The sequence below is a fragment of the Streptomyces glaucus genome (assembly GCF_039533365.1).
GTDB lineage: Bacteria > Actinomycetota > Actinomycetes > Streptomycetales > Streptomycetaceae > Streptomyces > Streptomyces glaucus.
In genome coordinates this window covers 1600-58129 of the sequence record NZ_BAAATK010000006.1, presented here as the reverse complement: position 1 = coordinate 58129, position 56530 = coordinate 1600, and the positions used below count along the sequence as shown (strand labels likewise).

Annotated in this window: 50 protein-coding genes (1 of these 50 cut by a window edge); 25 read left to right on the top strand and 25 right to left on the bottom strand. The window is 73.0% G+C overall.

Translation table 11 applies throughout. The annotated features are described in order from the left end of the window. Nucleotides 1–917, bottom strand: the 5' portion of a protein-coding gene (gene paaN / locus ABD363_RS06525; protein WP_344600540.1) for a phenylacetic acid degradation protein PaaN. The gene continues 775 nt to the left of window position 1, outside the view; 917 of the gene's 1692 nt are visible here — the first part of the coding sequence; the start codon lies at nucleotides 915–917; its stop codon lies beyond the left edge, outside the window. Between the two features lie 212 nt (nucleotides 918–1129). Here paaN and ABD363_RS06520 point away from each other — a divergent pair, with 212 nt between their 5' ends. Beyond that, complete coding sequence (locus tag ABD363_RS06520) at nucleotides 1130–2647, top strand: 3-hydroxyacyl-CoA dehydrogenase (protein WP_344600538.1); 1518 nt, start codon at nucleotides 1130–1132, stop codon at nucleotides 2645–2647. Beyond that, nucleotides 2644–3231 carry a TetR/AcrR family transcriptional regulator gene (locus ABD363_RS06515; RefSeq protein ID WP_344600536.1) on the top strand — a complete coding sequence of 196 codons (588 nt, stop codon included), beginning with the start codon at nucleotides 2644–2646 and terminating at the stop codon, nucleotides 3229–3231. Before ABD363_RS06520 ends, ABD363_RS06515 begins: the two co-directional genes overlap by 4 nt. Before the next feature lie 12 nt (nucleotides 3232–3243). Here the strand turns inward: ABD363_RS06515 and ABD363_RS06510 are convergent, their stop codons facing one another. Then, nucleotides 3244–3753 (bottom strand): Lrp/AsnC family transcriptional regulator, encoded by a 510-nt coding sequence (locus ABD363_RS06510; protein WP_344600534.1) that lies wholly within the window; start codon nucleotides 3751–3753, stop codon nucleotides 3244–3246. Between the two features lie 175 nt (nucleotides 3754–3928). Here ABD363_RS06510 and pdhA (ABD363_RS06505) point away from each other — a divergent pair, with 175 nt between their 5' ends. From pdhA (ABD363_RS06505) to ABD363_RS06480, 6 genes are read left to right on the top strand one after another with little or no spacing between them, the layout of a single operon-like run. Continuing rightward, on the top strand, nucleotides 3929–5071 hold the full coding sequence (pdhA, locus tag ABD363_RS06505) for a pyruvate dehydrogenase (acetyl-transferring) E1 component subunit alpha (RefSeq protein ID WP_344600532.1): 1143 nt from the start codon (nucleotides 3929–3931) through the stop codon (nucleotides 5069–5071). Further along, nucleotides 5068–6072 carry an alpha-ketoacid dehydrogenase subunit beta gene (locus ABD363_RS06500; protein ID WP_344600530.1) on the top strand — a complete coding sequence of 335 codons (1005 nt, stop codon included), beginning with the start codon at nucleotides 5068–5070 and terminating at the stop codon, nucleotides 6070–6072. The genes pdhA (ABD363_RS06505) and ABD363_RS06500 overlap by 4 nt, the downstream gene beginning before the upstream one ends. After that, the gene (locus ABD363_RS06495; RefSeq protein WP_344600528.1) at nucleotides 6072–7592 is read left to right on the top strand and encodes a dihydrolipoamide acetyltransferase family protein; all 1521 of its coding nucleotides are present in this window, start codon (nucleotides 6072–6074) and stop codon (nucleotides 7590–7592) included. Before ABD363_RS06500 ends, ABD363_RS06495 begins: the two co-directional genes overlap by 1 nt. 54 nt (nucleotides 7593–7646) lie before the next feature. After that, nucleotides 7647–8702 (top strand): DUF6457 domain-containing protein, encoded by a 1056-nt coding sequence (locus tag ABD363_RS06490; protein ID WP_344600526.1) that lies wholly within the window; start codon nucleotides 7647–7649, stop codon nucleotides 8700–8702. Continuing rightward, nucleotides 8699–10135 carry a molybdopterin molybdotransferase MoeA gene (locus ABD363_RS06485; RefSeq protein WP_344600524.1) on the top strand — a complete coding sequence of 479 codons (1437 nt, stop codon included), beginning with the start codon at nucleotides 8699–8701 and terminating at the stop codon, nucleotides 10133–10135. Before ABD363_RS06490 ends, ABD363_RS06485 begins: the two co-directional genes overlap by 4 nt. Next, nucleotides 10132–11229, top strand: coding sequence for a potassium channel family protein (locus ABD363_RS06480; protein ID WP_344600522.1), 1098 nt, complete (start codon nucleotides 10132–10134; stop codon nucleotides 11227–11229). Before ABD363_RS06485 ends, ABD363_RS06480 begins: the two co-directional genes overlap by 4 nt. Nucleotides 11230–11440: 211 nt before the next feature. On the opposite strand, the gene ABD363_RS06475 is transcribed toward ABD363_RS06480, so the two are convergent. Both ABD363_RS06475 and ABD363_RS06470 read right to left on the bottom strand, forming a co-directional pair. Beyond that, entirely contained in the window at nucleotides 11441–12289 is an 849-nt protein-coding gene (locus ABD363_RS06475) for an ABC transporter permease (protein ID WP_344600520.1), read from the bottom strand. After that, the gene (locus ABD363_RS06470) at nucleotides 12286–13293 is read right to left on the bottom strand and encodes an ATP-binding cassette domain-containing protein (RefSeq protein WP_344600518.1); all 1008 of its coding nucleotides are present in this window, start codon (nucleotides 13291–13293) and stop codon (nucleotides 12286–12288) included. The genes ABD363_RS06475 and ABD363_RS06470 overlap by 4 nt, the downstream gene beginning before the upstream one ends. A gap of 311 nt (nucleotides 13294–13604) precedes the next feature. Between ABD363_RS06470 and ABD363_RS06465 the strand changes: the two genes are divergently transcribed. Continuing rightward, the gene (locus tag ABD363_RS06465) at nucleotides 13605–14585 is read left to right on the top strand and encodes an NAD(P)H-quinone oxidoreductase (RefSeq protein ID WP_344600516.1); all 981 of its coding nucleotides are present in this window, start codon (nucleotides 13605–13607) and stop codon (nucleotides 14583–14585) included. A gap of 52 nt (nucleotides 14586–14637) precedes the next feature. Here the strand turns inward: ABD363_RS06465 and ABD363_RS06460 are convergent, their stop codons facing one another. Continuing rightward, nucleotides 14638–14898, bottom strand: a complete 261-nt coding sequence (locus ABD363_RS06460) for a hypothetical protein (protein WP_344600514.1) — start codon at nucleotides 14896–14898, stop codon at nucleotides 14638–14640. Between the two features lie 900 nt (nucleotides 14899–15798). Here ABD363_RS06460 and ABD363_RS06455 point away from each other — a divergent pair. Then, complete coding sequence (locus tag ABD363_RS06455; protein ID WP_344600800.1) at nucleotides 15799–16338, top strand: bacterial proteasome activator family protein; 540 nt, start codon at nucleotides 15799–15801, stop codon at nucleotides 16336–16338. A gap of 142 nt (nucleotides 16339–16480) precedes the next feature. Here the strand turns inward: ABD363_RS06455 and ABD363_RS06450 are convergent, their stop codons facing one another. Next, complete coding sequence (locus ABD363_RS06450) at nucleotides 16481–18136, bottom strand: protein kinase domain-containing protein (protein WP_344600512.1); 1656 nt, start codon at nucleotides 18134–18136, stop codon at nucleotides 16481–16483. Nucleotides 18137–18529: 393 nt separating this feature from the next. On the opposite strand from ABD363_RS06450, the gene ABD363_RS06445 reads away from it, so the two are divergent. From ABD363_RS06445 to ABD363_RS06430, 4 genes are all read left to right on the top strand, one after another. Further along, nucleotides 18530–20185 carry a protein kinase domain-containing protein gene (locus tag ABD363_RS06445; protein ID WP_344600510.1) on the top strand — a complete coding sequence of 552 codons (1656 nt, stop codon included), beginning with the start codon at nucleotides 18530–18532 and terminating at the stop codon, nucleotides 20183–20185. Between the two features lie 541 nt (nucleotides 20186–20726). Next, a complete protein-coding gene (gene pdhA, locus ABD363_RS06440; RefSeq protein WP_344600508.1) occupies nucleotides 20727–21920 on the top strand; it encodes a pyruvate dehydrogenase (acetyl-transferring) E1 component subunit alpha in 1194 nt (397 codons plus the stop codon). A gap of 1 nt (nucleotide 21921) precedes the next feature. Next, complete coding sequence (locus ABD363_RS06435; RefSeq protein WP_344600506.1) at nucleotides 21922–22902, top strand: alpha-ketoacid dehydrogenase subunit beta; 981 nt, start codon at nucleotides 21922–21924, stop codon at nucleotides 22900–22902. A 10-nt stretch (nucleotides 22903–22912) separates the two neighbouring features. Beyond that, nucleotides 22913–24325 (top strand): dihydrolipoamide acetyltransferase family protein, encoded by a 1413-nt coding sequence (locus ABD363_RS06430; protein WP_344600504.1) that lies wholly within the window; start codon nucleotides 22913–22915, stop codon nucleotides 24323–24325. Between the two features lie 58 nt (nucleotides 24326–24383). Here the strand turns inward: ABD363_RS06430 and ABD363_RS06425 are convergent, their stop codons facing one another. Then, entirely contained in the window at nucleotides 24384–24821 is a 438-nt protein-coding gene (locus tag ABD363_RS06425) for an ATP-binding protein (RefSeq protein ID WP_344600502.1), read from the bottom strand. Between the two features lie 246 nt (nucleotides 24822–25067). Here ABD363_RS06425 and ABD363_RS06420 point away from each other — a divergent pair, with 246 nt between their 5' ends. Both ABD363_RS06420 and ABD363_RS06415 read left to right on the top strand, forming a co-directional pair. Continuing rightward, nucleotides 25068–25949, top strand: a complete 882-nt coding sequence (locus ABD363_RS06420) for a helix-turn-helix domain-containing protein (protein ID WP_344600500.1) — start codon at nucleotides 25068–25070, stop codon at nucleotides 25947–25949. Between the two features lie 3 nt (nucleotides 25950–25952). Then, nucleotides 25953–26165 (top strand): DUF397 domain-containing protein, encoded by a 213-nt coding sequence (locus ABD363_RS06415; protein WP_344600498.1) that lies wholly within the window; start codon nucleotides 25953–25955, stop codon nucleotides 26163–26165. Nucleotides 26166–26252: 87 nt separating this feature from the next. Here the strand turns inward: ABD363_RS06415 and ABD363_RS06410 are convergent, their stop codons facing one another. Beyond that, nucleotides 26253–27155, bottom strand: coding sequence for a D-alanyl-D-alanine carboxypeptidase family protein (locus ABD363_RS06410; RefSeq protein WP_344600496.1), 903 nt, complete (start codon nucleotides 27153–27155; stop codon nucleotides 26253–26255). 225 nt (nucleotides 27156–27380) lie between these two features. Between ABD363_RS06410 and ABD363_RS06405 the strand changes: the two genes are divergently transcribed. Then, nucleotides 27381–28031: a GntR family transcriptional regulator gene (locus ABD363_RS06405; protein ID WP_344600495.1), complete on the top strand. Its 651-nt coding sequence runs from the start codon at nucleotides 27381–27383 to the stop codon at nucleotides 28029–28031. After that, on the top strand, nucleotides 28028–29326 hold the full coding sequence (locus tag ABD363_RS06400) for an MFS transporter (protein WP_344600494.1): 1299 nt from the start codon (nucleotides 28028–28030) through the stop codon (nucleotides 29324–29326). The genes ABD363_RS06405 and ABD363_RS06400 overlap by 4 nt, the downstream gene beginning before the upstream one ends. Nucleotides 29327–29372: 46 nt before the next feature. Here ABD363_RS06400 and ABD363_RS06395 read toward each other — a convergent pair whose 3' ends face one another. Then, nucleotides 29373–30197 (bottom strand): maleylpyruvate isomerase family mycothiol-dependent enzyme, encoded by an 825-nt coding sequence (locus ABD363_RS06395; protein WP_344600492.1) that lies wholly within the window; start codon nucleotides 30195–30197, stop codon nucleotides 29373–29375. A gap of 218 nt (nucleotides 30198–30415) precedes the next feature. Here ABD363_RS06395 and ABD363_RS06390 point away from each other — a divergent pair, with 218 nt between their 5' ends. Beyond that, nucleotides 30416–31210 carry a carbon-nitrogen family hydrolase gene (locus ABD363_RS06390; protein WP_344600490.1) on the top strand — a complete coding sequence of 265 codons (795 nt, stop codon included), beginning with the start codon at nucleotides 30416–30418 and terminating at the stop codon, nucleotides 31208–31210. A gap of 76 nt (nucleotides 31211–31286) precedes the next feature. Here ABD363_RS06390 and ABD363_RS06385 read toward each other — a convergent pair whose 3' ends face one another. Both ABD363_RS06385 and ABD363_RS06380 read right to left on the bottom strand, forming a co-directional pair. After that, a complete protein-coding gene (locus ABD363_RS06385) occupies nucleotides 31287–31781 on the bottom strand; it encodes an LURP-one-related/scramblase family protein (protein WP_344600488.1) in 495 nt (164 codons plus the stop codon). After that, on the bottom strand, nucleotides 31778–32779 hold the full coding sequence (locus ABD363_RS06380) for a GlxA family transcriptional regulator (RefSeq protein WP_344600486.1): 1002 nt from the start codon (nucleotides 32777–32779) through the stop codon (nucleotides 31778–31780). The genes ABD363_RS06385 and ABD363_RS06380 overlap by 4 nt, the downstream gene beginning before the upstream one ends. 52 nt (nucleotides 32780–32831) lie before the next feature. Here ABD363_RS06380 and ABD363_RS06375 point away from each other — a divergent pair, with 52 nt between their 5' ends. After that, complete coding sequence (locus tag ABD363_RS06375) at nucleotides 32832–33224, top strand: cupin domain-containing protein (RefSeq protein ID WP_344600484.1); 393 nt, start codon at nucleotides 32832–32834, stop codon at nucleotides 33222–33224. A 30-nt stretch (nucleotides 33225–33254) separates the two neighbouring features. Then, nucleotides 33255–35165: a thioredoxin-like domain-containing protein gene (locus tag ABD363_RS06370; protein ID WP_344600483.1), complete on the top strand. Its 1911-nt coding sequence runs from the start codon at nucleotides 33255–33257 to the stop codon at nucleotides 35163–35165. A gap of 89 nt (nucleotides 35166–35254) precedes the next feature. Here the strand turns inward: ABD363_RS06370 and ABD363_RS06365 are convergent, their stop codons facing one another. The 11 genes from ABD363_RS06365 to ABD363_RS06315 all read right to left on the bottom strand — a co-directional run bounded on the left by ABD363_RS06365 (nucleotide 35255) and on the right by ABD363_RS06315 (nucleotide 47117). Beyond that, the gene (locus ABD363_RS06365; protein ID WP_344600481.1) at nucleotides 35255–35509 is read right to left on the bottom strand and encodes a DUF6458 family protein; all 255 of its coding nucleotides are present in this window, start codon (nucleotides 35507–35509) and stop codon (nucleotides 35255–35257) included. Between the two features lie 113 nt (nucleotides 35510–35622). After that, nucleotides 35623–36927: a M18 family aminopeptidase gene (locus ABD363_RS06360; RefSeq protein ID WP_344600479.1), complete on the bottom strand. Its 1305-nt coding sequence runs from the start codon at nucleotides 36925–36927 to the stop codon at nucleotides 35623–35625. Nucleotides 36928–37280: 353 nt separating this feature from the next. Next, a complete protein-coding gene (locus tag ABD363_RS06355) occupies nucleotides 37281–38531 on the bottom strand; it encodes an ABC transporter permease (RefSeq protein WP_344600477.1) in 1251 nt (416 codons plus the stop codon). After that, nucleotides 38528–39229 (bottom strand): ABC transporter ATP-binding protein, encoded by a 702-nt coding sequence (locus ABD363_RS06350; protein WP_344600475.1) that lies wholly within the window; start codon nucleotides 39227–39229, stop codon nucleotides 38528–38530. Before ABD363_RS06350 ends, ABD363_RS06355 begins: the two co-directional genes overlap by 4 nt. After that, nucleotides 39226–40917 carry a peptidoglycan-binding protein gene (locus ABD363_RS06345; protein WP_344600473.1) on the bottom strand — a complete coding sequence of 564 codons (1692 nt, stop codon included), beginning with the start codon at nucleotides 40915–40917 and terminating at the stop codon, nucleotides 39226–39228. Before ABD363_RS06345 ends, ABD363_RS06350 begins: the two co-directional genes overlap by 4 nt. Further along, the gene (locus ABD363_RS06340) at nucleotides 40917–41867 is read right to left on the bottom strand and encodes a hypothetical protein (RefSeq protein WP_344600471.1); all 951 of its coding nucleotides are present in this window, start codon (nucleotides 41865–41867) and stop codon (nucleotides 40917–40919) included. The genes ABD363_RS06345 and ABD363_RS06340 overlap by 1 nt, the downstream gene beginning before the upstream one ends. A gap of 42 nt (nucleotides 41868–41909) precedes the next feature. Then, nucleotides 41910–42863, bottom strand: coding sequence for a hypothetical protein (locus ABD363_RS06335; RefSeq protein WP_344600469.1), 954 nt, complete (start codon nucleotides 42861–42863; stop codon nucleotides 41910–41912). Nucleotides 42864–42949: 86 nt separating this feature from the next. After that, nucleotides 42950–43363, bottom strand: a complete 414-nt coding sequence (locus ABD363_RS06330) for a peptidase inhibitor family I36 protein (protein WP_344600467.1) — start codon at nucleotides 43361–43363, stop codon at nucleotides 42950–42952. A gap of 282 nt (nucleotides 43364–43645) precedes the next feature. After that, complete coding sequence (locus tag ABD363_RS06325; protein WP_344600465.1) at nucleotides 43646–44518, bottom strand: hypothetical protein; 873 nt, start codon at nucleotides 44516–44518, stop codon at nucleotides 43646–43648. Between the two features lie 69 nt (nucleotides 44519–44587). Further along, nucleotides 44588–45097 (bottom strand): SigE family RNA polymerase sigma factor, encoded by a 510-nt coding sequence (locus ABD363_RS06320; protein ID WP_344600463.1) that lies wholly within the window; start codon nucleotides 45095–45097, stop codon nucleotides 44588–44590. A gap of 193 nt (nucleotides 45098–45290) precedes the next feature. After that, nucleotides 45291–47117: an acyl-CoA dehydrogenase gene (locus tag ABD363_RS06315; protein ID WP_344600798.1), complete on the bottom strand. Its 1827-nt coding sequence runs from the start codon at nucleotides 47115–47117 to the stop codon at nucleotides 45291–45293. A gap of 143 nt (nucleotides 47118–47260) precedes the next feature. On the opposite strand from ABD363_RS06315, the gene ABD363_RS06310 reads away from it, so the two are divergent. The 4 genes from ABD363_RS06310 to ABD363_RS06295 all read left to right on the top strand — a co-directional run bounded on the left by ABD363_RS06310 (nucleotide 47261) and on the right by ABD363_RS06295 (nucleotide 52762). Next, nucleotides 47261–47725: an SseB family protein gene (locus ABD363_RS06310; RefSeq protein ID WP_344600461.1), complete on the top strand. Its 465-nt coding sequence runs from the start codon at nucleotides 47261–47263 to the stop codon at nucleotides 47723–47725. A gap of 118 nt (nucleotides 47726–47843) precedes the next feature. Continuing rightward, nucleotides 47844–48821 (top strand): pirin family protein, encoded by a 978-nt coding sequence (locus tag ABD363_RS06305; protein WP_344600459.1) that lies wholly within the window; start codon nucleotides 47844–47846, stop codon nucleotides 48819–48821. Between the two features lie 475 nt (nucleotides 48822–49296). Then, nucleotides 49297–51060: an aspartate--tRNA ligase gene (gene aspS, locus ABD363_RS06300; protein WP_344600457.1), complete on the top strand. Its 1764-nt coding sequence runs from the start codon at nucleotides 49297–49299 to the stop codon at nucleotides 51058–51060. 355 nt (nucleotides 51061–51415) lie between these two features. Further along, nucleotides 51416–52762: a pectate lyase family protein gene (locus ABD363_RS06295; RefSeq protein ID WP_344600455.1), complete on the top strand. Its 1347-nt coding sequence runs from the start codon at nucleotides 51416–51418 to the stop codon at nucleotides 52760–52762. Between the two features lie 113 nt (nucleotides 52763–52875). Here the strand turns inward: ABD363_RS06295 and ABD363_RS06290 are convergent, their stop codons facing one another. The 3 genes from ABD363_RS06290 to ABD363_RS06280 form a co-directional block, all read right to left on the bottom strand. Further along, entirely contained in the window at nucleotides 52876–53241 is a 366-nt protein-coding gene (locus ABD363_RS06290) for a PH domain-containing protein (RefSeq protein WP_344600453.1), read from the bottom strand. 173 nt (nucleotides 53242–53414) lie between these two features. After that, entirely contained in the window at nucleotides 53415–55139 is a 1725-nt protein-coding gene (gene metG / locus ABD363_RS06285; protein ID WP_344600451.1) for a methionine--tRNA ligase, read from the bottom strand. A gap of 159 nt (nucleotides 55140–55298) precedes the next feature. Then, nucleotides 55299–56530 (bottom strand): VWA domain-containing protein (locus ABD363_RS06280; RefSeq protein ID WP_344600449.1); only part of this gene is annotated, 1232 nt, incomplete at its 5' end.

Below are 56530 nucleotides of genomic sequence, written 5' to 3'. Positions count from 1 at the left end.
GCGTTGGCCTCCAGCCAGTCGCCGAAGGACGTCGAGCCCGTGTAGTCGATGATCCGGATCTCCGGGCGCGTGGCGAGGGTTCGGGCGATGCCCTCGCCGGGGCGCTCGGCGGCCAGCGCCACCAGGTTCGGGTCGAAGCCCGTCCCGGCGAGCACCTCGCGGGCGACGCGCACCGTGAGCGCGAGCGGCAGCACCGCGCGCGGGTGGGGCTTGACCAGCACCGCGTTGCCGGTGGCGAGGGAGGCGAACAGGCCCGGGTAGCCGTTCCACGTGGGGAAGGTGTTGCAGCCGATCACCAGGCCGATGCCGCGCGGGACCGGCGTGAACGTCTTGGTCAGCGCGAGCGGGTCTCGCCTGCCCTGGGGCTTGGTCCACTCGGCGGTGCCGGGCGTGCGGACCTGTTCCGCGTACGCGTAGGCCACCGCCTCCAGGCCGCGGTCCTGGGCGTGCGGGCCGCCCGCCTGGAACGCCATCATGAACGCCTGGCCGGAGGTGTGCATCACCGCGTGCGCGAACTCGTGCGTGCGGTCGCTGATCCGTTTGAGGATCTCCAGGCAGACCAGCGCGCGCGTCTCCGGGCCCGCGTCCCGCCACGCCCTCTGGCCGGCCCTCATGGCGGGCAGCAGCACGTCGACGTCCGCGTGCGGGTAGGTCACCCCCAGCTCGACGCCGTACGGGGAGACCTCGTCGCCCACCCAGTCGTCCGTGCCGGGCTGGCCGAGGTCGAGGCGGGTGCCCAGGAGGGCCTCGAAGGCGGCCTTGCCCGCTGCCGCGTCCAGGCTGCCGTGCTCGCCGTAGGCCTTGGGGTGCTCGGGGTGGGGGGACCAGTACGCGCGCGTGCGGATCGCTTCCAGCGCCTGGTCGAGGGTGGGCCGGTGCCGGGCGATCAGCTCGTGCGCCGTGAGTGCGGCGGTCATGGGTGACCAACTCCTCGTCTCAAGAGCTCCTCGTCGAGCTCGTGGCCTGGCGGAAACCTGGGTGGGATGGCCGGAAGGCGGGGCGCGGGGCGCCTCGTTCCGGGAAGCGGCGGGCGACGGACGGGCGGACAGGGTTAGAGTAACCGAACGATCGGTCGGGACAAGGGGGTCCGCCGCATCTGTGGACAACCTCGTGCGGGAGGATCGCGCACATGACAGCACTCGACCTCAGCAGCCCCGTGGCCGTCGTCGGCACCGGCACCATGGGCCAGGGCATCGCCCAGGTCGCGCTGGTCGCGGGCCACCCCGTACGGCTGTACGACGCCGTCCCCGGACGCGCCCGGGAAGCGGCCGCGGCGATCGGCGCCCGCCTCGACCGGCTCGTCGAGAAGGACCGGCTCACCGGCGCCGCCCGGGACGCGGCCCGGGCCCGGCTGCGCCCCGTGGAGGACCTCGCCGGGCTCGCGGACTGCTCCCTGGTCGTCGAGGCGGTGCTCGAACGGCTCGACGTCAAGCAGGAGCTGTTCCGGGAGCTGGAGGGCGTCGTCGCCGAGGACTGCCTGCTCGCCACCAACACCTCCTCCCTGTCCGTCACCGCCGTCGGCGGCGCCCTCGCCCATCCGGGCCGCCTCGTCGGCCTGCACTTCTTCAACCCCGCGCCGCTGATGCCCCTGGTCGAGGTGGTCTCCGGGTTCGCCACCGACGTCTCCTCGGCCACCCGCGCGTACGAGACGGCCCGCGCCTGGGGCAAGACCCCGGTCGCCTGCGCCGACACGCCCGGATTCATCGTCAACCGCATCGCGCGGCCCTTCTACGCCGAGGCCTTCGCGGTGTACGAGGCCCATGCCGCCGACCCCGCCACCATCGACGCCGTGCTGCGCGAGTCGGGCGGCTTCCGGATGGGCGCCTTCGAGCTGACCGACCTGATCGGGCAGGACGTCAACGAGTCCGTCACGCACTCCGTGTGGCGGTCGTTCTTCCAGGACGCGCGGTTCGCGCCGTCGCTCGCCCAGCGCCGCCTGGTGGAGTCCGGCCGCCTCGGCCGCAAGACCGGCCAGGGCTGGTACGACTACCGCGACGGCGCCGAACGCCCCGAGCCGCACACCGCGGAGCGGTGCGAACCGCCCGCCCACGTCGTCGCCGAGGGCGACCTGGGCCCGGCCTCGGAACTGCTGCCGATGATCCGCGAGGCGGGCGTCCGGGTCCGCGAGGAGGACGAGGACAACGGCACCCGGCTGGTGCTGCCCGGCGGCGGCCATCTGGTCCTCGCCGACGGGCAGACCTCCGTGGAGTTCCAGGACGTCGTCCACTTCGACCTCGCCCTCGACTACCGCAAGGCCACCCGCATCGCCCTGTCCGCTTCCCAGGACACCTCCCCGCGGACGCTCTTCGACGCCATCGGCCTGTTCCAGGCGCTCGGCAAGAAGGTCAGCGTCATCGGTGACGTCCCCGGCATGATCGTCGCCCGCACGGTCGCGCGGATCGTCGACCTCGCGTACGACGCCGTCGCCAAGGGCGTGGCCACCGAGGAGGACATCGACACCGCGATGCGCCTGGGCGTCAACTACCCGCTCGGCCCCTTCGAGTGGAGCCGCCGCCTCAGCCGCGACTGGGCGTACGGCCTCCTCGACGACCTGCACCTGCGCGACCCCTCGGGGCGCTACGCGCCGTCCCTGGCGCTCTACCGCCACGCGCACGCCTCCGACAAGCGGGAGGGCAGTTCCTCATGACCACGGCCAGGCGCGACACGTACACGCCGGAGACGCTGCTGTCCGTCGCCGTGCGGGTCTTCAACGAGCGCGGCTACGACGGCACCTCCATGGAGCACCTCTCCAGGGCGGCCGGCATCTCCAAGTCGTCGATCTACCACCACGTCACGGGCAAGGAGGAACTGCTGCGCCGGGCCGTGAGCCGGGCCCTGGACGGGCTCTTCGGGATCCTCGACGAGGAGCCCGCGCGCGTGGGGCGGGCCGCCGGGCGCCTGGAGCACGTCGTGCGGCGCATGGTCGAGGTGCTCATCGCCGAACTGCCCTACGTCACGCTGCTGCTGCGGGTGCGCGGCAACACGGACACCGAGCGGTGGGCCCTGGAGCGCAGGCGGGAGTTCGACCACCGGGTGGCCGGGCTGATGAAGGAGGCCGCCGCCGACGGGGACATCCGCGGGGACGTGGAGGTGCGGCTGGCCACGCGGCTGGTGTTCGGCATGGTCAACTCGATCGTCGAGTGGTACCGGCCGGACGGGCGCGGCATGGGGGAGCGCGAGGTGGCCGAGGCCGTGGTGCGGCTGGTGTTCTCCGGGCTCCGCGAGGGCTGACGCCGGAGGCCGTCACCCCTGGGGCTCCAGGTCCTCCTCCTCGAACACCAGCAGCGTGCGGGTGCTGAGCACCTCGGGGATGGCCTGGAGCCGGGTGAGCACCAGTTCGCGCAGGGCCCGGTTGTCGGGCGTGTGCACCAGCAGCAGGACGTCGAAGTCGCCGCCCACCAGGGCGATGTGCGAGGCGCCGGGGAGCTGTCTGAGCCGTTCGCGCACCGTGCGCCAGGAGTTCTGGACGATCTTCAGGGTGACGTAGGCCGAGGTGCCCTGCCCGGCGCGTTCGTGGTCGACGCGGGCGCCGAAGCCGCGGATCACACCGTCCTCGACGAGCCGGTTGATCCGCGCGTAGGCGTTCGCGCGCGAGACGTGCACCCGCTCGGCGACCGACCGTATCGAGGCGCGCCCGTCCGCCTGGAGGATGCGCAGGATGTCCTGGTCGATGGCGTCCAGCGGGCGGGGCGGCGGCGGGGGGCCGGTGTCCCCCGAGCCCGCGGCACCTTCGGCCATTCGTTCAGATGCCATGTCCCCCCGCCTCCCTACCATGGACGTGCTGCGTTCATCCCAGGCTGTGCAGAACCGTTTGTCCACAGCCCGGTGGTGCCTGTAGCCAAAATGTGCCGTCGACCGAACAATCGGTAGGTGAGGCGCGTCACACCCGTGACGCGCCGCAAAGCCGCTCCCACGAGGAGGTGCCGTCATGACGGTCATGGAGCAGCGAGGTGCGTATCGGCCGGCGCCGCCGCCCGCCTGGCAGCCCCGCACCGATCCCGCGCCGCTGCTGCCCGACGCGGAGCCGTACCGGGTCCTCGGCACGCCGGCGGCCGCCGAGGCCGATCCCGAACTGCTGCGCACGCTCTACGCCCAGCTGGTCCGCGGCCGTCGCTACAACACGCAGGCCACGGCCCTGACCAAGCAGGGCCGGCTCGCGGTCTACCCCTCCAGCACCGGCCAGGAGGCCTGCGAGGTCGCCGCCGCGCTGGTCCTGGGGGAGCGGGACTGGCTCTTCCCCAGCTACCGCGACACGCTCGCCGCCGTCGTCCGCGGCGTCGACCCCGTGGCGGCGCTGACCCTGCTGCGCGGCGACTGGCACACCGGCTACGACCCCCACGAGCACCGCGTCGCCCCCCTGTGCACCCCGCTCGCCACCCAGCTCCCGCACGCCGTCGGCCTCGCGCACGCGGCCCGCCTCAAGGGCGACGACGTGGTGGCGCTGGCGATGGTCGGTGACGGCGGCACCAGCGAGGGCGACTTCCACGAGGCGCTGAACTTCGCCGCCGTGTGGCAGGCCCCCGTGGTCTTCCTGGTCCAGAACAACGGCTTCGCGATCTCCGTCCCGCTCGCCAAGCAGACCGCGGCCCCGTCCCTGGCCCACAAGGCCGTCGGCTACGGCATGCCCGGCCGCCTGGTCGACGGCAACGACGCCGCCGCCGTGCACGAGGTGCTCGGCGACGCCGTGCGGCACGCGCGCGGGGGCGGCGGCCCCACCCTCGTCGAGGCGGTCACCTACCGCGTCGACGCCCACACCAACGCCGACGACGCGACCCGCTACCGCGGTGACGCCGAGATCGAGGCCTGGCGCGCGCACGACCCGATCCTGCTGCTGGAGCGGGAGCTGACCGGACGGGGCCTGCTCGACGAGGCCGGCGTCCGGGCCGCGCGGCAGGACGCCGAGGACTTCGCCGCCGCCCTGCGCGAGCGCATGAACCAGGACCCGGCGCTCGACCCCATGGACCTGTTCACCCATGTGTACGCCGAGCCGACCGCCCAGCTCGGGGAGCAGCGCGAGCAGTTGCGGGCCGAGCTGGAGGCGGAGGCCGAGTCGGAGGGGGCGCGCCGATGACCACCGTCGCCGTCAAGCCGGCCACCATGGCACAGGCGCTCACGCGCGCGCTGCGCGACGCGATGGCCGCCGACCCGGGTGTCCACGTCCTGGGCGAGGACGTCGGCACCCTCGGCGGCGTCTTCCGGGTGACGGACGGGCTCGCCGCGGAGTTCGGCGAGCACCGCTGCACGGACACGCCGCTCGCCGAGGCGGGCATCCTCGGCACGGCCGTCGGCATGGCGATGTACGGCCTCAGGCCGGTCGTGGAGATGCAGTTCGACGCGTTCGCCTACCCCGCGTTCGAGCAGCTGGTCAGCCACGTGGCCCGGATGCGCAACCGCACGCGCGGCAGGATGCCGATGCCGCTGACCGTCCGCGTCCCCTACGGCGGCGGCATCGGCGGCGTCGAGCACCACAGCGACTCCTCCGAGGCGTACTACATGGCGACTCCGGGGCTCCATGTCGTCACGCCCGCGACCGTCGCCGACGCCTACGGGCTGCTGCGCGCCGCCATCGCCTCCGACGACCCGGTCGTCTTCCTGGAGCCCAAGCGGCTGTACTGGTCGAAGGACGCCTGGAACCCCGAGGAGCCCACGCCCGTTGAACCGATAGGCCGCGCGGTGGTGCGGCGCTCAGGGCGGAGCGCCACGCTCATCACGTACGGGCCGTCCGTACCCGTCTGCATGGAGGCGGCCGAGGCGGCCCGGGCCGAGGGCTGGGACCTCGAAGTCGTCGATCTGCGCTCCCTGGTGCCGTTCGACGACGAGACGGTGTGCGCCTCGGTGCGGCGGACGGGACGCGCGGTCGTCGTCCACGAGTCGGGTTCCTTCGGGGGTCCGGGCGGGGAGATCGCGGCCCGGGTCACGGAGCGCTGCTTCCACCACCTGGAGGCGCCGGTGCTGCGTGTGGCCGGGTTCGACATCCCGTATCCGCCGCCGATGCTGGAGCGCCACCACCTGCCCGGTGTGGACCGGATCCTCGACGCCGTGGGGCGTCTGCAGTGGGAGGCCGAGAGCTGATGGCACAGGTGCTGGAGTTCAAGCTCCCCGATCTCGGTGAAGGACTCACCGAGGCGGAGATCGTGCGCTGGCTGGTGCAGGTCGGGGACGTCGTCGCCGTCGACCAGCCGGTCGTCGAGGTCGAGACGGCCAAGGCGATGGTCGAGGTGCCCTGCCCCTACGGCGGAGTCGTCACGGCCCGCTTCGGCGAGGAGGGCACGGAGCTGCCCGTCGGGGCGCCCCTGCTGACGGTCGCGGTGGGCGAGCCGGCCGGCGACGCGGGGACGGACGGCCCGGACGGCGGCCGGGCGGAGCCCGCCGGCACCGCGTCGCCGGAGCCCGCCGGCACCGCGCCGACGGCGGACTCCGGCACCCAGGGCTCGGGCAACGTGCTGGTCGGCTACGGCACGTCGCAGGCGCCCGCGCGACGGCGGCGGGTACGGCCGCAACAACCGGCGCCCGCGACGCCGGGACCGCGGACCGCGGCGGACGGGCGGCCCGCCGCCGGTGCCGTGCCGGGGCACGCCGTGGCGCCGACGGCGGTGAACGGGAGCGCCGCCGCCCCCGGAGCGGAGCCCGGCCCCCGGGAGGCCGCCGAGGCGGCCGACGGCCCGGTCCCCGTCATCTCGCCGCTGGTCCGCAGGCTGGCCCGGCAGAACGGCCTGGACCTGCGGGAACTGACCGGCTCCGGACCCGACGGACTGATCCTGCGGGCGGACGTGGAGTACGCGCTGCGTGCCGCCGCCGCACAGGGCCGTACGACGGCGCCGGCCACCGCCGCGGAGCCGCCCGCGCGCGAGGCGCGGACGCCGGCGGCCACGGCGTCCCCCGCCCCCGCGCCCGTCTCCCCCGGCGGCGTCCGCATCCCCCTCAAGGGCGTCCGGGGCGCGGTCGCCGACAAGCTCTCCCGCAGCCGGCGCGAGATACCGGACGCGACCTGCTGGGTGGACGCCGACGCCACCGAGCTGATGCGGGCGCGGACGGCGATGAACGCGGCCGGCGGGCCGAAGATCTCCCTGATCGCCCTGCTGGCCCGGATCTGCACCGCCGCACTGGCCCGCTTCCCCGAGCTGAACTCCACCGTCGACACCGAGGCCCGGGAGGTCGTCCGGTTCGACCACGTCCACCTGGGCTTCGCCGCGCAGACCGACCGGGGACTGGTCGTGCCCGTCGTCCGGGACGCGCACGCGCGGGACGCCGAGTCGCTGACCGCGGAGTTCGCGCGGCTCACCGAGGCGGCCCGGGCGGGCACGCTGACGCCCGCGGACCTCACCGGCGGGACCTTCACGCTGAACAACTACGGGGTGTTCGGCGTCGACGGCTCCACGCCGATCGTCAACCACCCCGAGGCGGCCATGCTCGGCGTCGGGCGCATCGTGCCCAAGCCCTGGGTGCACGAGGGCGAGCTGGCGGTGCGGCAGGTCGTGCAGCTGTCGCTCACCTTCGACCACCGGGTGTGCGACGGCGGCACGGCGGGCGGTTTCCTGCGGTACGTGGCGGACTGCGTGGAACAGCCGGCGGTGCTGCTGCGGACGCTGTGAGCGCGGCGGCTCCCCCGCGTTCCCCGTGATCGGGCCGCCCCGCATACTCGGAGGGTGACCGCGTACGAGCCCCCGGGCGGCCCCGGTGCCGAGGCCTACGACGCCGTCGTGCTCGCCGGGGGCGCCGCCCGGCGGCTCGGCGGCGTGGACAAGCCCGGCGTGCGCGTCGGCGGCCGGTCCCTGCTCGACCGGGTGCTGACCGCCTGCGCCGACGCCCGCACGACCGTGGTCGTCGCCGAACCCCGGGCCACCGCGCGCCCGGTGCTGTGGGCGCGCGAGACCCCGCCCGGCGGCGGTCCGCTCGCCGCGCTGGAGGCCGGGCTGCGCCGCACCACCGCCCCGTACGTCGTCGTGCTCTCCGCCGACCTGCCCTTCCTCGACGGCGGCACGGTACGGCGGCTGCTGGACGCCCTCCGCGAGAACGACGGCGGGCCGCTCACCACCTCCGGCCGCGGGCCGCTCACCGGCCCTGGCCGCGGGCCGCTCACCACCTCCAGCCGAAGGCCGCTCACCGGCCCCGACGGCGTGCTGCTCACCGACCCCGACGGCCGCGACCAGCCCCTCGTCGCCGCGTACCGGGCGGAGTCCCTGCGCCGCCGGCTCACCGGACTCGCCGCCGAACACGGCGGCCTCGCCGGGCTTCCCCTGCGACGGCTGACCGCCCGGCTCGACCTCACCCGCCTCCCGGACCCCGTCGCGTCCTTCGACTGCGACACCTGGGACGACATCGCCACCGCAAGGGCACGCATCAGGGAGCATGGGCACGTGTTGGATGAATGGATTTCCGCAGCCAAGGCCGAGCTCGGCATCGACCTCGACGTCGATACCGGAGTCCTGCTCGACCTCGCCCGTGACGCGGCCCACGGCGTGGCCAGGCCCGCGGCACCGCTGACCACCTTCCTCGTCGGTTACGCGGCCGCGCGGGCCGGGGGCGGGCCCGACGCCGTGGCCGAGGCCGCCCGCAAGGCCGCGGCCCTCGCCCTCCGCTGGGCGGACGAGGAGACCTCCGGCGCCCGGCCCGCCGCCGGACCCGCCGGCGGGGAGCCCTCCGAAGGCCGCCCCGACGTGGCTCCCGACGCCACGCCCGACACCCGCCCGGACGCCGGATGACCGCCCGCGGCATCCGGACCGACGAGGACGCCGACGACCTCGACGCCGAGGAGGCGCTCGCTCTCGTGAAGCAGGACCACGGCCCCGCCCCGGACGGCCGGGCTCCCGCATCCCCCGCGCACCGGGGACACCGGACGGCCCACGACTCCCGCGCCCCGCACGACCGGGCCCGCGCCACCTCCTGGCCCGAGGCCCGCGACCCCCGCGCCGCGCACGCCCGGTCCCGCGCCACCCCTTGGCCGGAGGCCCGCGAGACCGCCGCCCGCGCCGTTCGTGCCGCCGCCCGGAACGCCCGCCGCGCCCTCGTCCCGGTGCCCCTCGACGCGGCCCTCGGCCTCACCCTGGCCGCCCCCCTCACCGCCCTCACCGACCTGCCCTCCTTCGACACCTCCGCGATGGACGGCTGGGCGGTCGCCGGCCCCGGCGCCTGGGAGGTACGCGACGCGGGGGTGCTGGCCGGGCACGCGGAACCGGAGCCGCTCACCGACGGGACGGCCGTACGGATCGCGACCGGCGCCCGTATCCCGCCGGGCACCACCGCCGTCCTGCGCACCGAGCACGGTCGCGTCGACGACCGGGGCCGCCTGCACGCCACCCGCGAGGTGGTGCCCGGCCAGGACACCCGCCCCCGCGGCCAGGAGTGCCGCAGCGGCGACCAGCTGCTGCCCGTCGGCACCCAGGTCACCCCGGCCGTCCTGGGCCTCGCCGCGGCCGCCGGGTACGACGCGGTCACCGTCGTGCCCCGCCCCCGTGCCGACGTGTTCGTCCTCGGTGACGAGCTGCTCGCCGGGGGCCTGCCGCGTGACGGCCTGATCCGGGACGCGCTCGGCCCGATGCTGCCGCCCTGGCTGCGGGCGCTCGGCGCCGAGGTCACCGCCGTCCGCAGGATCGGTGACGACGCCGAGGCGCTGCACAGGGCGCTCACGGCCTCCGACGCCGATGTCGTCGTCACCACCGGCGGCACCGCCGCGGGCCCGGTCGACCACGTCCGCCCCACGCTGCGCCGGATCGGGGCCGAACTCCTCGTGGACGGCGTCCAGGTGCGTCCCGGCCACCCCATGCTGCTGGCCCGCACCAAGGAGAACCAGCATCTCGTCGGCCTGCCCGGCAACCCGCTCGCCGCCGTCTCCGGCCTGCTCACCCTGGCCGAGCCCCTGGTGCGGATCCTGGCCGCGCGCCCGGCCCCGCAGCCGTGCGCGATGCCGCTGGCGGAGGAGGTGCAGGGGCATCCGCACGACACCCGGCTCGTCCCCGTCGTGCTGCGCGGGGACCGTGCCGTGCCGCTGCACTACAACGGCCCGGCCATGCTGCGCGGCATCGCGGCCGCCGACGCCCTGGCCGTCGTCCCGCCGGGCGGGGCACGACGCGGCCAGGAGACGGAACTGCTCGACCTGCCCTGGGCGTCCCAGGGAATCGAGGTGTGTTTCACGTGAAACTTCCGCGCCAGGACACCATCGCCCGCCAGCCGGACGAACATCTCGTGACCCATCGGGTGCTGCTCCCGAGAAAGATCGTGGAGCACCCGATCCGCCAGGTGGCCAAGAGGCTGTCCATGGCCCTGGTGGTCCTCGTGGCGACCGCGGCCATCGTCTACGCCGACCGCGACGGCTACAAGGACAACAACGGCGACGGCGTCGATCTCCTCGACGCCTTCTACTACGCGACCGTCACCCTCTCCACCACCGGGTACGGCGACATCACCCCGGCCGGCGACGCCGCCCGGCTCGTCAACATCCTCGTCGTCACGCCCCTGCGCGTGCTGTTCCTGATCATCCTGGTCGGCACCACACTCGAGGCCCTCACCGAACGCACCCGTGAGGAATGGCGCCTGAACCGCTGGAGGTCCACGTTGCGCGATCACACCGTCGTCATCGGCTTCGGAACGAAGGGGCGGTCGGCGATCCGGACCGTGTGCGCGACGGGGCTGAAGAAGGACCAGGTCGTGGTGGTCGACCCCAGTTCGAAGGTGATCGACGCGGCGGCGGCCGAGGGGTACGCGGGCATCATCGGCGACGCCACCCGCAGCGATGTCCTCCGGCGGGCCGAGGTGCACAAGGCACGGCAGATCATCGTCGCCACCCAGCGCGACGACACGGCCGTGCTCGTGACGCTGACGGCCCGGCAGCTCAACCGCGGCGCGAAGATCGTGGCCGCCGTGCGCGAGGAGGAGAACGCGCCGCTGCTGAAGCAGTCCGGCGCCGACGCGGTCATCACCAGCGCCAGCGCGGCCGGCCGGCTGCTCGGCCTGTCGGTGCTCAGCCCTGCCGCCGGCATGGTGATGGAGGACCTCATCCAGCAGGGCAGCGGGCTCGACATCGTCGAACGGCCCGTCATAAAGGCCGAGGTGGGCAAGACGCCACGGGAGACGGACGACCTGGTGGTCAGCGTCATACGCGGACACCGGGTGCTCGGTTACGACGATCCGGACGTCGGGAAGCTGGAATTGACGGACCGGCTCATCACCATCGTGCGGGCGACGCCGGGCACCCAGATCGCGCCCGACATGCGCCCGCTGCCGCGCGACTGAACCACTCGCCACGGGCAGCGCGCGACCCGTCCCCGCCGTGCTGCCCGTGGCGGACCCGTGTGCTGCCCGCGGCGGACCCGCGTACTGCCCGTGGTGGCCTACCCGTGCGCTGTGTCCGCGGTGATGCGCCCGTGTGCTGCCCGTGGGGATGTACCCGTGTGCTGCCCGTGGGGGTGCGCCCGTGGGCAGCTTGCGGGGGTGCGCCCGCGCGCTACTTGCGGTTGTACAACCGCATCGTGACCGGCCCGAAGACCAGCACGAGCAGGCCCGCCCAGCCCAGCGACCAGGCGATCTCGTCCGCCGGCCAGTCGCCCGCCATCAGCCCGCGCACCGCCGACGACAGATGGGTGATCGGGCTGTTGTTGACGAACGCCTGCAGCCAGCCCGGCATGGTCCTCGGGTCGACGAAGACGTTGGACAGGAAGGTGAGCGGGAAGATCACCATCATGCTGACGCCCATCACCGACTTCTCGGTGCGCAGCATCAGCCCGAACATCGTCCAGATCCAGGAGAACGCGAACGAGAAGACGATCAGCAGCGCGATCCCGAGGACCACGCCCGCCACACCGCCGTCCGGCCGGTAGCCGAGGATCACGCCGACGGTGAGCATCACCACGGACGCGATCGTGTAGCGCAGGGCGTCGCCGAGGAGATAACCGACCATGGTCGACGGCCGCCAGATGGGCAGGCTGCGGAACCGGTCGAAGACGCCCTTCTCGATGTCGGTGTTGACCGAGACGCCGGTGTACATCGTGATCATCACGACCGACATCACCAGGATGCCCGGCAGCAGGAACTGGATGTACTCCTTCGGCGACCCGGCCAGCGCCCCGCCGAACAGGTAGGTGTACATCAGCACCATCATGATCGGGAACGCGGTGACGTCGAAGAGCTGCTCCGGCACGTGCTTGATCTTGAGCATCGCGCGCCAGCCGAAGGTCAGGGACGCCGACCAGGCGCTGGGCCGCGGCGGGCGCTCCTCGGCGATCAGCAGCGCGGCGAGCGACTCGGCGCTGACGGGGGCGAGTTCCTTGCTCCCGGTGGTCGTCGCAGTGCTCATGCCGCCACCTCGTCCTTCGGGTCGTCGGCGGTGCGGGTGTCGTGTCCGGTGAGGGCGAGGAAGACCTCGTCCAGGCTCGGCTGTCCGAGTGAGAAGTCGTCGACGGTGACGCCGGCGCCGGCCAGTTCGGTGAGGGCGCGGGCGGCCTGTTCGGAGGCGGTGCCGGCGTCGGCCGCCGTACCGAGCCGGGCGGTGAGCGCCACCGGGTCGGGGTCGGGCTGCACGTCCGCGCCGAGCGTCCGGCGCAGCACGTCGGCGGCGAGCGGCCGCTGGGCGGCGTCCCGCACCCGCAGGTGCACGGAGCCGGCGCCGACGGACGCCTTCAGCTCGCCCTTGGTGCCCTCGGCGATCACCCTGCCCTGGTCGATGACGGCGATCCGGGACGCCAGCTGGTCGGCCTCGTCCAGGTACTGGGTGGTCAGCAGCACGGTCGTGCCCTGGGCGACCACCGCGCGCACGATGTCCCACACCTGGTTGCGGCTGCGCGGGTCGAGCCCGGTGGTCGGCTCGTCCAGGAACAGCAGCTCCGGGGTGTTGAAGATGGACGCGGCGATGTCGATACGGCGCCGCATACCGCCCGAGTAGTGCTTGACCTGCTTGCCGGCCGCCTCCGTGAGTCCGAAGGCCTCCAGGAGCTGCGCGGCGCGGCCGCGTGCGGCCTTCTTGCCGTGGCCGAGCAGGCGGCCGAGCAGGACCAGGTTCTCGGTGCCGGTGAGGTCCTCGTCCACGGACGCGTACTGGCCGGTGAGGCTGACACGGCCGCGCACCCGGTCGGCCTCGCGCACGACGTCGTGGCCGAAGACGTGGGCCTCGCCGCCGTCGGGCCGCAGGAGGGTGGCGAGCATCTTCACGGTGGTGGTCTTGCCGGCGCCGTTCGGGCCGAGGACGCCGTAGACCGTGCCCGCGGGCACGGCCAGGTCGACGCCGTCGACGGCCCGGGTCTCGCCGAACGTCTTCACCAGGCCCGCCGTCTCGATCGCCAGACCGGACGTCTGCGTGCTCATGCTGTCGGGGTCCTTCCGCGTGCTTGGGCTACGCATGGGGAGACCTTCACGGTCCCGCAAACTCATCGCTCCCGCACAGGGATTTCCCGGCGGACCGGCCGAAGGACCGATGGGGAGGGGCCGGGGGCGTAGGACGGGAGTGGGACCAGGGACGCGGAGCAGGCGGAACCGGGGACGCGGAGCAGGCGGAACCGGGGACGCGGGACGGCGCGGGAAGGGGAGAGCGGGCGCGCAGGCGGATCCGGCCGTACGGAGGCGGAACCGGTCGCGGGGGACGGATGCGGCCGGGGGCCGGGGGTAGCGTCGCTCTCATGTATGCGATCACGATTCCCGAACCCGGTGGTCCCGAGGCGCTGGTCTGGGACGAGGTCCCCGATCCGGTGCCCGGCGAGGGCGAGGTCCTGGTCGAGGTGGTGGCCAGCGCCGTCAACCGCGCCGACATCCTGCAGCGGCAGGGCTTCTACGACCCGCCGCCCGGCGCCTCCCCCTACCCCGGCCTGGAGTGCTCCGGACGGATCGCCGCGCTCGGCCCCGGCGTCTCCGGCTGGGCCGTCGGCGACGAGGTGTGCGCGCTGCTCGGGGGCGGCGGCTACGCCCAGAAGGTGGCCGTCCCGGCCGGCCAGCTGCTGCCGGTCCCCGAGGGCGTCGGCGTGCGGCGGGCCGCGGCGCTGCCCGAGGTGGTCTGCACGGTCTGGTCGAACGTCTTCATGGTCGCCCACCTCCGCCCCGGCGAGACCCTCCTCGTGCACGGCGGTTCCAGCGGCATCGGCACGATGGCGATCCAGCTCGCCAAGGCCGTCGGCGCCCGGGTGGCCGTCACGGCGGGCACCCGGGAGAAGCTGGACCGCTGTGCCGAGCTGGGTGCCGACATCCTGATCAACTACCGGGAGCAGGACTTCGTCGAGGAGGTCGGGAAGGCCACGGACGGCGCGGGCGCCGACGTCATCCTGGACAACATGGGCGCCAAGTACCTGGACCGCAACGTCCGGGCCCTCGCCGTCAACGGCCGGCTCGCGATCATCGGCATGCAGGGCGGCGTCAAGGGCGAGCTGAACATCGGCACCCTGCTCAGCAAGCGCGCCGCCGTCAGCGCGACCTCGCTGCGCGCCCGTCCGCTGGAGGAGAAGGCGGCCATCGTGGCGGCCGTACGGGAGCACGTGTGGCCGCTGGTCGCCGAGGGGCACGTACGCCCGGTCGTCGACCGCGACGTCCCGATGCCGGACGCGGCCGCCGCCCACCGGGTGGTGGAGCAGAGCGGGCACGTGGGGAAGGTGCTGCTGATCGCGCCGTAGGAGTGCCGGCCGCGCCGGGGAGGAAACCCGCTCCCCGTGGGCCGGAAGGGGGTCAGCTCCGGCGCAGGCGGAGGGCGACGAAGGCGAGGCCCAGGCCGAGGCCGATGAGGACCAGCCCGCTGCCGAGGGGCAGGATCCGCTGGGCGGGCCCGGTGCCGCGCTCGGCGTGCGCGACGGTCCGGGGTTCCGGTCGCAGCGAGGGCACGCGGGGGACCAGGCCTTCCTCTCCCGGGGTGGCGGAGAGGACCGGCGGGTCGGGGACGGTCCCCTCGTCGTGCCGCACCGCTCCCGGCGGCCGGGAGCTCTTCCGCACCGTGGGCGCCTCCCGCCGTCCCGGGCGCTCCCGCCCCTCGCCCGCCCGGCTGCCCGCCTGGGAGGGCCGGGTGACGGAGACGGACGGGGCGGGAGCCGCCGCCGATCCGCGCGCCGCACCGCCGACCGGGCCGGCCCGTCGGCCGTCGGCCGCGGGACCGGACGCGGAACGGGAGGCGGAGGGGGAGGCGGACCCCGGACCGGGACGTGTCCCCGCACCCGGACGCATCCCCACGCCAGGACGTGGCCCCGCGCCTGGACGCACCCTCACGCCAGGACGTGGCCCCGGGCCCGGACGCACCCCCGCGCCTGGACGCGGCCCCGGGCCCGGACGCACCTCCGCGTCCGGACCCGTACCCGGACGCACCCCCACGCCAGGACGCGCTCCCGCGCCCGGACGCGGCCCCGTACCGATCCGCGGGGCGGGAGCGGGGGCGGAAGCCCGGACCGAGGCCGATGCCGGATGCGGGGCCGGTGCCGGAGGCGAGCCCGGGGCGACGCCCGGAGGCCGAAGGCTCCCGGCGCGGTACGCCGCTGCGGCCCCGTGCGCCGACGCGCGACCGCGCGCCGCAGCGGCACCATGCGCCGACACGCCGCCGTACGCCGACACGCCGCGGTGCGCCGCTCCGGCCGCATACGCCGTCCCGCCCCCGTACGGCCCCGTTCCCGCCCCCACACCCACCGCCAGGACAGCCACCAGTCCCGTCGCCCGAAGTGTGCGTTGCCATGGAGTCACGTCCGTGACCCCCTCCCGGTGCTCGAACGCCAAGATCGACGGGACAAGCCTCACATTCATCGGCCATCCCGGCATTTCTGGTTCCGCCGAGGGGTCGACCGGCGGGGCGGATCTCTTTCCCGGGGGTATCGCGGAGCGGAAGCCCGCATGGGAGACAATGGCGCCATGGAGATGCCGAGGAACGACAGGTCGCCGGAGAGCCCCCAGATCCTGGTCGTCGGCCAGGACGGTATGGCACTCAGCGGCGGCAACGGGGACGAGGACTCGCGCGAGACCCCGGTGACGGAACAGGTGGAGCAGCCCGCCAAGGTCATGCGGATCGGCAGCATGATCAAGCAACTCCTGGAGGAGGTGCGTGCCGCTCCCCTGGACGAGGCGAGCCGGAACCGGCTCAAGGAGATCCACGCCAGTTCGGTGAAGGAGCTGGAGGACGGCCTGGCGCCGGAGCTGGTCGAGGAGCTGGAGCGGCTCTCCCTGCCCTTCACGGACGACGTGACCCCGAGCGACGCCGAACTGCGCATCGCGCAGGCCCAGTTGGTCGGCTGGCTGGAAGGGCTCTTCCACGGGATCCAGACCACCCTGTTCGCGCAGCAGATGGCCGCGCGGGCCCAGTTGGAGCAGATGCGCCGCGCCCTGCCGGCGGGCCTCGGCCAGGACGGCGAGGACGGCCACAAGGGCGGGCGTTCGGGCGGGCCGTACCTCTGAGCGGTCCCGGCCGTGTCCCAAGCGGTCCCTGCCGCTGCCCGAGGAGCCCGGCAGTGCCCCGAGGCCCCGGGGGACGAGCGGCGCCGGTCGACCCGGTGTGTCCCGGGGAGCGGTCACCGATCGCTCCCCGGGACACACCGGGTCAGGACGACGGCGGGTTCCCCGTCGACACCTTGAGCGTGATCTCGGGCATGGCCGTCGGGTCGACGTCCGTGCCGGCCGGCGGGAACTGCTCCCGGACCGAGCCCTCGCCGTACGTGTTCTCGTCGATCTCCACGATCTTCATCTCCCAGCCCGCGGCCTGGAAGCACTCCTTGACCGACCCGATGTACTTGAAGGTGAAGTCCGGGAGCTGGATCTTGTCGGGGTCGTTGTAGGACTCCTGCGGCTCCTCGCACTTCTCCTTGTCGATCGTCTTCGAGGTGTCCGGCCCGCGGTAGCCCGCCGCCTTGGACGCCGACGCCGACGCGGTGGCGCCGCCGCTGCCGCCGCCGGCCTCGTCGTCGCTGCCGCCGCTCGTCATCAGGGCCGCGACCAGGCCGCCGACGGCCAGCAGGGAGACGGCGATCGAGCCGATGACCACCGGCCTGACGCCCCGGCCGCCGCCCGCCGGACCGCCCTGGCCCGCGGTCTGGGGCGCGATGGTGTACGGCGGCGGTGTCGAGGCGCCCTGGTGCGCGTACGCCGTCGGGGCCGGCGCCGGATAGCCGCCCTGCTGCGGGTAGCCGTAGGCGGGGGACGGCGGCGGAGTGCCGTACGGGTTCGGGGCCGGCGCCGGCTGGTACGGCGTCCGGACGTCGCCGACGGGCGCCGGGGCGGCCTGGTCGACCGGCGGGAACACGGCGGAGCCGACGCCCGCGCCGCTCGGCGTCCGCGCGCCCGGCACGATGTTCGGCGGAGCCGCCTGGAAGGACGCCGCCACGCGCAGGCACTCGCTCCGCATGGCCTCGGCGCTCGGGAAACGTTCGTTCGGGTTCTTCTTCAGCGCGCGGGCGATCAGCGCGTCCACGGCCGGCGGCAGGGAGCGGTTGACCGAGGACGGGACCGGCGGCTCCTCCTGCACGTGCGCGTACGCGATGGCCAGCGGCGAGTCCGCGTCGAACGGCAGCCGCCCGGTGACCAGCTGGAACAGCATGATGCCGACCGAGTACAGGTCGGAGCGGGCGTCGACGCCGCGGCCGAGGGCCTGTTCCGGCGAGAGGTACTGCGGTGTGCCGACGACCATGCCGGTCTGGGTCATCGACGTCACACCGGACTGCATGGCGCGCGCGATGCCGAAGTCCATGACCTTGACCACACCACGCTTGGTGATCATCACGTTGCCCGGCTTGATGTCGCGGTGGACCAGGCCCATCTCGTGGCTGATCTCCAGCGCGGCGAGCACGTCCGCCGTGATCTTCAGGGCCTGGTCGGCGGGCATGGCGCCGTGCTGCCGGATGTCCGCGTCGAGCACCGAGCCCAGCGGGCGGCCGTCGACGTACTCCATGACGATGTACGGCGTCGGCGCGCCGGAGCCGCTGTCGAAGGCGGTGTCCTCGCCGGTGTCGAAGACCGAGACGATGTTGGTGTGTGTGAGTCTCGCCACGGCCTGGGCCTCGCGGCGGAAGCGCTCCCGGAAGGCCTGCTCCCGGCCCAGTTCGGTGTGGAGTGTCTTGATCGCGACCTGGCGGTCGAGCACGGTGTCGTGCGCGAGGTACACCGAGGCCATGCCGCCCTGGCCGAGCAGGTCGCGCAGCTGATAACGGCCGCCGGCGAGCGCCCGCCCCGCGTACTGGCCCTGTGCGCCGTCCTGGCTCATTCTCCTGCGTCCCCCGTAGCCTTCCCGGCGCCGACGATGCCGTCGACCGCGATGCCGTCGGCCGGCACCTCGATCGGGATCGCCGATCACGATCACGATCGTTGATCGAAAGTGTTATTCCCGGCCAAGTCTGCCCGAGGCCACCGACACGTCAAGCGCGGTGCCCGTTCCGTGACCGTACGCGAAGGAAGCGTCGCGGAAGCGTTACAGCGGGCGTACGGCCGGTACACGGAATTTGCACGGGGGCGGCCCTTGCGGGTTTCATGACCGGTCCGTCTCGTGCCGGTTCGGGCACCCGTCGCGGACCGGAGGCTTGCGCGGAGGCTGTAGCGTGGCCGACGGAGACCGTAACAACACCGCGCGCACCGCGGGCAGAAACGACGGCGAGGACTGATGGCACAGCAGCAGCGCGCTCAGGGCCCGTCCGACCCCGAGGCGACTGGCGGCGGTATGTCAGACGCGCCGGAGACCTGGGGCAACGGCGGGCTGGTCGGGGACGGCCGGTACCGGCTGACCCGCAGACTCGGACGGGGCGGCATGGCCGAGGTGTTCGCCGCCGAGGACGTCCGCCTCGGGCGTACCGTGGCGGTCAAGCTGCTGCGTTCCGACCTCGCCGAGGACCCGGTGTCCAAGGCCCGCTTCACGCGTGAGGCGCAGTCGGTGGCAGGGCTCAACCACCACGCGATCGTCGCCGTGTACGACTCCGGCGAGGACTTCGTCGGCGGCCAGTCCGTGCCGTACATCGTGATGGAGCTGGTCGAGGGCCGCACCATCCGCGATCTGCTGATGAACGCCGAGGCCCCGGGTCCCGAGCAGGCGCTGATCATCGTCTCGGGCGTCCTGGAGGCACTGGCCTATTCGCACCAGCACGGGATCGTGCACCGCGACATCAAACCGGCCAACGTGATCATCACCGACAACGGCGCCGTGAAGGTGATGGACTTCGGCATCGCCCGCGCCCTGCACGGGGCGTCGACGACGATGACGCAGACCGGCATGGTCATGGGTACCCCGCAGTACCTCTCCCCGGAGCAGGCGCTCGGCAAGGCCGTCGACCACCGCTCCGACCTGTACGCGACGGGCTGCCTGCTGTACGAACTCCTGGCACTGCGGCCCCCGTTCACCGGCGAGACCCCGCTGTCGGTGGTCTACCAGCACGTGCAGGACATCCCGACGCCCCCGTCGGAGGCCTCGGACGCCTGCCCGCCGGAGCTCGACGGCCTGGTCATGCGCTCCCTCGCCAAGGATCCGGACGACCGCTTCCAGACCGCCGAGGAGATGCGCGGCCTGGTCCAGTACGCGCTGCAGATGCTGTACGAGCAGGGCAGCCACACCGGCACCTGGAACACCGGCCCGGTCGAGACGCACGACGGCCGGCACACCCCGGCGGCGGGCCTGGCGGGCACGGCCGTGCTGCCGCACCCCGGCGACTCGGGCGCCGGCACCACGCAGATCCCGCAGCCGATCCTGCCCGCCGGGTACGGCGGCGGCGACGACGGCGGCTTCGAAGGGCACGGCAACCGGGGCGGCGGCCGCGGCAAGCTGTGGATCCTCGCGGCGCTCGCGGTGATCGCCGTCGTGGCGGGCGTCGCGCTGGCCATGAACAGCAGTGGCGGCGACGGCGGGTCCGGCAAGCCGTCGAAGTCGCCGACCACCTCGCAGACCTCCAAGGAGGCCTCGCCCAGCGAGGCGCCGAGCGACGAGGCGACGGACGAGCCCACCGACACCTCCCCGGAGGAGGACACCGGCACCGGCTCCAACGGCTCGGGCTGGGGGGTCCCGTCGTACCAGCCGTCCTACCAGCCCACCCAGGAGCCGACGGGCGGCCAGCCGACGGGCGGCCAGCCGACGCAGACCCAGCCGACGAGCCAGCCCACCGAGACGACGGACCCGGCGTCCGGCGGCACGGGCGACGACGGCACGGCGTCCGGCGGCACGGGCGACGACGGCACGGCGGACGGCGGCACGGGCGAGGGCGACGCGGGCGAGGGCGACGCGGGCGACAACGGCCTGACGAGCGGCGGCGCTCTGGGCGGCGGCGGGAACTGACGGACACGGCCGGCCGGCCCGCACGCCGCCGGCCGGCCCTCGGGCGCGCGGGGTCCCGCGCGCCGCTCACCTTCCGGGCCGCACCGCGTGGGGCGCCGGGGCGGCACCCGCCCGCGCGGCACGCGGCGCGGGCCGCGCGGGCGGCGACGGCGGAGGATCCCCCCGCGGGGCGGACACGGACACCGAGGCGGAATGTCCGTTTCCTCCGTTCCGGCGCGAGCGATCCGCGTCACACGCGAACTCTTCCCGTGTCCGGGGTGACCGGGATAACGTGCCGTTGTTCCGGCCCCCTGCAAGGCTGTGACCAGTGCCTGTTCCCGGCGTTGCCGATTTACTTGGATATCCAAGCAAAAACGCAGGTCAGGAGGGGTTTCACAGAAATGTGGCGCACTGGGTAACGTGCCCTTTGCAGGGCGCTCGCCGGGGCACCTGTCACGCCTGTTCCCGACCGAGCCGCACCCACCCCGTGCGTCCGTCGGACAGCAGGTGAGCCGCACTGGCACCCGGCGAACCCGGGCGCCGGACCGACGGAGGAGCACACGTGACCGTGGAGAGCACTGCCGCGCGCAAGCCGCGACGCAGCGCCGGAGGCAAGGCCGGCACCACCGGCACCAAGCGCACCACCCGCACCACAGCGAAGAAATCCCCGGAGGCCGAGCCGGGGCTCGTGCAGCTGCTGACGCCCGAGGGCGAGCGCGTCGAGCACGCCGAGTACGACCCCTACGTCGCCGGCCTCACCCCCGAGGAACTCCGCGGCCTGTACCGCGACATGGTGCTCACCCGGCGGTTCGACGCCGAGGCGACCTCCCTGCAGCGCCAGGGCGAGCTGGGCCTGTGGGCCTCGCTGCTGGGCCAGGAGGCCGCCCAGATCGGCTCCGGCCGGGCCACCCGCGAGGACGACTACGTCTTCCCGACCTACCGCGAGCACGGCGTCGCCTGGTGCCGGGGGGTGGACCCGACCAACCTGCTCGGCATGTTCCGCGGCGTGAACAACGGCGGCTGGGACCCCAACAGCAACAACTTCCACCTCTACACGATCGTCATCGGCTCGCAGACGCTGCACGCCACGGGCTACGCGATGGGCGTGGCCAAGGACGGCGCCGACAGCGCGGTGATCGCCTACTTCGGCGACGGCGCCTCCAGCCAGGGCGACGTCGCGGAGGCGTTCACCTTCTCCGCGGTCTACAACGCCCCGGTGGTGTTCTTCTGCCAGAACAACCAGTGGGCCATCTCCGAGCCGACCGAGAAGCAGTCCCGCGTCCCGCTCTACCAGCGCGCGCAGGGCTACGGCTTCCCCGGCGTACGCGTCGACGGCAACGACGTCCTGGCGTGCCTGGCCGTCACCAAGTGGGCCCTGGAGCGGGCCCGCAGCGGCGCGGGCCCGACCCTGGTCGAGGCGTTCACGTACCGCATGGGCGCCCACACCACCTCCGACGACCCCACCCGGTACCGGGGCGAGGAGGAGCGGCTGGCCTGGGAGGCGAAGGACCCGATCCTGCGCCTCCGCCGCCATCTGGAGGCATCGGGCCACGCGGACGAGGGATTCTTCGCGGAGCTGGAGACCGAGAGCGAGGCGTTGGGCAGGCGGGTGCGCGAGGCGGTCCGCGCCATGCCGGACCCGGACCACTTCGCCATCTTCGAACACGCGTACGCGGACGGCCACGCGCTCGTCGACGAGGAGCGCGCCCGGTTCGCCGCCTACCAGGCGTCCTTCACGGACGCAGAGGGGGTCTGACATGGCTGTGGAGAAGATGGCCCTGGCCAAGGCGATCAACGAGTCGCTGCGCCGCGCCCTGGACACCGACCCCAAGGTCGTCGTGATGGGCGAGGACGTCGGCAAGCTCGGCGGCGTCTTCCGCGTCACGGACGGGCTGCAGAAGGACTTCGGCGAGAGCCGCGTCATCGACACCCCCCTCGCCGAGTCGGGCATCGTCGGCACGGCGATCGGCCTCGCCCTGCGCGGCTACCGCCCGGTGGTGGAGATCCAGTTCGACGGCTTCGTCTTCCCGGCGTACGACCAGATCGTCACGCAGCTGGCGAAGATGCACGCCCGCTCGCTGGGCAAGGTCAAGCTGCCGGTCGTCGTCCGCATCCCCTACGGCGGCGGCATCGGCGCGGTCGAGCACCACTCGGAGTCCCCGGAGGCCCTGTTCGCGCACGTGGCGGGCCTGAAGATCGTCTCCCCGTCGAACGCGTCCGACGCGTACTGGATGATGCAGCAGGCCATCCAGAGCGACGACCCGGTGATCTTCTTCGAGCCCAAGCGGCGCTACTGGGACAAGGGCGAGGTCAACACCGAGGCGATCCCGGACCCGCTGCACGCCGCGCGCGTGGTCCGTGAGGGCACGGACCTGACGCTGGTGGCGTACGGCCCGATGGTCAAGCTCTGCCAGGAGGTCGCGGACGCGGCGGCGGAGGAGGGCAGGTCCCTGGAGGTGCTGGACCTGCGCTCGGTCTCCCCGCTCGACTTCGACTCGATCCAGGCCTCGGTGGAGAAGACCCGCCGCCTGGTCGTGGTGCACGAGGCGCCGGTGTTCTTCGGCTCGGGCGCGGAGATCGCCGCCCGGATCACCGAGCGGTGCTTCTACCACCTGGAGGCCCCGGTGCTGCGGGTCGGCGGCTACCACGCGCCGTACCCGCCGGCCCGCCTGGAGGAGTCCTACCTGCCCGACCTGGACCGGGTGCTGGACGCCGTCGACCGCTCGCTGGCGTACTGAGGAGAGGGCCGTGACGACGATGACTGAAGGGGCCGTGCGCGAGTTCAAGATGCCCGACGTGGGCGAGGGACTCACCGAGGCCGAGATCCTCAAGTGGTACGTCCAGCCCGGCGACACGGTCACCGACGGGCAGGTGGTGTGCGAGGTGGAGACGGCCAAGGCGGCCGTCGAGCTGCCCATCCCCTACGACGGCGTGGTCCGCGAGCTGCACTTCCCCGAGGGCACCACGGTGGACGTGGGCACGCCGATCATCGCGGTGGAGGTGACGGGCGGCGCCGCGGCCCCCGCGCCGGCGCCCGCCGAGCCGCAGCGGGAGGAGCCGGAGCCGCAGGGCCGCCAGCCGGTCCTGGTGGGCTACGGAGTGGCCGCCTCCGCCACCCGCCGCCGCCCCCGCAAGGGCGCGCAGCCCCCGGCGCCCCCGGCCCAGGCCCCGGCGCCCCCGGCCCAGGCCCAGCCGGCCGCGGCCGCGGTCCAGGCCGAGCTGAACGGCCACGGCGCGACGGCCGCCCCCCAGCGGCGGCCCCTGGCCAAGCCCCCGGTGCGCAAGCTGGCCAAGGACCTCGGCGTCGACCTGGCGACGGTCACCCCGACCGGCCCGGACGGCATCGTCACGCGTGAGGACGTGCACGCGGCGGCGGCCCCGCCGAAGGCGCCCGAGCCCGCCGTCGAGGCCCCGGTCTCCCCGGTCACCGCGGCCCCGGCCCCGGTGTCGTACGACACCGCCCGCGAGACCCGTATCCCCGTCAAGGGCGTGCGCAAGGCGACGGCGGCGGCGATGGTCGGCTCGGCGTTCACGGCGCCCCACGTCACGGAGTTCGTGACGGTCGACGTGACGCGCACGATGAAGCTGGTCGAGGAGCTGAGGCAGGACAAGGAGTTCGCCGGCCTGCGCGTGAACCCGCTGCTGCTCATCGCCAAGGCCCTGCTGGTCGCGGTCCGGCGCAACCCGGACATCAACGCGTCCTGGGACGAGGCGGCCCAGGAGATCGTGGTCAAGCACTACGTCAACCTGGGCATCGCCGCCGCGACCCCGCGCGGCCTGATCGTCCCGAACATCAAGGACGCCCACGCCAAGACGCTGCCGGAACTGGCGCGGGCACTGGGCGAGCTGGTGACGACGGCCCGCGAGGGCAAGACCTCCCCGGCCGCGATGCAGGGCGGCACCCTCACCATCACCAACGTCGGCGTCTTCGGCGTCGACACCGGCACGCCGATCCTCAACCCCGGCGAGTCCGCGATCCTCGCGGTCGGCGCGATCAAGCCCCAGCCGTGGGTCCACAAGGGCAAGGTGAAGCCGCGTCAGGTCACCACCCTCGCCCTGAGCTTCGATCACCGCCTGGTCGACGGCGAACTGGGCTCCAAGGTCCTGGCCGACGTGGCGGCGATCCTGGAACAGCCCAAGCGGCTGATCACCTGGGCGTGAGCCGGGTACGGCGGCCCCCGCCCGCGGGCGGGGGCCGCCGCGCCGTGCCCGGGACGGGCTATGCATCGCTCCTCCTCGGCACGGTCGTCTCCGCCCACACCGTCTTGCCCACGGTGAGCCGTTCCACGGCCCACCGGTCGGCCAGCGCGCGGACGATCAGCAGGCCCCGGCCGAACTGGTCGCCGGGGCCGGAAGCGCGGGGCACCGGCAGGCGTTCGCCCCTCGGATCCGTGACGGCGATGCGCAGGGTGGTGCCAGCGAGGGACGTCTCCACACGGAACAGGCGGTCCCGCAGGCACCCGTGCAGCAAGGCGTTCGTGCACAACTCGCCGGCCAGCAGCGCCGCGTCGCCTGCGGCGCCGGGGTGCCCCCAGTCGGCGACGAGCCGGGCGACGTGCCTGCGGGCGCGGGGGACGTTCTGGGGGTAGGGGGTGTAGCTGACGGCGTCGTAACGGTCGTACGCCTTGGGGCTGTCGGGAGGGCAGCAGTCGGTCACGGGAACGCCTCTCCTGGTGCGAGCGGGGAGTTCGGGGCCGGGCGGTGGCTTCGCCGTGCGGCGCCCGGGCGCGGGCAGCACGGTGCACTTCCGCCCGCCGGTTTCTTTGCGTGCGGTTTCGTGCACCGAACGTAGCGATGCGCCGACGGTGCGCGCAAGGAATCTCGGGGAAATATGTCTCCGAATGTGCTTGCGGTGTGCGTGCGGCGAACTGCACACTGGCCGCGAAACGGAAGGGAAACCGACGTGAGAGCAGGTCAGTCCGCGCGCGGTAATCGGGTATCGACCGTCCTGGCACGCAAGCTGGGAGGCGAGCTGCTACGGCTGCGTGACGAAGCCGGGCTCACTCAGCCGCAGGCGGCGGAGGCGCTGTCGGCAACGGCGGCGAAGGTCGCCAAGATGGAACGCGGATGGGTGCCGTTCCGTGATCCCGACATCCGGATCCTGTGTGATCTGTACGGTGTGTCCGATCCCAGGACCGTGCAGCGACTGCTCGACATCGCCAGGACCGACCGCGAGCGCCGTAAGGCCAAAGGGTGGTGGAACCAGTACCCCGAGCTGCGTTCTCTTGTCGAGTACGTGGCCCTGGAGGACATCGCGACCGGCGTCCGCACGTGGCAGGGAGCCTTCGTTCCGGGCCTCCTGCAAACGCCGGACTACGCCAGAGCCCTGGCGATCGGCAACGCCGACTGGGACGACCCCGACGACATCGAACGCTTCGTCGAGGCGAAGATCGCCCGGCAGGCACGGCTCACGGACGGCAACCCGCTCAACTTGTGGGCCGTCGTCGGCGAGGGCGCGCTACGGCAACTGGTCGGTGGCCGGGAGGTGATGCGCGCGCAACTGACGCACCTGGCCGAGGTCTCGCGGCTGCCCAATGTCAAGTTGCAGGTGGTGCCGTTCCTCGCCGGCTCGCACCCCGGCATGACCAGTGCCTTCAGCGTTGTCTCGTTCGCCGAGCCTGGCGCGATGGACGTGGTCTACATGGACACGACCTCGTCTACCCTGTGGCTGGAGAGCGAGGCGGACGCCACACGTCACAACGCCACGTTCGAGCGGATCGCCCGGAGCGGGCTCGCTCTTCGGGACTCCGCCGCCCTGATCGAACGCATCCGCAAGGAGCTGTGAGCCGTGCCGCACTTCGAGTTCGTCAAGTCCAGCCACAGCAGCGGCAATGGCGAGTGCGTCGAAGTCGCCCGCAACGTCCCCGGCTCCATAGCCGTCCGTGACTCCAAGGACGCCGACGGGCCGATACTGACGTTCACGCCCGCGGTGTGGGCCGCGTTCACGGCGGGGGCGCACCGTGCGGCCGCGGCACCGGCGGTGGATCCGGTCGGCCGCTGAGGAGCGCGCCTGCGACGACGGGAGGGCCCGCCGCTCGCCGGGGAGGCGGGCGGCGGGCCCTCCCGCGCTGTCGGTGCCCGGTGGGTGTCAGCCGAGCTGGGCGAAGCCGTAGTTCAGCAGCTTCTTGGCGTCCGTCTCGCGCTGGGCGGTGGAGGACGAGGCGAGGACCGTGCCGATGACGGTCTTGCCGTTGCGGGTGGCGGCGAAGACCAGGCAGTACTTCGCTTCCGGGCCGGAGCCGGTCTTCACGCCGATCGTGCCGCTGTAGCTGCTGAGCAGCCCGTTGGTGTTCTTCCACGCGGCCATCGTCCGGGTGCTGCCGGTCTTGGTGATCGTCTTGGCCGTGTACGACTTGGTCTTGACGATCGTGCGGAACGTGGAGTTCTTCAGCGCGTTGCTGGCGAGCTTCGTCAGGTCGCGCGGGGTGGAGTAGTTGGCGCCGTTGCCGATGCCGTCGAACGAGTCGAAGTGGGTGTTCGTCATGCCCAGGCTCTTGGCCGTGGTGTTCATCTTGCCGATGAACGACTTCACCCGCGCCGCCCGGGTCGAGCCCGAGCCGAACTTGTCGGCGAGCGCGTACGCCGCGTCGCAGCCGGACGGCAGCATCAGGCCGTACAGCAGCTGACGGACGGTGACCTTGTCGCCGACGATCAGACGGGCCGAGGAGGCGTTGTTCTTCACGATGTAGTCGCTGTACGCCATCTGGATCGTGACCTTGGCGTCCAGGTTGAGGTTCGGCTGCGCGAGCACGACCTTCGCGGTCATGATCTTCGTCGTGGAGCCGGTGGAGAGCCTGGTGTCCGCCTTCTTGGTGTACAGCGTCTTGCTGTTCGCGTTGTTCATCGCGTAGCCGCCCTTGGCGACGATCGTGGGCGCGGTGGCGGCCTGGGCGGGCGCCGCGTGGAGGGCACCGGAGGCGAGTACGGCGCCGGTGGTCATCGCGACGGCGGCGGCTCTGCGGAGGCGGATGCCCTGAATGCCGTTTATCAAGTGAGGTACCCCGATTACGTTGAATGCCCCTGTGGTGCGGCCGGGTTGACGTCGGAACAGCACGGGGCCGCGTCTGTGTGACTCGTAACTAGCACAGATGGTTGTGCGCCCGCCGGGACACGCTTCCTTTTCCGCCGGTGCGGCGGCCTCCGGCGCGGTCGCGGTGACATGTCCGCATGGTGAACGGGCCCGTCCATGCGTACGTGTTGTATCTATCCTGTCGGCATGACCCTCGCCGTGAAGCAACCTCCCGCCGCCGACCGCGTCTACAGCCATGTCAAGCAGGGCGTCCTCGACCGTCGCTACGAGGGCGGCAGCCTGCTCACCGAGGGCGAGCTCGCCGAGGCCGTGGGGGTCTCGCGCACCCCGGTGCGCGAGGCGCTGCTGAGACTGGAGGCCGAGGGGCTGATCAGGCTCTACCCGAAGAAGGGCGCCCTCGTCCTGCCCGTCTCCGCCCAGGAGATCGCGGACGTGGTGGAGACGCGGCTGCTGGTCGAGGAGCACGCGGCGCGCAAGGCCGTGCCCGCCCCGCCCGGCCTGATCGAGCGGCTGGAGGAGCTGCTCGAACAGCAGAAGGCGCAGGCCGCGGCCGGCGACCTCGCCGCGGCCGCCGTCTCCGACCGCTGCTTCCACGCCGAGATCGTCCGCAGCGGCGGCAACGAGATCCTCTCCCGCCTCTACGACCAGCTCCGCGACCGCCAGCTGCGCATGGGCGTCGCCGTCATGCACTCCCACCCCGACCGGATCGCCAAGACCCTCGCCGAGCACGAGGAGATCCTCGACGCGCTGCGCTCCGGCGACGCGGAGGCGGCCGTCGGGGTCGTCCACCGGCACGTCGGCTGGTTCTCGCACCTGGCCCGGGGGGAGGTCCGATGAGCACCGCCACCGCCCTGCCCGGCGATCCGCCGGGCGGCCGCCGCGCCGTCGCCGTCTGGGGCATCGGCGTCGCCGTCTACTTCGTCGCCGTCATCTTCCGCACGTCGCTGGGCGTGGCCGGCCTCGACGCCGCCGACCGCTTCCACGTGGGCGCCTCCGCGCTGTCGACGTTCTCGATCCTGCAGCTGCTGGTCTACGCGGGCATGCAGATACCCGTCGGCCTGCTGGTCGACCGGCTCGGCACCAAGAAGGTGCTGACCATCGGGACCGTGCTCTTCACGGCCGGGCAGCTCGGGTTCGCCTTCTCGCCCTCGTACGGGGCGGCGCTCGCCTCGCGGGCGCTGCTCGGCTGCGGGGACGCGCTGACCTTCATCAGCGTGCTGCGGCTGGGCACGCGCTGGTTCCCGGCGCGGCGCGGGCCGCTGGTCGCCCAGCTCGCGGGGCTGGCCGGCATGGCGGGCAACCTGGTCTCCACGCTGGTGCTGGCCCGGCTGCTGCACGGCGTCGGCTGGACGGCGGCGTTCGCGGGCAGCGCGCTCGCGGGCGTCGTGGTGCTGGTGCTGACGCTGCTGTTCCTGAAGGACCACCCCGAGGGGCACGAGCCGGAGCCGCTGCCGCACCAGGGGGCGGCGTACGTCCGCCGGCAGATCGCCGCCTCCTGGCGGGAGCCGGGGACGCGGCTCGGGCTGTGGGTGCACTTCACCACGCAGTTCCCCGCGATGGTGTTCCTGCTGCTGTGGGGGCTGCCGTTCCTGGTCCAGGCGCAGGGGCTGTCCCGGGCCGCGGCCGGAGAACTGCTCACGCTGGTCGTGCTGTCGAACATGGCGATCGGCCTGGTGTACGGGCAGATCATCGCCCGGCACCACGGGGCGCGGCTGCCGCTGGCGCTCGGCACGGTCGGGGCGACGGCCGTGCTGTGGGCGGCGACGCTGCTGTACCCGGCCGACCACGCGCCGATGTGGCTGCTGGTGGTGTTGTGCGTGGTCCTCGGGGCGTGCGGCCCGGCGTCGATGATCGGCTTCGACTTCGCGCGGCCGGCGAACCCGCCCGAGCGGCAGGGGACCGCGTCCGGCATCACCAACATGGGCGGTTTCGTCGCCTCGATGACGACGCTGTTCGCCGTCGGCGTGCTGCTGGACGCCACCGGCGACGACTACACCGTCGCGTTCTCCGCGGTCTTCCTGCTCCAGGCGCTGGGCGTGAGCCAGATCCTGCGGCTGCGGCGGCGGGCGGCCCGGCGGGAACGCGAGCGGCTCGTCGCGAGCCGGGTGGAGACGGTGCACGTTCCCGCGTAGGAACCGGCGCCGGCGTCTCCGGGGGGCCGTCCGCCCCCCGGCCCCGTCACGGCGTCACCGCGAAGTTCCGCAGGATGGCCGCCGCCAGCTCCGGGTCGCCCTCCGTCTTCACCCGGTCCGCCACCGCCTCCGGTGCGACCCGGCCGCAGGCCAGGCGGACGTACGTCTCCCAGTCGAGGGCGAGGGTGGCGGCGGGGCCGAGGGCGGGGACCGCCTCCAGGGTGCCGCGGCCCTGCATGTCGACGCGGACCGTGCGCAGGAACTCGACCGGGCCGTGCACGTCGAAGACGACGGCCGAACTGCGGGGCGCGTCCGTCCGCTCGGCCACCACCCGGGGGAGCTCGGCGAGCAGCACGTCGCGGGCGACGTGCGCGCCGGGGGAGTCGAGGTTGCCGGGACGGCCGAGGGCGGTGCGCAGGTCCTGTTCGTGCACCCACACGTCGAACGCGTGCCGGCGCATCGACTCCTCCAGGGTCAGCTCGGTGCCGAGCGGGCCGCGCACCTTCGTGCCCGGATCACGCGACTCGTTCCGCAGCTGGCGGTTGCGCCGGATGATCAGGTACTCCAGTTCGGCCGTCATCTCGGGCGCCGTGTGGTGGCGGCGGGCGTCGACCTGCAGCTCCATGTAGCGCTGGTGGTCGGTGACGACGTGGAACAGGTCGCGCGGGAGCGCGTGGATGGGCCGCGGGTCGCCCAGCATCTCCGAGTCCAGGCCCATGACGTGCGAGACGACGTCGCGCACGGACCACGCCGGGCACGGTGTCCGGCGGTTCCAGTCTGCCTCCACGAGTGGCTGGACCAGCTCGGATATCGCCTCGATGGAGTGAGTCCAGGCGTCGGCGTAGGGCTGGAGGGTGGGATGCAGACTCACGGAACGGGACCCCTCGGCGGTCGTGACACGGGCAGTTGGTGGCGGCTTTGCCGGTGGAGGCGGCGGCTGTCGGCGGGTGTCGTGGAGCTCCCCCCGGCTCTCGGCTCGTTCGAACAAGGGGGACCCCCAAGTTACGCTGCTGTACGGCACCCCGGCAGTGCTTTCGTGTGACGATCGTAGGCCGGTGTGGAAGGCTCCTTTACCAGGACGGTGGTAGTGTGCGCGCCTCGCTGATCCAAGTCGCCGTGGAAGAGGGCGAATCGGTCGAAAAACGGCGTCGGCGGGTCGCCGACCTGGTACGGGATCAGGCCGGAGCCGATCTCGTCGTGCTCCCGGAGCTGTGGACCACCGGGGCGTTCGCCTACGAGGAGTTCGGCCCCGCGGCCGAGCCGCTCCAGGGGCCGACGTACGAGGTGATGGCGAAGGCCGCGAGCGACGCCGGGGTGTGGCTGCACGCGGGGTCGATCCCGGAGCGGGACCCGGACGGGACGCTGTACAACACGTCGCTGGTCTTCTCCCCCTCCGGTGAGCCGGCCGCCGCCTACCGCAAGATCCACCGGTTCGGCTTCGACAAGGGCGAGGCCGTGCTGATGGGCGCGGGCGAGGAACTGGTGACGGTGCGCCTGCCGTCGACCACCCTCGGCGTGGCCACCTGCTACGACCTGCGCTTCCCCGAACTCTTCCGCGGCCTGGTCGACGCCGGCGCCGAGACCCTCGTCGTCGCGGCGGGCTGGCCGGAGCGCCGCCGGGCGCACTGGACGCTGCTGGCCCGGGCGCGGGCGGTGGAGAACCAGGCGTTCGTGCTGGCGTGCGGAACGTCCGGGACGCACGCGGGGATCCCGCAGGCGGGGCACTCGATGGTGGTCGACCCGTGGGGCGAGGTGCTGGCCGAGGCCGGCGCCGGCGAGGAGGTCCTCACCGTGGAGTTCGACCCCGGGAAGGTGGCGACGACCCGGGAGCAGTTCCCGGCGCTGAAGGACCGGGTGCTGGGGCTGGCCCCGCCGCGGCGCTAGGCACGCCGGGTCCGTGCGCGGCGCCGGGCGCGCCGGGCCGTCCGGGGCGCCGGGCGCGCCGGCCCGCCCCCGCCCGTCACTCGTCCTCCCGCTCCTTCTCCGCCAGGTGGATCACGCAGACCGTCAGCGCGATCAGCAGCGCCGGGTCCGCGTCCTCGCGGACGATGTCGATGCCGTAGGTGTCGCGGACGGTGAGCAGGCGGCGGGAGACCACCGCGAGGAGTTCGCCGTCGTACTCGACGGCGAACTCGCGGTCCAGGATCTTGCCGCTGACGTCGAGTTCCGTGCCGTCGGCCAGGGTGATCAGGTAGTGGTTGCGCAGCAGCGACAGCCGCTTGCGCCGGACGGTGGCCAGGGGCTCGCCGGCCCGCTCGATCACCATCGTGTCCCGCAGGGCGAACATCTTCCGGTGGATGCCGACCAGGACGCGCCCCTGGGCGTCCTTCAGCTCCCAGGTGTCCCGCAGCCGCAGCGCCTTGCCGTCGACGAGGAAGGCCTTGTCGCCGCGGTCGTCCTCGATCCAGTGGTCGTCGCCGATGCCGAGGAGCCGGTCGTACACGAGGAATCTCATGGGGTGAGCGCTTCCCCGGGGGCCGGTCCGAAACGCCGCCGGTAGGCCGATGGGCTGAGCCCGGTCCCGCGGCGCAGGCGGGCCCGCAGGTTCGCCGCCGTGCCCAGGCCGCTGCGGGCCGCGACCACCTCCAGGCGCTCCTCCCCGCGCTCGATGAGCCGGCAGGCCAGCGCCACCCTCTCGGCGGTCAGCCAAGCCAGCGGGGTCGTCCCCAGCTGCGCGCGGAAGCGCCGGTGCAGCGTGGCCGGGGAGACCGCCGCGCGTGCCGCCAGGTCCGCCACCGTCAGCGGCTCGGCCAGCCGCTCCTGCGCCCATGCCAGCAGCGGCGCGAGCGAGGCGTCGGGCACGTCCGGCACCGGCCGCTCCACGAACTGCCGCTGCCCGCCGTCCCGGTGCGCGGCGAACACCAGCCGCCGGGAGACCGCGTTGGCGATCTCGGCGCCGTGGTCCCGGCGCCACAGGTGCAGGCCCAGGTCGAGCGCGGCGGAGCTGCCCGCGGCGGTCAGCACGTCGCCCTCGTCGACGAACAGGACGTCGGGCTCCAGCAGGACGCCGGGGTGCAGCTCGCGGAAGGCGTCCGCCCACATCCAGTGGGTGGTGGCCCGGCGGCCGTCCAGCAGCCCGGCCTCGGCGAGCGCGAAGCTGCCGGTGCAGAAGCTCACCACGCGGGCCCCGCGGGCGTGGGTGCGCCGGACGGCGTCCAGGACGGCGGGCCTGCGCGGGACGACGTTGTCGGGCCGGCCGGGCACGACGAGGGTGTCGGCGTCGTCCACGGCGTCCAGCCCCGGCACCCCGGTCAGCGTGAAGAACCCGTGGTTCATCCGCACCCCGGGCGTGGGCGTGCACAGCGTCACCTCGTACAGCGGCCCGGGAAGCCCCAGCTCCGGCCGAGGCAGGCCGAACAGCTCGGTGGCGACACCGACCTCGAACGGATTGGTGCCCTCGTCGACGATCACGACGACCCGGTGCGGCGGTGGTTGAGAGGATCCCTGCGGCATGTGCGATTCCTAGCACTCGCGCGCACCGCCCGTCACGGCCGACGATGACGGCATGACCCAGGAACCCGTTTCCCTCGCCCGGGCCCTCGCCTCCTTCACCGAGCAGTGGAGCCCGCGCATCGTCACCACCGTCAACGACTACGACGTCCGCGTCGCCAAGATCGAGGGCGAGCACCTCTGGCACGCGCACGACCACACCGACGAGTTCTTCCTCGTCCTCGACGGCGAACTCCACCTCGGCCTGCGGGAGGCGGCCGGCGAGCGCACCGTGGTCCTGCCCAAGGGCTCGGTCTTCACCGTTCCGCGCGGCACGGAGCACAAGCCGTACGCCCCGGTCCCCACCGAGATCCTGATGTTCGAACCCACCGGGACCCTCACCGTCGGCGACCGCCACGACGCCGTACCCGGCCACGTGGACGCCACCACCGGGCACGCGCTGACGTGATCGCCGGCGTCGGGTGGCACCCTTGGACGCATGAACCACTCGGCACCCCGACGCGCTCGCGTCCGCGCCCCCGAGCTGACCGGCAAGGGCGGCTGGCTGAACACGGGCGACACCCAGTACACCCTCGCGGACCTGCGAGGACGCATCGTCATCCTGGACTTCTGGACGTTCTGCTGCATCAACTGTCTGCACGTCCTGGACGAGCTGCGCGAACTGGAGGCCAAACACCGGGACACGGTCGTGGTGATCGGGGTGCACTCGCCGAAGTTCGTGCACGAGGCCGAGCACGCGGCGGTGGTCGACGCCGTCGAGCGGTACGGCGTGGAGCACCCGGTGCTCGACGATCCCGAGCTGGCCACCTGGAAGCAGTACGCGGTGCGCGCGTGGCCGACGCTCGTGGTGATCGACCCCGAGGGGTACGTCGTCGCCCAGCACGCCGGTGAGGGACATGTACACGCCATCGAGCGGCTGGTGACCGAGCTGGAGGCCGAGCACGCCGCGAAGGGCACGCTGCGCCGCGGCGACGGCCCGTACGTGCCGCCGGAGCCGGAGCCGACGGTGCTGCGCTTCCCGGGCAAGGCGATCCTGCTGCCGTCGGGGAACTTCCTGGTCAGCGACACCACCCGGCACCAGCTGGTGGAGCTGGCGGCGGACGGGGAGAGCGTCGTGCGCCGGATCGGCTCCGGCGCGCGCGGCTTCACCGACGGCCCGGCCGACGCGGCGGCGTTCAACGAGCCGCAGGGCCTGGCCCTCCTCGACGACGGCTCCGTCGTGGTGGCCGACACCGTCAACCACGCCCTGCGGCGGCTGGACCCGGCCACCGGCGAGGTCACGACCCTCGCGGGCACCGGCAGGCAGTGGTGGCAGGGCTCCCCGACCTCGGGCCCCGCGCGCGAGGTCGACCTGTCCTCCCCCTGGGACGTGGCCTGGTGGCGGGGCCGGGTCTGGATCGCCATGGCCGGCGTCCACCAGCTGTGGGCGTACGACCCGGACGGCGACACGGTGGCCGTCACGGCCGGCACGACCAACGAGGGGCTCGTCGACGGGCCGGGCGCCGAGGCCTGGTTCGCCCAGCCGTCGGGGCTCGCGGCCACGCCCGAGCGGCTGTGGCTGGCCGACTCCGAGACGTCCGCCCTGCGCTGGGTGGACGCCGACGGCAGCGTCCACACCGCCGTCGGCACCGGCCTGTTCGACTTCGGGCACCGCGACGGCGCCGCCGGACAGGCCCTGTTCCAGCACCCGCTGGGGGTGACCGCGCTGCCCGACGGCTCGGTCGCCGTCGCCGACACCTACAACCACGCCCTGCGCCGCTACGACCCCGCGACCGGCGAGGTGACCACCCTGGCCACCGACCTGCGGGAACCCAGCGACGCCGTCCTGGTCGGCGACGACATCGTGGTCGTGGAGTCCGCCCGGCACCGCCTGACCCGGCTGCGGCTGCCGGAGGAGGCGGTCAAGGTCGCCGCCGTCGCCCACCGCACCCGGCGCGCCGCCACCGAGGTCGCCCCGGGACGGCTCCGGCTGGACGTGATCTTCCAGGCCCCGGCCGGCCAGAAGCTGGACACCCGCTACGGCCCCTCGACCCGGCTGCTGGTCTCCGCCACCCCGCCCGGGCTGCTGCTGGACGGGGCGGGCGCGGGAACCGAGCTGTCCCGCACCCTGGCGCTCGATCCCGCCGTTCCGGAGGGCGTGCTGCACGTCTCCGCGATGGCGGCCTCCTGCGACGACGACCCGGCCAACGAGTACCCCGCCTGCCACGTCCACCAGCAGGACTGGGGCGTGCCGGTCCGCCTCACCGAGGGCGGGGCGGACCGCCTGCCGCTGGTGCTGGCAGGCATGGACGAAGGGGCCGAAGGGGTCGAAGGGGCCGAAGGGGCCGAAGAAGCCGAAGGGGCCGAAGAAGCCGGGGAGAGCGCGGGGGCCGGCGCGGCCGGCGCCTGACACGTGCCGGGCGTGACGCACCTGCCCGGTGTGTCACGCCCGCCTCGGAGCCGTGTCCGCGTCCGTTCCCGTTCCGCGTGCCCGTGGCGTCAGACGCCGTAGCCGTCGCTGTAGCCGTCGCGACGGTGGTGCGGTACCGCCGGGTCGTCGACCACCGGCGTCGTGGGCGGCACCACCACGCGCCGGCGCCGGGCGATGCTGCTGAACGTCGAGACGCCGATCAGGCCGACGATCATCAGGATGATGCCGACCAGATCGAGGTTGACCCCCTGCATGTCCCAGTCGGTCGCGAACGTGAGGATGGCTCCCACGGCGATGAGGATGATGCACCCGCCGAGGCCCATGAGTGTCGCCTCCCTGTGGATCCGGTCGTTCCGGGCTTTCCGGTCGTTCCGGTTCCCTTCGGGTACCCCGAGGCCCAACACCCATGCGGGGACGCGCCGTTCTCCCTCTCGCCCTACCCCTCCAGGAAGGCCGCCAGCGCGTTGGCCAGCAGGTACGGGTCGTCGGCGCCGCACAACTCCCGCGCGCTGTGCATCGACAGGATGGCCACGCCGACGTCCACGGTCCGGATGCCGTGCCGGGCCGCGGTGATCGGGCCGATCGTCGTGCCGCACGGCATGGAGTTGTGGGAGACGAACGACTGGAAGGGCACCCCGGCCTTCTCGCAGGCCGCGGCCCACACCGCGCGGCCCGAACCGTCCGTGGCGTAGCGGTTGTTGACGTTGACCTTGAGGATCGGCCCGCCGTTGACCCGCGGGCGGTGCGTCGGGTCGTGCCGCTCCGGGTAGTTGGGGTGGACGGCGTGGCCGGTGTCGGAGGACAGGCAGACCGTGCCCGCCAGGGCCCGCGCCCGGTCCTCGTACGAGCCGCCGCGCGCGAACACCGAACGCTCCAGCACGTTGCCGAGCAGCGGGCCGTCCGCGCCGGTGTCCGACTGGGAGCCGTTCTCCTCGTGGTCGAAGGCGGCCAGCACCGGGATGCACGGCAGGCCGGCGGCGCCGGGCCCGGTCGCCACCGCCGCGAGCGCCGCCGCGCCCGCGTGCACCGACAGCAGGTTGTCCATGCGCGGGCCCGCGACCAGCTCCCGGTCCCGGCCGAGGTACGCCGGGGGCTCCACGGAGTGGACCATCAGGTCCCAGCCGGTCACCTCGCCCGCGGGCAGCCCCGACACCTCCTCCAGGAAGGCGATCAGGTCGCCGTCGCGGACGTCGCCGCCGAGCCCCCAGACGGGCTGCATGTGCTGCTGCTTGTCGAGCTTCAGGCCCTCCGCGGAGACCGAGCGGTCGAGGTGGATCGCCAGCTGGGGGACGCGCAGCAGCGGCCGGTCGACGTTGACCAGGCGGGTGGTGCCGTCGCGCAGGGTGAGCCGGCCGGCCAGGCCCAGGTCGCGGTCGAGCCAGGAGTTCAGCAGCGGCCCGCCGTAGATCTCGACGGCCACCTGGCGCCAGCCGTGCGCGCCGGTGTCCGGGAGCGGCTTGACCCGCAGGGTGGGGGAGTCGGTGTGCGCGCCGACGATCCGGAACGGCGTGTGCGGCGCGGCGCCCTCGGGGACGTACCAGGCCACGATCGCGCCGCCGCGCAGCACGTACTTGCCGCCGCTCCCCCCGTCCCAGGCGTCCGTCTCCGCGACCCGTCGGAAGCCCGCCTTCTCCAGCCGCTCCGCGGTGCCGGCCACCGCGTGGTACGGCGACGGGCCGGCCGCCAGGAAGGACATCAGGTCGTCGGTGTGGCCGCGGTCGAAACGGGAGGGTTCGCTCATGGCAGCCACCATAAGGCTCGGCGGCGGAGGGCCCCAGCGCGGCCGGGGTGTCCGGTGGCGGGGCGGTGCGGGGAGCGTGGGACCGCGGCGCGCCCCGCAACCGGGAAGGCGTGCGCCCCGAGGCCGCCGCGGGTGCGCGTCCGGCGGATTCTCCGGGCGGGCCTCGCGGCCTTTCCGGGCGGCCTCGTGGTTTCCGCGGGCGTGCGGTCCCGTGGCCTTCCCGGGCGTGCGCGTGGCGGCTTTTCCGGACGCTCCTCGCGGTCTTTGCGGACGCGTCCGGCGAGCCGTCCGGGAGGGGGACCGCGGCCTCCCGGGCGCGCGTCCCGCGCTCCGCCCGGGACGGGGGCCGGCGCTCAGCGCCGCAGCGCCTCCACCGGCTGCACCCGCGCCGCCCGCCACGCCGGGTACACCCCGGCGAGGACGCCGGTCACCAGGCCGACGACCGGGGCCGCCGCGACCGTGCCCGGGTGGACGACGGGCGTCCAGTCGCGGGCGACGGCGACCGCGACGACCGCGACGGTGCCGAGGCTGGTGCCGACGAGCCCGCCGAGCGCGCCCAGCGCCCCGGACTCGGCGAGGAACTGGGTGGTGACGTGCCGCCCGCGCGCGCCCAGCGCCCGGCGGAGCCCGATCTCCCCGGTCCGCTCCAGGACCGCCACCAGGGTGGTGTTGGCGATCCCGACCGCGCCGATGACCAGGCAGATCCCGGCCAGCAGCAGGAAGAGCTGGTTCAGGTCCGAGGTGACGGACGAGCGCAGGGTCTTCGGGTCGGGCGGCGGGATCGCCTTCAGGTACTCGGGGTGGTCGGGGCGCAGCGCGACCGGCGCCTCGTCGGCGATCTGCCGGGCCGCGCCCACCTCCGTGGACACCAGCATGCGCGCGCTCTCGGCGGGCGGCCCCCACAGGTCGCGCGCGGTGGTGTCGGGCACCAGCACGGACATCAGCACGTCCGCCTTGCGCTCCACGTCGTCCACGACGCCGATCACGGTGAACGGCTGGTCGCCGATGAACAGCGCGGGCCGCGTCTCCAGGGTGGAGATGCCGAGCCGCGCCGCGACCGCGCTGCCGACGACGGCCACCGGCTGCCGGGAGCGCGCGTGGTAGTCGTCGTACGGCCGCCCCTCGGCCATCGTCGGCACGGCGGCGTCGAGCACGCCGGGCGAGGCGGCCACGATCTCGATCCGCTCCCCCGAGGCGTCCCCGACCGGCGAGGACCGCACCTCGGGCGCCCCGCCGGCGGGCCGCACCGGCCAGTACACGCCCGCGTGCCGCACCCCGCCCAGCGCCTCGATCCGCTCCCCGGCGTCCTTCGGGAAGGCGTCGCCGGCGAACTCGTCCCGCTCGCGGGCCACGTCCTCGACGGTCACCTCGGTCGCGGTGAGCAGGTCGAACCGGGAGTCGATCTGCGAGGACGCGGTGGCGGTCAGCCCCAGGACGGCGACGAAGGTGCCGACGCCGAGGACCGTGCCCAGCGCGGTCAGCCCGCTGCGGCCGGGCCGCTGGAGGATGCCGGCCACCGCCTCGGCGAGCAGGTCGCGCAGGGCGAAGGAGGACGGCTCGACCGCCGTCGGCCGCCGGCGGGCCCCGGGCCACCGTGCCCTCATGCGGTCACCGCCTCCTCGCTCAGCACCCCGTCGCGGATCGCCACCGAGCGCCGGCCGCGCGCGGCGACGTCCCGGTCGTGGGTGATGAGGACGACGGTCATGCCCTCGTCGTGCAGCTCCTCCAGGAGCCGCAGCACGGCCTGGGCGTTGGCGCTGTCCAGGTTGCCGGTCGGCTCGTCGCACAGCAGCAGCGACGGCCGGGCCACCAGCGCCCGCGCGATGGCGACCCGCTGCCGCTCGCCGCCCGACATCCGGGTGGGCAGCGCGTCGACGCGGTGGCCGAGGCCGACCCGTCGGAGGGCCTCACGCGCGCGCGGCGCGCGTTCCCGGCGCGGGACGCCGCAGTAGACCATCGCGAGCACGACGTTCTCCAGGGCGCTGCGGTGCGGCATCAGGTGGAACGCCTGGAAGACGAACCCGATCCGGCGGCCCCGCAGCGCCGTGCGGTCGGCGTCCCGCAGCGTCCCGGTGTCGATGCCGTCCAGCAGGTAGGTGCCCGAGGTCGGCGCGTCCAGCAGCCCCGCGATGTTCAGGAAGGTCGACTTCCCGGAGCCGGAGGGGCCGACGACGGTGACGAAGTCGCCCCGGTGGACGGTCAGGTCGCAGGGGCGGAACGCCTCGACCGGCGGCGGTCCGGGATAGGTGAGCGCCACCCGCCGGAACTCGATCACCGGCGGCGTCCCCTCCCCGGCCGTCACGAGCCGCCCCCGCCCGTCGCCGTCCCCGCGGCCCGCCGTACGCCGGTCAGCACCCGGTCGTCCTCGGCGAGCCGTGCGCCCGCCGACGGGGTCACCTCGACGTACCCGTCGCCGGTGGTGCCCGCCCGCACCGGCACCCGCCGCTGGCGGCCGTCCGCGTCGACGACGGTCACGACGGTCCGGCCGTCGGCCCCGGCGGACACCGCGGTCACCGGTACGACCAGCACCTCGCCGTCGGTCGAGCCGGCCTCCACGGTCAGCCGTACGTCCTGGCCGGCCAGATCGGCCGGGAGCGTGCGGTCGGGATCGACCACCACCAGGTACCCGGAGCGGCCGCTCCCGGCGGACGCCTGCCCGTCCTGCCCGCCCTGGCCGTCGCCCTGCGCGGACTGCTCGGTGGAGGGCGAGTCCGCCACCGACTCCACCCGCGCGGCGGCCTCCGCGCCGGTGACCTCGGACAGGATCCGTGTGCGCATGCCCGCGCGGATCAGCTCCTTCTGGTGCGCCTGGAGGAGTCCGTGCACCTCCAGCGCGCCCGAGGACACCTTCATCACGGCGCCCGACACCTGGGCGCCGACCTCGGCGGAGACGCTGTCGACCCGCGCGGGGAAGCTCTCCAGGAAGACCACCTCGGAGGACGGCAGCATCGCCCCGGCCGCCGAGCGCGCCCGTTCCAGGTCCGCGCGGGCCTCGGCCAGGTCCTCCCGGGCGCGGGCGAGGTTCTTGCGGGGCTCCTCCAGGACGTCCTCGCCGTTCCCGCCGCCCCCCTGGCCGCCGCCGGTCCCCGGGGCCGCGCCGGGGGACGCGGACGCGGCCGGTCCCGCCGGCGCTCCGGCCGCCGTACCACCGGAGCCCGCCCGCGCGCCCGGGGCTCCCGTCTGCGCGCCCGGGGTCTGCGCGCCCGGGGTCTGTGCGCCCGGGGTCTGTGCGCCCGGGGCCTGCGCGCCCGAGGCGCCCGCCGCCTGCTCGGCCGCCTCCTGCGCCTCCTGCGCCTCCTCCGCGTCGTCCAGCGCGTCCCGGGCGTCCTCCACGGCCCGCTCCATGGACTTCACCAGGTCCTCCGCCGCCTCGACGTCCGAGCCCTCCTCGCCGCCGGCCTCGACGGGGTCGTAGCCGAGGGCGGAGTACAGCGCGGTCACGGCGGCCTTCGTGCCCGCGCCGTACGTCCCGGAGGCGTCCGGCGCGGTGCTGTGGCCGAGTTCGGCCAGGGCCTTCTGGAGCTGGGCGACGTCGTCGCCCTCGGAGCCCGGCTTGAGGTCCCGGTAGACGGGCAGACCGCCGTGGAGGGCGATGACCGGCCGCCCGGACACCTCGATGAGCGTCTTGCCCGCGGCGACCCGGTCACCGGCCTTCAGCGGCGTCTTGGTCACGGTCGGCGCCGAGGCGCCCTCCGCCCCGGCGCCGGCCGCGCCGGGCGTCACGTCCACGCTCTGCCCGGCGACGACCGTGCCGCGCAGGATCACGGACGTCTTCAGCACCCGCCGCTCGACGGGCGCCGTCAGCACGTCCGGCGGCGGCGCCTCGGAGTCGGCGGCGGCCTGCGCGGGCGACTTGACGACCAGCGAGGCCCCGACGCCGGCCCCGGTCAGCAGTACGGCGCCGACGGCGACGGCGACCACCCAGCGGCGGCCGCGGGTCACGCCCGCGGCCGCGCCGGCCTCCGGCTCACTCTGTCCCGGGAAGCGCATCAGCTGCTCGCGAGGGCCTTCTGGGCGTTGCGCACGTACCCCTTGTGCCATTCCTCCAAGAGCTCGAACTGCTCGGCCCGCTCGTCTATCTCGGCCTGCTCCAGCGGCCTCATGACGGACACCCAGGTCTCCTCCAGGGCCGCCTTCTCGTTGCAGCCGCTGTCGGCGACGGCGACCTTCTTCTCCTCGTCGGTCGCGGTCCGCGTGGTGCGGGCGCCGTCGGCGGGCCGGTCGCCCTTGGCGCCCTTGCCGAGGAACCGGCCGGCGGCGTCGCGCGGATGGGCGAAGACGAAGCCCTGTTCCTTCATGCACGCGCTCCACTCGGCGACGGCCGCGGTGAGCTTCGGGTCGGACTGCGCCTTCTGCGCCGCTTCGTTCGCGGCCTGGTCGACCGGGCTGGGCACGGGCAGCTCGGGCAGGCCCGCGGCCATGGTCCGGTCGGTCTCGCCCTTGCAGCCGCCCTCCGGGACGGCCTTGCCGCCGACCGTCCGGGCGCCGGTGCCGAGGCGGACGGCGTTCTCGGCCTCGGAGCCGGCCTTGCCGTCGTCGCCGGTCTCGTCGACGGGCTCGCCGCCGTCCGGGGAGTGGTAGCCGTGGGCGGCGGCGTCGGCGGCGGGGATCATCCGGTACTCGGAGTCCCGCGCCGGCTCGGCCTCCTCGACCCCGGGCTGCGGGGTGTAGGCGAAGCCGAACCGCTGCATGCACTCCTTCATCAGCAGGTCGGAGGCCTGCTGGATGGTCTTCTCGTCCTCCTCGGAGGTGGCGGAGTACGCGGACAGCGGCAGCGGCTCCACCGCTTCGCCGCCCCGGGCGGCGGCGCTGCCGCCGGTGCCGGCGTCCCCGGCCTTGCCGGACCCGTCGTCGGACGAGCCGCAGCCGGCGACGGCCGCGAGGAACAGCACGGGCAGCGCGGCGCGCAGGGCGGCTGTGTGGGCGGAGCGGAGCTTCATGCGTCTGTTCTCCAGAGATCGTCGGTGATCGCGGGGTCGGGATCAGTCGTGCCGTGCGTTCACGCGGCGGGCGTTGGCGAGCCGGGTCTCGCGGTCGGCCCTGGCCGCCGCCAGCTCGTCGGGGTGCTCCGCCATCAGGGACCGTTCGATCGCGCTCTCGACCCGGTGCCAGACGGCGACCAGGCCGGTGCGTTCCTTGCAGGCGACGTCGGCCACGGCGGTCCGCTTCTCGTCCGCGCTGGCCGGCGGGTCCTCGGGGAACCGCGGGTCGTTGGACGGGTCGAGCGGGCTCGCGTAGTCGTGGCCCTTCTCCCTCATGCAGTCCGACCAGGCGGCGAACACCCGCTTCACCTCCGGGTCCTGCCGGGACTTCTGGTAGGCCTCGCCGTAGATGTCCCGCGGTACGCCGGTCAGGTCGCGGTTGTCGTCCCGTTCGGCCAGCGTCCGCCGGGCCTCGCCGAGACAGCCGCCCTCGGGGACGGCCCTGCCGCGGTACCGGGTGACCTTCTCGACGTCCGCGAAGGGCATCGGGTCGCCGTCCTCGGTGTAGGCGACGCCGCCGGTGATCAGCGCCTGGGCGGTGGCGTCCGGCTGGGCCGCGTCCGGGTCGGGGCGGGCCTGCAGGCCGGGCGGGATCCGGTAGCCGTGGTCGCGGGCCCACTGCCGGTCGGTGATGCCGTAGGGGGCCTCGGGGGCGGGCCGGACCACCGCGGTGTGCGGGGAGCGGTAGTCCGAACCGAGCCGCTCCAGGCAGGCGTTGACGAGGATCTGCTCGGCCGCGCGCAGCTCGGCGTGCTCGGCGTTGCTGATGCGGTACGGGTCGATGGGCATCTTCAGCGGCTCGGGCGCGCGGGGCGCCGGGGCCGTGGCGGTGACCGTCCGGGAGGGCGGGTCGGGCGCGGGGGCCGGGTCCCGGTCGCCCGAGCAGGCGGTGAGCAGCGCGCAGCCGGCGGCCAGGAGCAGGGGGGCGAGAAGGCGCGGTGCGAGTGGGTTCATGGGTCCGCTCGTGGGTGTCTGGAGACGACGCGCGGGTGCCCGCCGGTGTCGGGCGGGCACCCCCTTCCTCGGTTCCGGCGTGGTGCTTACCAGAAGTTGTGGGAGGCGTTCTCGTTGTAGACGTTGTCGAACCGCCCGTCGCCGGTGGCGGCGGGCAGGGTGTCCGAACGGCCGTCGTAGGTGCCGTTGTTGTAGTTGCTGTTGTACCAAACGGTCACGGCGAGGGAGGTCTCGTAGTTGAAGCCGCCCGCGGCGTTGTTCTTGACGACCTGTCCCTGGCCGGCGCCGGTGCTCAGGAACTTGTTGTCGACGAGGTTGGCGTCGTTGTAGAAGAAGTCCGAACGCGACCCCTGGTAGTCGCTGTTGAAGAAGTAGCAGAGCTCGCCGGTGTTGCAGACGCCGTCGCGGTCGGCGGCGGACGCCGGGGCGGCCAGGGCGAGGCCCAGGCCGGCGGCGGTGGTGACGGCGGCGAGCAGTGCAGCGCTGAAGCGTTTTGCCATGGTGGTCTCTTCCCGCTTCGTCTCGCTTCTGATGGGTGATGCCCGTGAGGCGTGCGGCGACGGCCGCCGCGCTCCGGGGCGGACGAGACGCTAACAAGGAAGTTCTGAACGGATGTTTGATTAATCTCCGCTCTTTGGCCGCTTCTGGGGTTTGAGCGGCCGATCGGTCGATGGTTGCGTTTTCCTTCGGCCATGTCCCGGTCGAAGCGGAATCAGCGAGTTCGGGACGGTAAACAGCCGGTAGCTCATATTCCGCCACATTTGTCCCTCTGCTGGCCGGATTCATCCGGACATTCCCCCCGTTCCCGCGGGGTTGGCCTGAACCGCCTCCCGGTTGACGGCCGGATCGACCCACAGCTGCCAGCGCGCGCTGCCCGCGACCGCGCGCAGCTGGCCGGCGGAGAAGCCGGTGCCGACCGCGGTCACCGCGATCCGGGTGCCGTCCGGACGCAGCACGTCGGCGGTCGTGCCGGCCCCGCCGGGCCCCTCCCGGGAGAGCAGTACCGAACCGTCGTCGAGCCGGGTGACCCGGCACTTGCGGTCGCCGGCGGCGCACGAGTAGTGCTCGGCGAGGTCCGTCCGCTCCGCCGACGGATCGCCCTTGCCGGCGGGCCGGTCCTTGGACCGCGCCTCCCCCTCCCGGCCCGCCTCCGGGGCCGCCACCCCGTCCTGCGCGTACCCTCCCTGCAGCCACACGGCGACCGAACCGCCGTCGGCCAGGGTGAGCTCGGCGTACGTCCGCACCGGCCCGCCCGCGCGGCCGCTGTCCCGCGAGGTCGCGTCCGTCACCGCCGGCCGCCCCGGCAGCAGCTCCGCCAGCAGCGCGGCGGTGGCGGCGCCGGTCACCGGCTCCTTCCCGGCGGGCGCGGCGGTGCTGCCGGCGGAGAACTCCGGCAGGGCCACCGTCGTCGCCGGCTCCGGGCCGCCCGGCAGCCCGAACAGCACCGCGGCCGCGGACAGCGCGGCGGTCGCCGTACCGGCCGCGCCCCAGGCCGCGAACCGCCTGCGGCGCCGGATCCGGGTGCCCCGCGCCACCGCGCCGGTCACCAGGTGCTCGGTGCGCGACGGAAGCCCGTCCAGGGCGGTGGCGAGGGTCTGGGACAGCTCCACGCCGTACCGCAGCTCGTCGTGCGGGGCGGAGTCGTCGTTCCGCATGGGGGGCACCGTCCTTTCCAGTGTCGGTTCCGGCGTGGGGGAGTGGGCGGGGGTTCGCGGCGGGGCGGCTCAGAACACGGCGACCGAGTCCCGCCCGTCCCCGATGACCTTGCGCAGCCGCGCCAGCGCCCGGCTGCTGCGGTTGCGGACGGAACTCTGGGTCATCCCGAGCGCGGACGCGGTCTCCTGCACGCTGCGGTCCTCCCAGTAGCGCAGGACCACCACGGCCCGGTCGCGCGGCGGCAGCTCCCGCAGCGCGGCCAGCAGGGTGAGGCGCAGGGCGTTGTCCGCGGCGGAGGCGTCGGCCGTGTCCGGTAACGCGGCGACCGGCTGCTCCGAGGAGCGGCGCAGCCGCTTGTGCGAGATGTAGCTGCGCATCAGAACGGTGTGCGCGTAGGCGTCCGGGCTGTCGGCCCGCCGTACCCGCGACCAGGAGGCGAACACCTTGCCGAGGGCCGTCTGCACCAGATCCTCGGCGAGATGCCAGTCACCGCTCATCAGCAGGGCGGAGCGGAACAGGCGCGGCGTGACGGCGCGGGCGAAGCCCTGGAACTCGTCGAGAGCTCTTGCAGCCGTCACCCGTTCCCGTCCCTTCACCGCCGCGGGCTCCGCCGTGGAACCCCGTACATCCCGTAGACGCCTCGGCCCCCGGGGCGTGTCGCACCCGGGACGGGATTTTTTGCGGGAGGGCCGGGAAAGAGCCCGGACCGCCCGGAAGGACTCGTCCCGGAAGGGCCCGGGGCGGCTTCCGCAAGACGGCGGAACGGCCGGATCAGAACGCGGCCTCGTCCAGCTCCATCAGTTCCAGGTCCACGTTCTCGGTGACCTTGCGGGCCAGCGTGACGCCCGGCAGGACGTTGGCCGCGAAGAACTTCGCCGCCGCGATCTTGCCCGTGTAGAACGCCCGGTCCCTGGCGGAGGCCGTCTCCAGCTTCTCCGCGGCGATCGCCGCGCCCTTCAGCAGCAGGTAGCCGACGATCACGTCGCCGGAGGCCATCAGCAGGCGGGTGGTGTTGAGCCCGACCTTGTAGATGTTCTTCACGTCCTGCTCGGTGGCCGCGAGGTCGGTGAGCATCAGGCCGACGATGGCCTCCAGCTCGACGGCGGCCTTGGCGAGGTGCTCGCGGGCGCCGGCCAGCTCCTCGCCGCCCGTGCCGAGGGCGAGGAACTTCTTGATGTCCTCGGCGAGCGAGTTCAGCGCGGCGCCCTGGTTGCGGACGATCTTCCGGAAGAAGAAGTCCTGGCCCTGGATCGCCGTGGTGCCCTCGTACAGGGTGTCGATCTTGGAGTCGCGGATGTACTGCTCGACCGGGTACTCCTGCAGGAAGCCGGAGCCGCCGAAGGTCTGCAGCGACTGGGCGAGCTGCTCGTAGGCCTTCTCGGAGCCGTAGCCCTTGACGATCGGCAGGAGCAGGTCGTTCAGGGCGTGCTCGGCGGTGGCGTCCTCGCCGTTGGCCTCCTTGACCTGGATGGCGTCCTGGATGGAGGCGGTGTACATCACCAGGGCGCGCATGCCCTCCGCGTACGCCTTCTGCGTCATCAGCGAGCGGCGCACGTCGGGGTGGTGGGTGATGGTGACCTTGGGCGCGGTCTTGTCCATGAAGTTCTTCAGGTCCGGACCCTGGACGCGCTCCTTGGCGTACTCCAGCGCGTTCAGGTAGCCGGTGGACAGCGTGGAGATCGCCTTCGTGCCGACCATCATGCGGGCGAACTCGATGATGCGGAACATCTGGCGGATGCCGTCGTGCTTGTCGCCGACCAGCCAGCCCTTGGCGGGGTGCTTGTCGCCGAAGGTCATCTCGCACGTGTTGGAGACCTTCAGGCCCATCTTGTGCTCGACGTTGGTGGCGTAGACGCCGTTGCGCTCGCCCAGCTCGCCGGTCTCGAAGTCGAACAGGTACTTCGGGACGAGGAAGAGGGACAGGCCCTTGGTGCCGGGGCCGGCGCCCTCGGGACGGGCCAGCACGTAGTGGAGGATGTTCTCCGACATGTCGTGCTCGCCCGAGGTGATGAAGCGCTTGACGCCCTCGATGTGCCAGGAGCCGTCCTCCTGCTGCACGGCCCGGGTGCGGCCGGCGCCGACGTCCGAGCCGGCGTCCGGCTCGGTGAGCACCATGGTGGAGCCCCACTGCCGCTCGACGGCGATCTTGGCGATGTGCTTCTGGACCTCGTTGCCCTCGTCGAAGAGGATGCCGGCGAAGGCCGGGCCGGAGGAGTACATCCACACGGCCGGGTTGGCCCCGAGGATCAGCTCGGCGTAGGCCCAGATCAGGGAGCGGGGCGCGGTGGTGCCGCCGATCTCCTCGGGCAGGCCCAGGCGCCAGTACTCGGAGTCCATGAAGGCCTGGTAGCTCTTCTTGAAGCTCTCCGGGATCGGCGCGGTGTTCGTCTCGGGGTCGAAGACCGGCGGGTTGCGGTCGGCGTCGGCGAAGGACTCGGCCAGCTCGTTCTCCGACAGCCGCGTCAGCTCTTCCAGGATGCTCTTCGCGGTCTCGACGTCCATCTCCTCGAACGGGCCGGTGCCGTACAGCTTGTCCCGCCCGAGAACTTCGAAGAGGTTGAACTCGATGTCGCGGAGATTCGACTTGTAGTGCCCCATGGCGACGGCTCCGTAGAGGGATCGGCGAGGCACTGACTCCTCGCACCTAGTTCACGTACCAACAAGTAGCTAAGATGATGCTACCCGTCGGTAATAAGAAGCAACCCCGATCCGGCGATCTGTGACTGAGTACTCTTTCGGGCATGTACGGCTACGACCAGACCGTGGGCCCTCAGCAGCAGTACGCCCCGCCGCAGCAGCCGATGAACGGCGGATACGGGCAGCAGGCGCCGCTGTACCCCGAGCCGTCCCCGCCCTCGCTCGCGGACGCGGTGCGGGCGTTCACCACCGGGCAGATGTCCGCCGAGGACTTCCAGCAGGTCTTCGCGACCTCCAAGGTCTACTGCCCGCGCGGCGACAACCCCGGCTTCCTCGCCCTGCACAACACCCAGCAGCCGGTGATCCCGATGTTCACCTCGCTCAAGGAGCTGCGCCGGTACGCGGGCAAGGAGTCCAAGTACTTCGTGATCACCGGTGCCGAGGTGATCGACTTGCTGCCGACCGGCTACGGCTTCGTGCTCGACATGGAGGGCGAGCACCGGATCGTCTTCGACGCCAAGGCCGTGGAGCAGATGGTGGAGTTCGCGATGCGGCGCATGTACGGCTGACCCCGTGCGCGGTGCCCCGCGGTGCGGCCCGGAGGGAATGCCCTCCGGGCCTTTCCTGTTGAGGGTGGCAGAAAGTTCAACTCTCAACTAAAGTGGACGCACCCGAGGAGGTACCGACATGCCTGCAGTGACCGTCGAGAACCCGCTGACGCTGCCCCGCGTGACCGCGCCGGCCGACGCCGTGGCACGTCCCGTGCTCGCCGTCACGACCGCGCCGAGCGGTTTCGAGGGCGAGGGCTTCCCGGTGCGCCGGGCGTTCGCCGGGATCAACTACCGCCACCTCGACCCGTTCATCATGATGGACCAGATGGGCGAGGTGGAGTACGCGCCGGGCGAGCCCAAGGGCACCCCCTGGCACCCCCACCGCGGTTTCGAGACCGTCACGTACATCATCGACGGGATCTTCGACCACCAGGACAGCCACGGCGGTGGCGGCACCATCACCAACGGCGACACCCAGTGGATGACCGCGGGCTCGGGCCTGCTGCACATCGAGGCCCCGCCGGAGCAGCTGGTCATGTCCGGCGGCCTCTTCCACGGCCTGCAGCTGTGGGTGAACCTTCCGGCCAAGGACAAGATGATGGCCCCCCGCTACCAGGACATCCGCGGTGGCCAGGTGCAGTTGCTGACCTCCCCGGACGGCGGCGCGCTGCTGCGCGTCATCGCCGGTGAGCTGGACGGCCACCAGGGACCCGGCGTCACGCACACGCCGATCACGATGATCCACGCGACGCTGGCGCCGGGCGCCGAGATCACGCTCCCCTGGCGGGAGGACTTCAACGGCCTGGCGTACGTGCTGGCCGGACGCGGCAGCGTCGGCGCCGAGCGCCGGCCGGTCCGCCTGGGGCAGGCCGCCGTCTTCGGCGCGGGATCCTCGCTGACCGTCCGCGCGGACGAGAAGCAGGAGTCCCGTACGCCGGACCTGGAGGTCGTGCTGCTGGGCGGGCGGCCGATCCGGGAGCCGATGGTCCACTACGGCCCCTTCGTGATGAACACCAAGGAGGAGCTGATGCAGGCCTTCGAGGACTTCCAGAAGGGCCGGCTCGGGACCGTCCCGGCGGTGCACGGGATGACCGGGGCCGGACCGCAGGACTGACGATCCGCCACCCGGGCGGGCCGTCCCGACGGGGCGGCCCGCCCGCGGCGTGCCCGGGCGGAGACGTGCGGTACGGATCACCCGGCCGCGCTCGTCCACGATCCGCACGCGTGCCCCGGCGATCCGCACGCGTGCCCCGGCGAGGGCGCCCTCGGCCGCGGCGAGCCACGCCGCCCCGGCGTCGACCGTGACCGGCCCGGCGGCGGTGTCCCGGTGCCACCGGCCGGTCGCGAGGGCGGCCAGGATCGGCCCCCCCGGCGGACAGGGGCTCACCGGTGCGCATTGCCCCACTTCGAGAAGAGTGCGTCGAGCACTGCCCCCGATCGCACACGGAGGTACGGCCCGCGGCGGCCCGCGGCACCCGGGAACGGTGAGGAGCCGATCCCGGGGTGCCCGGTACGCTGGGGGTGACGTTTCACGTGAAACACGTGCGCGTGGAACAGGCCCCCGATCCGCGAAGACTGGATGAACGACGATGCATCGGTACAGGTCCCACACCTGCGGCGAGCTCCGCGCCTCTGACGTCGGCACCGACGTCCGGCTGAGTGGCTGGCTGCACAATCGGCGCGACCTGGGCGGCATCCTCTTCATCGATCTGCGCGACCACTACGGCATCACGCAGCTCGTGGCCCGTCCGGGGACGGAGGCGTACGAGGCCCTCGACAAGCTCTCCAAGGAGACCGTCGTCCGGGTCGACGGCAAGGTCGTCTCCCGCGGCGCGGAGAACGTCAACCCCGACCTGCCCACCGGCGAGATCGAGATCGAGGTCGGCGAGGTCGAGGTGCTGGGCGCGGCGGCCCCCCTGCCCTTCACGATCAACACCGAGGACGGGGTCAACGAGGAGCGGCGCCTGGAGTACCGCTTCCTGGACCTGCGCCGCGAGCGCATGCACCGCAACATCATGCTGCGCACGGCGGTCATCTCCGCGATCCGTCACAAGATGGCGGCGATGGGCTTCAACGAGATGGCGACCCCGATCCTGACCGCCACCTCCCCCGAGGGTGCGCGCGACTTCGTGGTCCCCTCCCGGCTGCACCCGGGCAAGTTCTACGCCCTTCCGCAGGCCCCGCAGCAGTTCAAGCAGCTGCTGATGATCTCCGGCTTCGACCGCTACTTCCAGATCGCGCCCTGCTTCCGGGACGAGGACGCCCGCGCCGACCGCTCGCCGGGCGAGTTCTACCAGCTCGACGTCGAGATGAGCTTCGTCGAGCAGGAGGACGTCTTCCAGCCGATCGAGAAGCTGATGACGGAGCTCTTCGAGGAGTTCGGCGGCGGCCGGCACGTCACCTCCCCGTTCCCGCGGATCCCGTTCCGCGAGGCGATGCTGAAGTACGGCTCCGACAAGCCGGACCTGCGCGCCAAGCTGGAGCTCGTCGACATCACCGACGTCTTCGCGGGCTCGGAGTTCAAGGCGTTCGCCGGCAAGCACGTGCGGGCGCTGCCGGTGCCGGCGGTCCAGGACCAGCCGCGCAAGTTCTTCGACCAGCTCGGCGAGTACGCCGTCTCGCTGGGCGCCAAGGGCCTGGCGTGGGTCCGGGTCGGCGAGGACGGCGGGCTGACGGGCCCGATCGCGAAGTTCCTCACCGAGGACAACGTCGCCGAGCTGACCAAGCGCCTGTCCCTGGCCCCCGGCCACGCGGTGTTCTTCGGCGCGGGCGACTTCGACGAGGTCTCGAAGATCATGGGCGCGGTGCGGGTCGAGGCCGCCAAGCGCGCCGGGCACTTCGAGGAAGGCGTCTTCCGCTTCTGCTGGATCGTCGACTTCCCGATGTACGAGAAGGACGAGGAGACCGGGAAGATCGACTTCTCGCACAACCCCTTCTCGATGCCGCAGGGCGGCCTGGAGGCCCTGGAGACCCAGGACCCGCTGGATGTCCTGGCCTGGCAGTACGACATCGTCTGCAACGGCGTCGAGCTGTCCTCGGGCGCGATCCGGAACCACGAGCCGGACATCATGCTGAAGGCCTTCGAGATCGCCGGCTACGACAACGAGACCGTCGAGCGCGAGTTCGCGGGCATGCTGCGCGCGTTCCGCTTCGGCGCCCCGCCGCACGGTGGCATCGCGCCCGGCGTCGACCGCATCGTGATGCTGCTCGCCGACGAGCCCAACATCCGCGAGACGATCGCCTTCCCGCTCAACGGCAACGCCCAGGACCTGATGATGGGCGCGCCGACGGAGCTGGACGAGGCCCGGCTGAAGGAGCTGCACCTGACGGTGCGCAAGCCGCAGCCGAAGTGACCGACGCGCACACGTGAAGCGGCCCGGCCCCTCCTCGGGGCCGGGCCGCTTCACGTGTGGGAGCGGTGGCGCCGCCGAGTGATCCGCCCACGGCCTCCTCGGGGCCGGCCCATCGGGGTCCGCGCCCCGCGGGGCCGGCGCGGACGGTGTCCCGTGATCCTCGCCGAAAGCGAAAGCGAAAGCGGGAGCGGAAACGCGGGCAAGGACGGGAGCGGGAGCGGGAGCAGGTGCGGGAGCGGGTGCGGAAGTCCCGGGGCAACCTTTTCGCGGTCCGCGGCCACTGGGGAGTCGGAAGCCCCTCAGCGGGGCTTCACACGAACCGCGTGTCTCAGCGAACCCCCGTAAGGACTCATCCGTGGCATCCGCCTCCCACCGCCGCTCGCTCCGCAAGCGCCGTGCCCTCGTCTTCTCCGCCGCCGTGGTGGCCGCCGCCGCGGGTACCGGCGTCTTCGTGATGAACGCCAACGCCGAAGCCGTCGACCTGTACCACCGGACGCTGCCCGCCGAGGACGGCTGGGCGGCTTCCGGAACGGGCACGACCGGCGGCGCCAAGGCCGACTCCGCGCACACCTTCACCGTCGGCACCCGGGCGGAGCTGGTGAAGGCGCTCGGCTCCGCCTCGGACACCACACCGAGGATCATCAAGGTCGAGGGCACCATCGACGCCAACACCGACGACACCGGCAAGAAGCTGACCTGCGCCGACTACGCCGCCGGCACCGGCTACTCGCTGGACGCCTACCTCAAGGCGTACGACCCGGCGACCTGGGGCGACAAGGCGCCCTCGGGCACGCAGGAGAACGCCCGCGCCGCCGCCCAGGCCAAGCAGGCGAAGAACATCGTCTTCAAGGTGCCCGCCAACACCACCCTCGTGGGCGTGCCCGGTACGAACGCCGGGATCAAGGGCGGCAGCCTGCAGGTGAAGGGCGTGGACAACGTCATCATCCGCAACCTCGCCTTCTCCGCCACCGAGGACTGCTTCCCGCAGTGGGACCCGACGGACGGCTCGGCGGGCGAGTGGAACTCCGCCTACGACTCCGTCACCCTGCGCGGGGCGACCCACGTCTGGGCGGACCACAACACCTTCACCGACGCGCCGTTCTTCGACAGCCAGGAGAAGACGTACTTCGGCCGCAAGTACCAGGTCCACGACGGCGCCCTGGACATCACCAACGGCTCCGACCTGGTGACGGTCGAGCGGAACGTGTTCACCAGCCACGACAAGACCATGCTGATCGGCAGCAGCGACACCGACAGCACCGGCAAGCTGCGCGTCACGATCCACCACAACGTGTGGAAGGGGATCGTGCAGCGGGCCCCGCTGGCCCGCATCGGGCAGATCCACCTCTACAACAACGTCTACGACACGACCACGCTCAACGGCTACGCGCTCAAGTACAGCATCGACTCCCGTGCCAAGGCGCAGGTCGTCGCCGAGCGCAACCACTGGATCCTGCCCTCGGGCGGCAAGGTCGCCAAGCTGCTGAGCGGCGACGGCACGGGCTCGGTCGCGGGCGGCGGCAACCTCGTCAACGGCACGGAGACCGATCTGGTGGCCGCGTACAACGCCGCGAACTCCAAGAAGATCAAGACGGCCGTCAACTGGACGCCGGCCCTGAACGCCGGGCTCCAGACGTCCGTGAAGAACCTGCCGGCCGAGCTGGCCACGACGACCGGCGCGGGGGTCCTGACCGCCCAGTGAGGCACCGGGCCCGGAACCGGCACCGGTTCCGGGCCGCCCGCGTCCCCGGGACTCTCACCCGGCTCGCCCCGGGGTTCCCGCCCGGCCCGCGAGCGTCCCGGGCGCCGGTGCGGTCATCCCGCGACGAACTGCGTCAGGATCGCCTGGATCTCGTAGATGTCGACGCCCTTGGTGAAGGTCTTCTGGATCGGGGTCGGGTTGCCGGAGATCCAGATCTTCAGTTCGGCGTCGAGGTCGAAGGTGCCGGCGGTCTCCACGGAGAAGTGGGTGATGCTGCGGTACGGGATGGAGTGGTACTCCGTCTTCTTGCCGGTGATGCCCTGCTTGTCGACCAGGATCATGCGGCGGTCGGTGAACAGGATGGTGTCGCGGATCAGCAGGCAGGCGGCGTGGACCTGCTCGCCGGGGCCGAGCAGGCGGGCGTAGTCCTGCTGGGCCTGGGACGGGTCGATGCTGTGTGCGTTTCCGAACAGGGCCATGGCTGGTTCCCCCCACTCATGGGCCTCGACGGCGAAGCCCTTGCGGCCGTGACTTCCATGATCTTCGTCTTCGGGACGGCTCGTCCAGGTCCGGCGGTAACAGGCGTGCCACAGACGTGAGCCCGGTGACACCGGGCGGTGTCACCGGGCTCACGGGGCGCCGTCTGCGGGGCTTACTGCGGCTCGCCGCCGAAGCGCTCCTTGTAGTCCGCGAGGTCGTCGTCGGTCAGCTTGGCGAACAGGACCGGCGGAACCGTGAAGGGGGTGCCGGCCGGGACGGAGGCCAGGGCCTTCGCCTCGTCCTGCGTGACCCAGGTCGCCGTGTCGTCCGGCAGGGAGAAGGCCGAGCGCATCGCGGCGGAGGTCGCCGGGATGAACGGCTCGGAGACCACCGCGTACAGGTGGATCAGGTTCATCGCCGTGCGCAGGGTGAGGGCGGCGCCGTCCTTGTCGGTCTTGATCTCCAGCCAGGGCGCCTTCTCCTCCAGGTAGGAGTTGCCCGCCGACCACAGGGCGCGCAGCGCCGCGGCGGCCTTGCGGAACTGGAGGGACTCCATCTGGGACTCGTACTCGGCGAGCAGGCGGGCGATCTCCGCACCGAGCCGCGCCTCCGCCTCGCCGGGCTCGCCGCCCGCCGGGACCTCCTCGCCGAAGCGCTTCCTGGAGAAGGACAGGACCCGGTTGACGAAGTTGCCGAGGGTGTCGGCCAGGTCCTTGTTGACCGTGGCGGTGAAGTGCTCCCAGGTGAAGGACGCGTCGTCCGACTCCGGGGCGTTGGCCATGAGGAAGTAGCGCCAGTAGTCGGCGGGGAGGATCTGCAGGGCCTGGTCGGTGAAGACGCCCCGCTTCTGGGACGTGGAGAACTTGCCGCCGTAGTACGTCAGCCAGTTGAACGCCTTGACGTAGTCGACCTTCTTCCACGGCTCGCGCACGCCCAGCTCGGTCGCCGGGAACATCACCGTGTGGAAGGGGACGTTGTCCTTGGCCATGAACTCCGTGTAGCGGACGGGGTCGTCGCCGGAGTCGGCCTCGTACCACCAGGACTTCCAGTCCCGGTTCTCCGGGTCCTGGTCCGCCCACTCCTTCGTCGCGCCGATGTACTCGATCGGCGCGTCGAACCAGACGTAGAAGACCTTGCCCTCGGCGGCCAGCTCCGGCCAGGTGTCGGCCGGTACCGGGACGCCCCAGTCCAGATCACGGGTGATCGCGCGGTCGTGCAGGCCCTCGGTCAGCCACTTGCGGGCGATGGAGGCGGCGAGCTGCGGCCACTCCTCCTCGTGGGCGGCCACCCACTCCTCGACCTCGTGCTGCAGCCTGGACTGGAGGAGGAAGAGGTGCTTGGTCTCGCGGACCTCCAGGTCCGTGGAGCCGGAGATCGCCGAGCGGGGGTTCAGCAGGTCCGTGGGGTCGAGTACGCGGGTGCAGTTCTCGCACTGGTCGCCGCGGGCCTTGTCGTAGCCGCAGTGGGGGCAGGTGCCCTCGACGTAGCGGTCCGGGAGGAAGCGGCCGTCGGCGGGGCTGTAGACCTGCCGGATCGCCCGCTCCTCGATAAAGCCGTTCTCGTTCAGCTTGCGGGCGAAGTGCTGGGTGATCTCGACGTTCTGCGGGGAGGAGCTGCGGCCGAAGTAGTCGAAGGCGAGCGCGAAACCGTCGTAGACCGCCTTCTGGGCGTCGTGCGCCTGCGCGCAGAACTCGTCCACGGGAAGGCCCTGCTCCTTGGCCGCCAGCTCCGCCGGGGTGCCGTGCTCGTCCGTCGCGCAGATGTAGAGGACCTCGTGGCCGCGCTGGCGCAGGTAGCGGGAGTACACGTCCGCCGGGAGCATGGACCCCACCATGTTGCCCAGGTGCTTGATCCCGTTGATGTACGGAAGGGCGCTGGTGATGAGGTGTCGAGCCATCGCGGGCTGCTCCCAGGTCGTTACGTGTAGTGACGATCTCGTGGTTTCGGGTCGTCCGTGGAACCTTGAAATCGTAGCCGACACGGGTGGGCCGCCCGCTTCCTGTTTCGAGGGGTGGGAGGGGTGGAAGGGGCGGCCCGGGAGGGGGAGGAGGGGCTGTCAGGGACGCCAGGCGGCCAGGACGCCCTCGTAGAGCTCGTGGTCCGTGAGCTCGCGGGGGGCGGGGCCCGCGTGGAAGAAGGACGTGTTGGCGGTCTTCAGCTTGCGGAGGTAGTCGAAGGCCTTGTTGTCGTGCTCCCCGAAGGCGACGAAGGAGAAGAAGACCGAGGGGTGGTTCTTCTCGGCGTCCGTGAGGGACTGGGTGGCGGGGGTCTTGGCGTCGGGCGCGCCGTCGGTCTGGAAGACCACCAGGGCGGGGGTGTCCGGGGCGGTCCTCGCGTGGTGGGCGACGACTTCCTCGACCGCCGCGTGGTAGCTCGTGCGGCCCATGCGGCCGAGCTCGGCGTGCAGGGTGTCGATCCTGTTCTCGTGGTCGGCGAGGGTGAGGTCGGCGGTGCCGTCCACCTCCGTGGAGAAGAACACGACGCGGACCGTGGCCTCGGGGTCGAGGTGGGCGGCCAGGGCGAGGGTCTGCTCGGCGAGGGCCTGGGCGGAGCCGTCCTTGTAGTACGGGCGCATGGAGGCCGAGCGGTCCAGGACGAGGTAGACCTTGGCCCGGGCCTGGGTGAGGCCGAGCTCGGCCAGGGTGGCGGCGGCGGCCTTGTGGGCGGTGGTGAGGGTGGCGGGGACGGCGGGGGCGGGGGCCGCTTCGGTCTCGCCGTCTCCCTCGGCGTCTCCCTCGGCGGGGGCCGCTTCGGTCTCGCCGTTGCCCTCGCCGTCACCCTCGGCGGGGGCCGCTTCGGTCTCGCCGTCGCCCTCGGCGGGGGCACGCTCGTCCGCGTCATCCGTGACGGCTCCGTCGGCGGCCGCGGGCGATTCCTGCGGGGCGGTCTCACCGCCGGCGGCGGCGGGCTCGGGGGTGGCCGCGGGCTCGGGGGTGGCCGGTTCCTCGGGAGTGCCGTCGGGGGTGGCTTCGGCGTTGTCGGGGGTGACCTCGGAGGTGTCGTCGGGGGTGGCTTCGGGAGTGTCGTCGGGGGTGGCTTCGGAGGTGGGGGCAGGGGTCGGTTCCGGGGCCGGGACAGGGGTCGGTTCCGGGGTCGGTTCGGCCTCGGCGGGCGCCTCGGTCCGGGGTTCCGCCTTGTCGCCCGCGCCGCTCCTGTCGTCGGCTTCCGGTTCCGCCTGGGCGGCGGGCTCGGGTTCGGGCTTCGCGTCGGCTTCCGGTTCCGCCTGGGTGGTGGGCTCGGGTTCGGGCTTCGCGTCGGCTTCCGGTTCCGCCTGGGTGGTGGGCTCGG

Excerpts from the sequence above, each read along its gene's own strand:
- ABD363_RS06290 (WP_344600453.1), bottom strand. The coding sequence starts at position 53,241 with ATGGCCCTGTTCGGAAACGCACACAGCATCGACCCGTCCCAGGCCCAG.
- ABD363_RS06385 (WP_344600488.1), bottom strand. The coding sequence starts at position 31,781 with ATGAGATTCCTCGTGTACGACCGGCTCCTCGGCATCGGCGACGACCAC.
- ABD363_RS06330 (WP_344600467.1), bottom strand. The coding sequence starts at position 43,363 with ATGGCAAAACGCTTCAGCGCTGCACTGCTCGCCGCCGTCACCACCGCC.
- ABD363_RS06470 (WP_344600518.1), bottom strand. The coding sequence starts at position 13,293 with ATGAGCACGCAGACGTCCGGTCTGGCGATCGAGACGGCGGGCCTGGTG.
- aspS (WP_344600457.1), top strand. The coding sequence starts at position 49,297 with ATGCATCGGTACAGGTCCCACACCTGCGGCGAGCTCCGCGCCTCTGAC.
- ABD363_RS06455 (WP_344600800.1), top strand. The coding sequence starts at position 15,799 with ATGGAGATGCCGAGGAACGACAGGTCGCCGGAGAGCCCCCAGATCCTG.
- ABD363_RS06520 (WP_344600538.1), top strand. The coding sequence starts at position 1,130 with ATGACAGCACTCGACCTCAGCAGCCCCGTGGCCGTCGTCGGCACCGGC.
- ABD363_RS06370 (WP_344600483.1), top strand. The coding sequence starts at position 33,255 with ATGAACCACTCGGCACCCCGACGCGCTCGCGTCCGCGCCCCCGAGCTG.
- ABD363_RS06325 (WP_344600465.1), bottom strand. The coding sequence starts at position 44,518 with ATGCGGAACGACGACTCCGCCCCGCACGACGAGCTGCGGTACGGCGTG.
- ABD363_RS06485 (WP_344600524.1), top strand. The coding sequence starts at position 8,699 with ATGACCGCCCGCGGCATCCGGACCGACGAGGACGCCGACGACCTCGAC.
- ABD363_RS06345 (WP_344600473.1), bottom strand. The coding sequence starts at position 40,917 with ATGCGCTTCCCGGGACAGAGTGAGCCGGAGGCCGGCGCGGCCGCGGGC.
- ABD363_RS06355 (WP_344600477.1), bottom strand. The coding sequence starts at position 38,531 with ATGAGGGCACGGTGGCCCGGGGCCCGCCGGCGGCCGACGGCGGTCGAG.
- pdhA (WP_344600532.1), top strand. The coding sequence starts at position 3,929 with ATGACGGTCATGGAGCAGCGAGGTGCGTATCGGCCGGCGCCGCCGCCC.
- metG (WP_344600451.1), bottom strand. The coding sequence starts at position 55,139 with ATGGCTCGACACCTCATCACCAGCGCCCTTCCGTACATCAACGGGATC.
- ABD363_RS06335 (WP_344600469.1), bottom strand. The coding sequence starts at position 42,863 with ATGAACCCACTCGCACCGCGCCTTCTCGCCCCCCTGCTCCTGGCCGCC.
- ABD363_RS06315 (WP_344600798.1), bottom strand. The coding sequence starts at position 47,117 with ATGGGGCACTACAAGTCGAATCTCCGCGACATCGAGTTCAACCTCTTC.
- ABD363_RS06340 (WP_344600471.1), bottom strand. The coding sequence starts at position 41,867 with ATGAAGCTCCGCTCCGCCCACACAGCCGCCCTGCGCGCCGCGCTGCCC.
- ABD363_RS06310 (WP_344600461.1), top strand. The coding sequence starts at position 47,261 with ATGTACGGCTACGACCAGACCGTGGGCCCTCAGCAGCAGTACGCCCCG.
- ABD363_RS06450 (WP_344600512.1), bottom strand. The coding sequence starts at position 18,136 with ATGAGCCAGGACGGCGCACAGGGCCAGTACGCGGGGCGGGCGCTCGCC.
- ABD363_RS06500 (WP_344600530.1), top strand. The coding sequence starts at position 5,068 with ATGACCACCGTCGCCGTCAAGCCGGCCACCATGGCACAGGCGCTCACG.
- ABD363_RS06400 (WP_344600494.1), top strand. The coding sequence starts at position 28,028 with ATGAGCACCGCCACCGCCCTGCCCGGCGATCCGCCGGGCGGCCGCCGC.
- ABD363_RS06510 (WP_344600534.1), bottom strand. The coding sequence starts at position 3,753 with ATGGCATCTGAACGAATGGCCGAAGGTGCCGCGGGCTCGGGGGACACC.
- ABD363_RS06445 (WP_344600510.1), top strand. The coding sequence starts at position 18,530 with ATGGCACAGCAGCAGCGCGCTCAGGGCCCGTCCGACCCCGAGGCGACT.
- ABD363_RS06435 (WP_344600506.1), top strand. The coding sequence starts at position 21,922 with ATGGCTGTGGAGAAGATGGCCCTGGCCAAGGCGATCAACGAGTCGCTG.
- ABD363_RS06475 (WP_344600520.1), bottom strand. The coding sequence starts at position 12,289 with ATGAGCACTGCGACGACCACCGGGAGCAAGGAACTCGCCCCCGTCAGC.
- ABD363_RS06465 (WP_344600516.1), top strand. The coding sequence starts at position 13,605 with ATGTATGCGATCACGATTCCCGAACCCGGTGGTCCCGAGGCGCTGGTC.
- ABD363_RS06375 (WP_344600484.1), top strand. The coding sequence starts at position 32,832 with ATGACCCAGGAACCCGTTTCCCTCGCCCGGGCCCTCGCCTCCTTCACC.
- ABD363_RS06495 (WP_344600528.1), top strand. The coding sequence starts at position 6,072 with ATGGCACAGGTGCTGGAGTTCAAGCTCCCCGATCTCGGTGAAGGACTC.
- ABD363_RS06365 (WP_344600481.1), bottom strand. The coding sequence starts at position 35,509 with ATGGGCCTCGGCGGGTGCATCATCCTCATCGCCGTGGGAGCCATCCTC.
- ABD363_RS06515 (WP_344600536.1), top strand. The coding sequence starts at position 2,644 with ATGACCACGGCCAGGCGCGACACGTACACGCCGGAGACGCTGCTGTCC.
- ABD363_RS06360 (WP_344600479.1), bottom strand. The coding sequence starts at position 36,927 with ATGAGCGAACCCTCCCGTTTCGACCGCGGCCACACCGACGACCTGATG.
- ABD363_RS06405 (WP_344600495.1), top strand. The coding sequence starts at position 27,381 with ATGACCCTCGCCGTGAAGCAACCTCCCGCCGCCGACCGCGTCTACAGC.
- ABD363_RS06380 (WP_344600486.1), bottom strand. The coding sequence starts at position 32,779 with ATGCCGCAGGGATCCTCTCAACCACCGCCGCACCGGGTCGTCGTGATC.
- ABD363_RS06305 (WP_344600459.1), top strand. The coding sequence starts at position 47,844 with ATGCCTGCAGTGACCGTCGAGAACCCGCTGACGCTGCCCCGCGTGACC.